The sequence below is a fragment of the Bacillus sp. OTU2372 genome, from assembly GCF_038440275.1.
GTDB classification, from domain to species: domain Bacteria; phylum Bacillota; class Bacilli; order Bacillales; family Cytobacillaceae; genus Neobacillus; species Neobacillus bataviensis_B.
In genome coordinates this window covers 1-48,265 of sequence record NZ_JASATK010000030.1, presented here as the reverse complement: position 1 = coordinate 48,265, position 48,265 = coordinate 1, and the positions used below count along the sequence as shown (strand labels likewise).

The window sequence follows — 48,265 nt, the reverse complement described above, 5'->3', positions numbered from 1 at the left end:
ATACCCAAACTACCCAAAAAAAACAAAACCCCCCCACCTCCCACACCCCCCCCCCCCCCCCCCCCCAATTCTCTATCTATTGTTTATTTAACTAATCCAAGCGTTTTCAATCCATTATATATACCAGAGTTTGAAACATCAGTTGTTTTATGCTTGGCATATTGGAAAATATCAGGATGCCCGTTTCCCATTGCAAAGCTTTCCCCAACAGCTTGGAGCATTTCTTTATCGTTCATTCCATCGCCGAAGGCAATGGCGCTTTCCTTGGGGATGTTGAGATATTTTAATAGCATTTGAATCCCATACCCTTTATTGATTTTATCTCTAATTACATCATAGGAATGCCTTAGACCTTCAACATTTACTTGGGATAAATGGATTCCGGCCTCACTTTCATAAAGAGGCACATCCTCAGGTTTTAGATTAATCAGGGTAATTCCTAAAACATCACGATTAAACTCGGGGCCATATGCTTCATTTTTATGAAAGTGAAACACCTCAATAAATTTTTGGATAACTGGGGCTTCAAGGTTTGTGAAGACATTTTCTTTATTTGTATAAAGGACGGCATCATGTTTGTGCTCCGCAGCAATCGTAAGGTAACGATTTATTAAGGATGGTTCTAACGGTTCCTGAAAGATGTCTTCACCTTTATATACAGCATTGGCTCCGTTATAGCCAATAAAAGAGCGAATGTTCAATTGAGAGGCTAATTCATCAATTTCATGGAGCGGCCTTCCGGTAGCTAGAAAAACCTCTATTCCCTTGTCCTGAACCTGGGAAACGGCTTCTTTGGTTGATTTCTCAATTCGGTTATCTGGTGTAACAAGTGTGCCATCAATATCTAGGAATAAGACTTTATACATTGTCATCATGTTGCTCCTTTTTTTAAAAGTTATGAATAGTTTACCACTTTTTGAACGGAGATATCATGTCTAAATCACCGAATGACCCATCATCCAATTGGAAAAAGTAATCTAGAATCTTCCAATCTAAATGAAGTGAGGAGTTATAGATGATAAGACTATTTATTATGTTAGTAAGTATTGCCATTATGGCTTCTCCGGTCAGAGTAACTGCTGCTCAGAAAGTACCGATCCTTATTTATCATTCCATCGCTGAATATTCGGGGACAGGATCAAAGGAGCTTTATGTCACGCCAGAAAACTTTGAAAAACAAATGATATACCTGCGGGACCATGGTTTTACGTTATTAACGTTTGAAGAATGGCACGAAGCAATGAAAGTAAAAAAGCCAATTTTTATCACCTTTGATGATGGATATAAAAATAATTTAACTGTGTTTGCTGTCTTTCAAAAGCTGCAAACAAGGAAGTTTAAGCCGAAAGGGACCATTTTTGTCATTTCTGACTTTATTGGCAGAGCTAATCGTTTATCAAGAGAGAATATAAAGCGAATTGCAGACTCAGGCTTAATTTCGATTCAGTCGCATACTGCTACCCACCCTGATTTAACGACATCAGATAATCTTACTTACGAACTCAAAGAATCACAAGAAAAAATTCAGCGGATAACTGGAAAAAAGGTAATCGCACTTGCATATCCCTACGGAAATACAAATAAACAAGTGGTGACTGAAACGAAAAAGTATTATACGTACGGATTGACCACCACCCCTGGCCCCTATTCATCGGCAGGGATAAAAAATGAACTATATTTGCTTCCTCGCACATATGTTAAATATTCTACTACCATTGATGAGTTTGCCAAAATCGTAGAAGTGGAATAAACAAAAACAGCTTCTTTTTATATAAGGAAGCTGTTTTTACGAAAAATTTTGTGGAGAATTTCTATTTTCATTAGGCACGAATATCCTCTTATAGAGGGGGGATTTGAATGTCTGGTACCATAGGCGTGTGGGAGGAGCATTTATTTTGGCTCGAAATTCTCCAGGATCATGCAATTTTCGTCCGTGATCATTTATCTGTAACTGAAAGAAATGAGATTTCTATTGCAGAAGGATTTAATCAAGCCTTCCAAGGCTTACTTGGAAATTTAAAACTATTGAATCCAGCATTAAGTCTCGCCACAAATGAAATGGTAGAGTTTTCCAAACAAGCTCATGCCACTGCTTACGATTATTTCCGGTTTGAAGGACATTTACAAAATTTAAGGATTAAAAACGAAGTAAATCTAAACTTGTCACCAACTTATTTGAATGGCACGTTAAATGAAAATCAAGAATATTTACGTCAATTATCTTTCCTCGCCAATGGTCAGCAGCCGGTTCCGCTGCGGCTGGATCAACTTTTAGATTTGTGGCTGGAAGACCAGCTAGGGCATATTATTCTATTGAGAAATATTGTCGATCCGATTGAATTGTCTGTTGATCGACAAACAGACCTATATGCGCAAAGGTTTCAAATGTTTATATTGCAAAATCATCACGTAAAAGGCTTCCTGCGCTTTACAGAACAGGGGTTTCCGCGTCAAAAAGAACTGGCTTTAGAAGTGGGGAGAACGGTGATTGAAATGAATCAGTATATTCGTTCGATTGTTGAAAAATATATGGGGAATAGAGTATTAAATAAAACAACCCTTAGATTCCTCGAACATCATTTCCCTGAGACCTGTTATTTTATTAAAAAATTGGCGGATTTTGCCCCCGAATTACATGAAGAGAGTGTTCATTGTTCATTACGTAAACCATCATTTGGATAGAAAAAACTGTGCAAGCTGCTGGGGCGCTTTGCACAATTTTTTTGTAAATTAGAGCTAAGAAAAACTGCAATGATACCACATTGTAAACTTTGGGAAACTTGGATGTAATCAAATACCGCTATAATAGGGTAAATATAGTCGAATCTATTAGGGTGGGTGTTTTTTATGGAAGAAACAATGGTGAAATCATACTTACAAAAATCACTAGACGAGTGGAAGGATGATATTTCTGTAGTCTTAGCCGAAATTGCCAAAGAATATGATGAAGTGGCACAGGAATTAAAGGTTTATTCGTATAAGTACGGTATTACGAAACAAGTCATTCAATCAACAGTGAATGAGGAGATTATTGAAAAAATCCGTGAAATGTATCATAAACCCTTTGAAGAAAGCTATAACCAACTAAAAGAATACATAAAAGATTTAGAGGAAAAACGAAGAGTTTTTCAAATGTTTATTCAAAAAATTGAAGAGGTAACCAAAAAGGAATCAGCTAAAATAACAACTTACTAAGATCAGAAGGGCAGACAGTAATAATTTGGCTGCCCTTCTTTTTTTTGGAAACTAAAATAAACGGTGTAAAAGGGCCTTGCATATATTGATTAGAAGAATATAAAGTGTGAGGTGTGGAACAAGTGATCACAGCTAACATTGGAAGTAAAATGTTTCGGATCCCGGAGACCCTTGAAGAATATTTTCAACCATTCCGCTCACATGTGATTGGGATGAACCAAGAATTTGATTCCCCCTTCGGTCAACAGAAAATCATTTATGCCGACTGGACAGCCAGCGGACGATTGTATCAACCGATTGAACAAAAAATTTCTGAGGTTTTTGGTCCGTTTATGGCCAATACCCATACCGAATCAAATATCACTAGTTTAATGATGACAGGCTTATATAAACAGTCCAAAAGAATTATTAAGGAGCATGTAAATGCAGATCAACATGATGTTGTAATCCTAGATGGTTTTGGGATGACTTCGGTCGTGAATAAACTACAGAGAATTTTAGGGCTCCGAGTTCCAGAAATTTGGAGAAACCGATTTCAACTTACTAAAAGGGAAAGACCAATCATTTTCTTGACACATATGGAACACCATTCGAATCAGACAACGTGGCTTGAAACACTTGGAGAGGTCGTAATTATTAAGCCGGATGATGATGGAAGAGTAGATCTAAATCATTTAGAACACCTCCTTACTGTTTATAAGGAGCGCCGTGTGAAAATTGGATCCTTTACAGCATGTTCCAATGTAACAGGGATTGAAACGCCATATCATCAGCTTGCGAAGCTCATGCACTTACATGGGGGACTATGTTTTGTGGATTTCGCGGCCTCTGCACCATATGTCAAGATAAATATGCATCCGGAGGATCCGCTTGAGAAGCTAGATGCGATATTTTTCTCACCGCATAAATTTTTAGGCGGCCCTGGAACAAGTGGAGTATTGGTCTTTGATTCAAGGATTTATACCAATAAGGTTCCAGACCATCCCGGCGGCGGAACGGTCTTATGGACAAATCCTTGGGGTGAACACCAGTATTTTGATGAAATAGAAATGCGAGAAGATGGAGGAACCCCCGGGATTTTGCAGTCGATCCGGACTGCTTTATGCTTGAATTTGAAAACGAAGATGGGGATCAATCAAATATTGAAAAGAGAGAAAGAGCAGCTTAGTCTGTTGTTTTCCCATTTGGAGAAGATTCCAGAGGTCAAAATATTAGCTGGGAATATCAAAGATAGAATTGGTATTGTCTCGTTTTACATTGAAAACATTCATTATAACATGATCGTTCGTCTCTTAAATGACAGGTATGGTATTCAGGTAAGAGGGGGATGTTCATGTGCCGGAACTTATGGCCATTATCTTTTAGAAATCGATAAAGTAACATCCAAGCAAATTACTGAAAAAATTAATCAAGGAGATATGTCCACAAAACCTGGGTGGGTTCGATTCTCGGTTCATCCCATCATGACAAATGAAGAAATACTTATTTTTGTTCAGGCGATCAGGGAAATAATTGAAAACATAGAAGAGTGGAAAAGGGATTATGTCTATGATGCAGCTAGCAATGATTATTTCTATATCCATCACCTGCGCGAGGATATGTCGCCATTTTTTAGATTTAGTTAATTTACTGTATTGGTCCAAATGGTTAGGCGCTTACCTTTAGGGGGAGGAGTCCTTTTACCTTCTAAAATTAAACTGTGTCGGAAATATGATTTTTTGACTTGGATAGAGGCAGGACGCTTTCTCATTTGTATCGGAGTTGTAGTAATACAGTCAACCACAAACTTGTATAGGAATATGCTATCAAAAGGAAGGTGGGATAGCATGATTCATACGGTTCAACCCGGCGAAACCCTTGGAACGATATCAGCTAACTATCGAGTGAGCCTAAGGAGGCTTTATGCCGCAAATCCTGGAATCGGACAGTTACACGTAGGACAAAAAATACAAATACCTGGCCTGCCCGAGCCAAGTTCCATACCTTACTCTATACAGGTTTCTGTTGGAAAAAGGAGACTTACATTATATAACAGAGGCAAGTTAGTAAAAATATTTCCAATCGCAGTAGGTAGGATGCTAACACAAACCCCGGTAGGAGATTTTGTCATTGTTAACCGCCAATATAATCCTGGAGGTCCATTCGGGGTTTTATGGCTATCCCTATCAAAACAAGGGTATGGGATACATGGAACTAACGATCCAACTTCGATAGGAAAAGCCGTTTCACATGGATGTGTAAGGATGTATAATCGGGATGTGCTGCAGCTTGCGGAAATGGTTCCGAATGGAACCAGGGTCAGTATTCGTCCATAAAATTCTAGTAAATTGTAATGGTTTGTAATTGTGAATTATTTTTAGCCTTTTGCTTAAATTGAAAGTTAATTTTAACTTTGTTTCTCAACCAGAACGCCGCCAGTCTCAAATTCGCATTCCAAACGAAGCCGTAGTCAGAATACTGGACGGAATTTTTTTAATTAATTTTTATTAATTATTTACTGCTTTTTTTCTAATACTATTCCAATAAGAAGTCTAAGGACGGTTGATTACATGAGGAGAAAAAATAAAAATCGAATTCCTTTTTTGATCTTGTTTATTATCCATACTTTCCTCATTGGTTTAGCCTTTTATAAAAGTAAAGCCAAGAAAAATACCTTTATTTTTCTTGGTTCAATTATGGGATTTGCTTATTTACTGGAGTTTTTTGTTTTAAACTTATTTAAAGCTTATAAATACAAGCCCAAAGTTATAAAAAATAGATCATTGGACAATATTTTTGGAGCTTTTTTATCCCAGTCCATATTTGTCCCTTTTACTGCTGTGTATCTGACTATTACTAAAGCTGGGTGGGGTACAAAGTTCTTAGGAGGTATTTATTTTACCTTAGTTGAAATATTATTTTTGCAATTAGGGGTATATAAACATAATTGGTGGAGAACAATTTATACCTCCATTTTAATTCCGGTATATTTTCTCTTAAGTGATTGGTGGTATTATGGGATTACTCAGAAGAATGTATTGGTACGTAATTTATCCTTCTTCTTGATGATCATGGTAACTGAAACAAATTTATTTTTACTATTAGCGATCCTTCGTAAAATCCGATTCGGATGGGGGAGATATCATGCTTGGACGGAGCATTTTATTATTACACCGTTATATTCTATAACCTTTTCAGTTTTCACTTATTTTACCTTAAAAAAGCAGAATGATGGGTGGGCAAAAATAAAGGTCCTGTTGTTTGATGCCAGTTTATATCAGATTTTTGTTAAAACTAAGATATTAAAAACGAAAATAAAATTAATCCATTATATTTTGATAAAAGGTGTTATGGTAATGGTCTATGGGGTATATAGAAAATGGATTTTAGGAGAGATAGGATTTAATCAATCTGATACAAATTAAAAAGCGCCGTGTGGCGTTTTTGTATGATAAATTCTTTTCTTGATTATAAAGAAGGATCGTGATAAAATGACTGTTGGTATTATATGTATGATATAATGATTTTTAAAAAATCTCTATTATAACATTAACATATAAAGAATGCATTGTCAAGAAATTGAATCTATATTTTAATGGGGAGTGGTTAGATGAGCGAAAGAGAGAGCGCCGCCTTACGTGAGGAGCAGGAGAGAGTAAGTACGGTTGTCAAGGTCATCGATCAAAAGATAAAGAACCTACAAAAGAATACAGGTACGGTGCGCTCCGATGTTATTGAGATTCGCAAGAACTTTTGGGAAGATGTTACGGTTAACATGGATGAACCAGATGATATTATTGAAACGGCAGCAAGTATAAAGCAACAGGCTGAGCTTCTCTCAGAGCGAGAACGTACTCATATTCATATGGATAAAAATCTAAAGACACTCGCCCGATTAAAATACTCACCTTATTTTGGACGGATTGATTTTCTAGAAGAAGGCGAGAAACAGATTGATCATGTCTATTTAGGCATTGCCTCATTAATGGATGAAAACGACGAGAATTTTTTAATCTATGATTGGCGGGCACCCATTTCAAGTCTTTATTATGATTACTCTCCAGGGTATGCACAATATAATATACCTGAAGGCACTATTGAAGGGGAGATGACCTTAAAAAGGCAATTCATTATCCGGGAGTCAGATATCAAGGCAATGTTTGATACAGGTGTAACCATTGGTGACGAAATGCTCCAGGAAGTGCTTGGGAATAATGCAAGCACCCAAATGAAAAGTATTGTTGCTACTATTCAACGGGAACAAAACGAAATCATCCGAAATGAGCGCAGTAAAATATTAATCGTCCAGGGAGCAGCTGGAAGTGGGAAAACTTCAGCTGCACTTCAGCGCGTTGCCTACTTACTTTATCGTTATCGCGATACCCTGAATGCCGAAAACATTATGCTTTTTTCGCCTAACCCTCTATTTAACAGCTATGTTTCGACAGTACTGCCTGAACTCGGTGAGGAAAATATGCAGCAATCCACTTTCCAAGAGTATTTAACCGAGAGATTGGGCAAAGCCTATGATGTGGAGGATCCTTTTTCGCAAATGGAATTCCTGCTTAGTGAAGAGGGTGAAGAGACATACCAGACTAGAGTGGAGGCTATTCGATTTAAAGCCAGTATTGAATTTAAAAATATTATTGACCATTACGTATCCAAGCTATCAAATCAGGGCTTAATCTTTAGGGACTTATCCTTTAGAGGTGATATTATCATTTCTAAGAAGGAAATTAGTGACTATTTTTATGGGTTGGAAAAAAGCTATTCCATTCCAAACAGAATACAGCTTGTAAAGGAATGGCTGCTAAAGGAATTAAAGCGTGCGGTGAAGCGGGAACGATCTCGAAGCTGGGTAGAGGAAGAGATTCAATTCCTTGAAAAAGAGGATTACATGGAGGCATTTAAGAAGCTCCAAGAGAAGAACCACTTTTCGGATAATACCTTTGATGACTTTGAAAGAGAACAACGGCTGCTTGCAGAAATGGTTGTGAAAGAAAGATTTAAACCATTATTTGCGAGAGTGAAAAACTTAAAGTTTATTGATCTAACACAATTATACCTGAAATTGTTTAAGGAAACTGAACAATCTGTAAACGGCCTTCCAACACATTGGCCAGAGATTAGTCAACAAACAATTGATCATATCCGGCATAGGTTTGTTCCCTATGAAGATGCTACCCCTCTTGTCTACCTGCAGGATTTACTTGAAGGCCGAAAATCAAATACAGCCATTCGCCATATTTTTATTGATGAAGCACAGGATTATACTCCCTTCCAGTTTGCCTTTATTCAACGACTATTTCCTTACAGTAAAATGACATTGCTTGGCGATTTCAACCAGGCCATTTTCTCAGGGGCAACGGGTTCTCAGACGGTTTTGACCGATTTGGATATTAGTAATGAAGAGGTTGAGACTTTTGTCTTAACCAAAACCTATCGTTCAACCACTGAAATTGTGGAGTTTTCTAGTGCTTTGATTAAGGGTGGGGGAAAAATAGAACCCTTTAACCGAAGAGGGAAGAAACCAACAGTGAGCCATGTTGATCAGACACAGTTAAATGGAGCAATTCTTGATTCCATTAAACAATATAAATCGGAAGGATATCAAACGATTGCGGTGATTTGCCGAACGGAGGAAGAAAGTAAGGCGTTGTTTGAGGAACTAAAAGAAGCTATACCGGTTCATTTAATTGAAAAAGGGACCATTTCTTATGAAAAAGGAATTAATGTAATTCCTTCTTACTTATCCAAAGGAATTGAATTTGACGCTGTCATTCTTTATGATTGTACGCGATATGAAATGGAAAGTGAGAGGAAGTTATTTTATACCGTTTGTACACGTGCAATGCATGTCCTGCATATGTTCGCTACCGGTGAATATAGCCCGCTTATGGCATGTGTACCAAAGGATTTTTACGATGTGATTTAGATAAAATGTAAAAGCGGCAGAGGGTTGTTTGATACTTCCTGCCGCTTTTCTAAGTAATTATTTTTTCCATTGCTTTTGTACTTGTTCAGTAGCAAGACGTAAAATTTCATCATCAGACATTTCACGATGGGCGATAACATTTGTTAAGTAGCTTTTTCCTTCGAAAGTTATTGTTACTTCTACTTGTACCATTTGAATCACCTTTCTTTTATGAAGTAATGTAATATTTGTGTCGAAAAATTCATTCAGGATCTTTCTATAGGATCATGATCGGATTTGGTATAATGAATTATAGAAAAATGTCTATGGGAGAGTACTGGATGTCGGTGAATTTTGAAGAAATAAACAAAGAAACATTATATATTGCACTTGAGATTATCAATTCTAATCCTCAATATAATGTGATGGAAAATAGGAGTAAAACTAGGTCACTTAAAGATATGGAAAAGGAATTTCTGAACCCAAATACAATCAGTGTATTTATTAAGCTTGATGAGACCTATATTGGGGTTATTGATTATATGCTTGAAAATCCAAAAGATTCTCTTCCATGGCTTGGATTGTTAATCATCCATAAAGATTATCAAGGTTTTGGTTTTGGAAAACAGGCCTATGAACATTACGAAAGTGAGATGCGGAATCGGGGTTTGGACAAAGTCCGAATTGGTGTCCTGCAAGAAAACACAGTAGCGCAGCACTTTTGGGAATCTTTAGGATTTGTTTATTATATAACATCTAAAGCTCAAAATGGAAGTGGCATATTATGTTATCAAAAACAAATCTAAAATCCTGCATCCGAAATTAAACCTCGACTACCATAAATTCTTCAACAAAGACTTGTACTTGTTTTTTATCTAATTTGTTTTTTCTTAGCATCGATTCTGCCATAACTAAGAGTGTATGAACAGAATGATCCCGCTTTAAATCATGTATGGACATGTCGCCATTCAATAATTGAATAGCTTTATCTCTGATGTCTTGATTCTTAGAAGAAGTGTATAGCAGATAGGCAATACAGGTAACCTTGTCCACGATCTTACCCCCAATCAAGATTTCATTTTTTTATTAATTCGACTGTAATCTAACTAATTCCTGCTAATTATTAAGGAATTCTGAAAAATAAAATAGTTTTTGCTGAGTGATAAGGGACAAAGACGATAAGGGGAGACTAACTTTCAAATTTCTACATTAATTTTCTAATATAACGAATAATTTGTTGAATATTGCTTATGTCACATGGTATTTTGTATAATATTGAAGGGATAAAAGAAATGAGGATAGTCAGAATTCTACCTTTCGTCCCCCTAGGATGAGAGGTATTTATTATTATATAGGATAAAACATCCATTCTGGCTATTAGCGAAACCTTTTACATAGGATTTAGGAGGAAGAAGAATGAAACAAGCCTTAATTAAGGATTTGTACAGAAATACCGAAAGTTATATTGAGCAAAAAGTGCAATTGTCCGGATGGATTCGGACAATCCGTGACTCCAAAACCTTTGGGTTCATTGAATTAAATGATGGCAGCTTTTTTAAGGGTGTGCAAATCGTATTCGATGAGCAATTAGAAAACTTTAAGGAGCTTACAAAGCTTCCGATCAGTTCTTCGATTAGAGTAAAGGGAGACTTTATTTATACACCTCAAGCAAAGCAGCCTTTCGAAATTAAAGCAACGGAAATTATCATTGAAGGAACATCTAATGTAGATTATCCGCTGCAGAAAAAAAGGCATTCCTTCGAATATTTAAGAACAATCGCACACTTGCGTCCAAGAACGAATACGTTTAATGCGGTTTTCCGGGTAAGATCATTAGCATCTTATGCGATCCATAAATTTTTCCAAGATAAAGGATTTGTCTATGTTCATTCGCCAATCATCACTGGTAGTGACACGGAAGGCGCTGGGGAAATGTTCCGTGTCACCACATTGGATATGGACAATCTTCCGAAGAATGAAGAAGGTAAAACAGATGTTACGCAGGACTTCTTTCATAAAGAAACAAACCTTACCGTAAGCGGTCAGCTTTCAGCTGAGGCGTTTGCATTAGCGTTTAGAAATGTATATACATTTGGACCGACTTTTAGAGCAGAAAATTCAAACACTGCTAGACATGCTGCTGAGTTTTGGATGATCGAACCTGAGCTTGCCTTTGCTGAGCTTCCAGATATCATGGATTTAGCGGAAGAAATGGTGAAGTATGTAATTGGCTATGTAATGGAACAAGCTCCTGAAGAGATGAACTTCTTTAACAGCTTTGTAGAAAAGGGATTGTTAGATCGATTGAATCTAGCTCATACAGCTGACTTTGGAAGAGTAACTTATTCCGAAGCTATTGAGTTATTGAAGAATTCTGGAGAAACATTTGCTTATCCGGTTGAATGGGGTCTTGACCTTCAAACGGAGCATGAACGCTATTTGTGCGAGAAAATCTTTAAACGCCCAGTATTTGTAACGGATTATCCAAAAGAGATCAAAGCTTTTTATATGCGTTTAAATGAAGACAACAAGACTGTAGCCGCAACAGATTTACTTGTACCAGGAATTGGTGAGTTAATTGGTGGAAGTCAGCGTGAAGAGCGAGAAGAAATCCTAGCCGAAAAAATCAAAGAATTAGGAATGAGCGAAGAAGATTATTGGTGGTACCTGGAATTAAGAAAATACGGCGGCACGAAACACTCAGGTTATGGTCTTGGGTTTGAACGTTTAATCATGTACCTTACCGGTATGGCAAATATTAGGGATGTTATTCCATTCCCAAGAACAACAGGAAATGCTGAATTTTAATCAAAAAGAAAAAGAAGATCCAGTGGGTCTTCTTTTTATGTGCTGCTTTTTATATTTTATAAATTTTGCAGTTCTTCTTCAAAATAAAATGTACTAGGACGTTCTTTAACGGTATAAGAATACCTCTTCATATTTTTCACATATTGCCATTTTAAAATGGTAACAACCTCACCTGTTTCAATTATATTTACGGTTTGGCCAGTAGTATATCGGTTATTAGAGCTTTTCATTTCTACACCCCTTTAATATTCCTTATTAAGTATAACACAAAAATGCCACTTATGTGCTGTTACTGTATAGGATATGGAAGGAACCAAAGAAAAATCAGAACTGTTCTCCTTTCCATTATAAAGTAACTATGGTATGCTTTACATAAAGCGAGGTGTCATTTTTGACAAATTATAAAGCAAAAAGAAGTAACCTCAAGGAGTTATTATCCAAAAGTGGTATGACTTTAGAAAGCCTAGAAAGGAATACAAATATTCCTAGAGGTCAACTAGACGATTTCTTGTCTAAAAAGGTAATGAATCTAAATTGTGCCATGACTATTTCAAAAGAATTAAATTGCCAGATTGAAGATCTATATGTTTGGGCATCTGACGTGAAGTAGAGTAGAGCGGAATTATTCGTAATAAGTGGTAAAAAACAGACTCAATTAAAGTCTGTTTTTTTTTATAAAAAAAACACGCGGATTCGCGTGCTTTATCTATATTCTTAAACTTCTAAATCGCACTTTTCTAAAGGGATAACTTTAGTCTTTTTCGTGAATTTGTATCCAAGCCATAAAATAAGGAATAAAGGTAATCCGATATAAGATACTAAAACACCATTCCAATCGATTTGGTCACCCATAAAGGCTGAATAATTTTGTCCAAGTACTACAAATGCACAAACTGCAAAGGCAAAAATTGGACCAAATGGGAAAAGTTTTGATTTAAAAGGTAATAAATTAAGATCTTTTCCTTGTGCTACATAAGCTCTACGGAAACGATAGTGACAGATGGCAATTCCAAGCCATGCAATAAAGCCTGACATACCAGAAGCGTTTAATAACCAAACATAGACGGTTCCATCTCCAAAGAAAGAGGCCAGAAACGCAAGTGTTCCTACCAAGGTTGTCACGATTAAAGCATTAACAGGTACGCCATTTTTATTTAGTTTACCTAAGAATTTAGGAGCTTTACCTTGTCGTGCAAGATCCCAAAGCATCCGAGTTGATGCATACATTCCAGAGTTACCCGCTGATAAAACCGCTGTTAAGATAACCGCGTTCATAACAGAAGCAGCGAATGCAATCCCCGCTTTTTGAAAAACAAGTGTGAATGGGCTGACAGATACATCGCCATTAGCCAAGTTTTCGTTTGTGTACGGAATAAGTAGACCAATCACTAAAATGGCTAATACATAAAATAAAAGAATGCGCCAAAATACAGACTTGACTGCACGAGGTATCGATTTACTTGGATCATCCGTCTCGCCGGCTGCAACACCTAATAGTTCAGTTCCTTGGAAAGAGAAACCTGCTGCCATAAAGATACCAAGCATTGCCATAAACCCGCCGTGAAAAGGAGCATCACCGACCGTGAAGTTTTTAAAGCCGATTGCATGGTCACCCATAATACCAAAAATCATTAATGTACCTGTAATAATAAAAATAATAACTGTAACTACCTTAATTAGCGAGAACCAATACTCCGCTTCCCCAAATCCTTTAACTGAAAGATAGTTTAATAGGAACATAATCACTAAGAAAATAGCGCTCCATACAAATGAAGGAGTATGTGGGAACCAAAACTTCATGATCATGGTGACAGCAGCTAATTCTGCCGCAATGGTAATCGCCCAGTTATACCAGTAGTTCCAGCCAAGGGCAAAACCAAGGGATGGATCAACAAATTTAGTTGCATACGTACTAAAGCTTCCGGCAACTGGCATGTAAGCGCCCATTTCAGCTAAGCTTTGCATTAGGAAGTAAACCATTACTCCAATCACAAGATAGGAAAGAATCGCTCCGCCTGGACCGGCCGAGTGAATTGCGCCTCCGCTTGCGAGAAATAATCCAGTTCCGATGGTTCCGCCAAGAGAAATCATTGTTAAATGACGAGATTTTAAGCTTCGTTTTAATTCATTCGAATCCTCTTTGGATGTATGTTTACCTGTATTTATATCTTCTAAAGGTCCTGCTGTTTGTCCTTGCATTAATAAAACTCCTTTTCTTTTTTATAAAATGCTGTTAACGTACGCAAGTACCTGATGGTCAGCCTGCGATTTACAGTTTCGAGAAGGAGTTTTGGAATAAAAAATGCCATCGAAGCAGACTCCGATGGCATTGTAAATACCCCGCATCATACCTTCCGAAAGATAGCTCAACACGTTTGCTTGGTTGGTTCAAACGTGACAGTTCTGTTCCTATTCGAAGACAGACCCAGCATGCTTTTATAGAGAAGAAAGCACACTTCGGCAGCTTTTCCTTTCAAACAAATTCAGCGATGTCTCTACATCTCATCCGTTTTACTGATAAAAACCGCGACCTCTACCTCATCGGTTTTGATGAGGATTTTTCTATTAAATTAATATGCTACTAAAGTATCATTGATATAATCAAATTGTCAACTTATTTAATAAAAGTCAATTAAATCTAAATAGGCAGACTATTTATGCTATTGGAAAAAAACTATTAAGTTTACTTTCATTTAGAGAATCAGTATCATTTAAAAAAAAGAAAAAATTGGGAGGCAGGAGGATTTGCCATGCAGATTATTGGAGTAATTGCCGGTTCCCTCATTGTAGTGGTGGCATTTAACCTTTTTTTAATTCCTCACGCTGTATTAAGCAGCGGATTAAGCGGAATATCAATGATATTAGGGATGGTTACCCCGCTTAATACCGGTTTGGCAAACTTCCTATTGAATTTACCACTGATCATTATTGGTTATAAGATGCTAGGAAAGAAATTCATTATGAATACTATTATTTCTGTAGTCATCATTTCAGTGGGCCTTTACATAGTGCCTGAACTTCCAATTGCGAAGGATTCAATTCTTTCATCCATCTTTGGAGGGATTTTGGCAGGTCTTGGAGTAGGGCTGGTCTTTCGTTCATCGGGTTCAACGGGCGGATTTGACATCATTGGGATGATTGTGTCGAGAAAAAAGGATTTTCCAATAGGTGTGTTACTTTCGGGTATGAACGCTGTTGTCATTGTGATTAGTGGATTTTTATTTAATTGGGATGCGGCCCTTAATACATTAGTATCTATTTATTTAACCGGGAAAGTTGTGGATACGATCTATACGGACCATGCGAAGTTAACCTTGATGATTATTACGGATAAAGGTGAAGAACTAAGGCAACATCTGCTAGCCAACCTTTATAGAGGTCTTACCGTCATGGATGGGATTGGTGCATACTCCAATGACAAGCGCAACATCATCATAACTGTCATTACTCGATATGAACTTAATGAAGTCAAAAACCTTATTGTTGAGGTGGATCCGTGTGCTTTTGTCAATATCACGGAAACGATTGAAGTAATGGGGCTGTTTCACAGAAAAAATCGGTTTTAGTACATAAAAGAGGCTTGCATGTATAATCACATGCAAGCCTCTTTTATAGTAGCCATTCTACTTATTTGAGTGATTTTTCGCCCATTTTACTAATGTATTTATCACTTCTTCAAGATCTTTTCCGGCGGTTGTAAGTTCATACTCCACTCTTTTAGGAGAGGTCGCAATCACCTTTTTGGTAATTAATCCTTCCGATTCCAAATCTCGCAGCCGCTCTGTTAACAAACGGTCGGAAATGCCGGGGATTGAGGAAATAATTTCATGATATCGCTTGGGCCCTGTCATTGAAAAAGTGTATCAAAGTGCCTATGAAGCCGGATTCATGGGAAAAGGGAGTATGGAGCAATTAATTGCTAATGCTAACAGCACCTACCCACATGCACCTGAAGAGGTTCGCAAAAATATTGCCACATTCGATGCGGGGCTAATCTCCATGCAGTTGATGCTGATTGCGAAAGAAAGAGGCTATGATACAGTGCCGATGGCTGGCTTCGATAAACAGAAATTCATCGAAAGATTTAATGTCTCCGATCGCTATTTTCCAATTTTATTACTTCAAATTGGAAAGGCTGCAGCACCAGCACACAACACCACACGATTACCACTAGAAGATGTAATAATTGATTATAAATAAAAATGAAACACCCCCAAGCTTTAATAGTCTTGGGGGTGTTTCATTTTAGTTATTGATATATTTTTCAAAAACAAATCCGAAATCCTTCACACAATATTGTTTTTTGCTATCCTCAAGCCATTGAAAGGCTGCTTGGTTAAGCATTTTGAATTGGACCACTAGATTGCTGTCGGGGCTTGTAATCCGGCCAAGAGTGGTCGAAGCAACATCAAGGCTTTGTTTAGCGAATTGCAGGCTGATTTCATTTTCATGGGAGATTTCAGAAATTTTGATTAATGCTTTATATAAGTCCTTTACTTCCTCAATATGTTTCTTGTGGACATCAATCGAGAATGGAACCGAGCCAATTTTGAATTTAATTTCAACGTCAAGATCGACAGTCCCAGCTGTTTCAAGCATGACATCTGAAATTCGGTTTGTTGCATAACTATAGCGATGCAGCATCCGTTTTTTACTAGTCGCGCTTGTACCATCAAGATGGATAAGTGCATTATTAGTAAAGCAATATTCATCAGATTTTGATTTTATTAAGAAATAAATTTTTTCATTGTCTTCATGCATGACATAATCGTCTGCATCCACTTTATCATAATTTTCTGGTCTAATAACGGAACCTACATCACTTAATCCTAAAATATCAGCAGCCACTTTTCCAAACATCGAATCATCCTCACTCTTTATTTTTTTGTCTAAGCTATGTACGAAATAGATTGACTAAAGTTTCATTTGTTTTGTATTTTTTTTACGACAAAACATTTTATTCAGGACATATAAGTATATGCCTGTATTTTCATAAGATATGTTAACATAAAATTCAGAAATCTGATATACTAATAAAAATTAACCCGATCTAATAAGAAGGGAGACTACTATTGATCCCTTGAATAGGAAAGGAAAGAGAAGAATGCGCCCCATTATGTTAGGCATATTTGCCGCTTTCTTTTTTGCGATTACCTTTATCCTCAATAGATCGATGGATCTTGCAGGAGGAAGTTGGATTTGGAGTGCATCCTTAAGATATTTCTTTATGGTTCCATTTCTAGTTCTAATTGTAATCGGGAGGAAGAACTTTAAACCATTGTTACTTGAAATGAAAAAGCAGCCTGGTATCTGGATATTATGGAGTACAATCGGTTTTGGATTCTTCTATGCACCGATCTGCTTTTCGGCGGCATATGCACCTGGCTGGTTGATTGCCTCAACTTGGCAGATTACCATTATCTCTGGTTCTATGCTAGCACCACTTTTTTACGAAACTGTCATGACGGAGAAAGGGGCTATTCAGTTAAGAGGAAGAATACCCTTTAAGGGTTTAGGGATGTCCCTGATTATTTTACTAGGAGTTATCCTTATGCAATTGGAACAAGCGAGTCACTTATCGCTGATGGCAATTGCCCTAGGGGTATTACCAATTATCCTTGCGTCCTTTGCCTATCCGCTGGGTAACCGGAAAATGATGGAGGTGTGCGGAGGCCGTCTAGATGTCTTTCAACGGGTGTTAGGAATGACACTTGCCAGTCTGCCTTTTTGGATTGTATTATCTATCTATGGTTTGCTTACGGCTGGTTCTCCAAGCCTAGGGCAAATCACTCAATCGGGGCTTGTGGCTATATCCTCAGGAGTTATTGCCACGGTTCTATTCTTTCAAGCCACTGATTTAGTTAGAGGTGACATGCAAAAGCTCGCTGCTGTCGAGGCAACCCAATCGATGGAGGTTTTATTTGCCGTAATGGGAGAATTATTGCTCTTAAACTCGGTGATGCCTTCAGCCTTATCCTGGAGCGGCATGGCATTAGTCATGATTGGCATGGTTTTGCAAAGCCATTTTTCTAACAAAATAGTAAAAAGGAAAATTCATAATGTAAGTGTTTAATAGCAAAAATCCTTATCAATACTCTGTGATAAGGATTTTTATTTTCTTTCTTTTAGTGCGAAGATGCTACCATCATTGCGAGCGAAAATTTTGAATGCCTTTTTTGACTTATTTAATTATCAGCTGCATATAGTTGTAACATTAAATCTACTTTATGGGGTGTTTGTGATTAGAAATACAGGTAAGGATGACTTTGTCCAAGGTTTTGTTCCACATCATAACCACGGTTCAAATTGACTATACAGGTGTAAGCTCAGGGCATGTGCATCAATGTTTGGACGTTACATCACCGCCGATTCCAACTCAAGATGGGGGGCATATTCATTATACGGAAGGATATGTGCTATTTGAGGATGGACATACACCATTATCGTGCATACTCCGGCCCAGCTATACCAGTAGGGAATGGGATGCATGTCCATTATTATGATTTCAATACTACTGAAGACGATGGCCATAGTTACCATGTAAAAGGTGTCGATCAACCAGCACCGGGATCTAAGTAATTAGGACAAAAAACCAATTTTTTTTAGAGATTGGTTTTTTATGTTAACATGTTAAAAAAATCTCACATCAAAGGAAATTTGAAGAGTTTGGCAAGAAAAACTATTTCTTAAATGGAAACATGTTCTAATACTAATGGATGTAATGCATTGGTGCAGTCTACGAATATAAACCCATCATACCGCTTCCCCATGTTAGAAGGAACATAATTTCCAAAATGTTCGTATTCGGGATGATACACAACACCAATAGCTCGATGGCCGACTGTTGAGGAAAATTCTTTACGGTTTTGATCGTTAAAAATAAGATACTGATTCATGGCTCCTGCCTGATGCATGAAGTATTCCCAGCTGCCGGGTTGGGCAGGCGGAACATCCATTACTTCCAAGTTCACTCCCCATTCCGTTGAGGCAATTACGGTGCCTGTATAAGTCCCGAACCCAACGATAAATACCATGTCTTCACCATTTTGTTCGCGAACGAGCTGCCCCACGTTTACCATTCCTTCGTTCTTCATGTCAGTGGCCCGTGCATCTCCAACGTGTGTATTATGTTCCCAAATGATAACCTTTGCATCTTTGCCATAAAACTTACTAATGGAATTTAAAGCATCAACCATGTGCCGATCACGAATGTTCCAAGATTCATCATCACTTTTCACCATGGTGCGGTAGTATTCCTCCGCATGTGCTGTAACAAGAGCATTTACTTCCATATTGAGACTGCTCTCTTGATCATCCTCAAACTTCCATTTATTTTTTTGTATTGTGGAAAGGAGGTGGAGTGCCTCTTTCATACAGTCCTCAGATAAATAGCCGGCAGAGACAGCATAGGATTCGTTATTTCGGTTATGGGGCTCAAAACAAGCAAACGCCTTCTTAGCAGCCTCAAGTTCTGGAGAATTAATTTTTGTTAAAAAACCAACTATCTCATCAAGACTTTCCCAAAGGCTGTATACATCCAAACCATAAAATCCAACCTTTTCTGATCGATTCGTTTTTATATTAAATTCCTTTAACCACTCAATTAAGCCGATTATTTCTTTATTGGCCCACATCCATGTAGGCCAACGGTTAAAATCTTCTAATACTTCCCGAACATCCTTATTAGATGGAGAAAATCCTTTAATATATCGATTAATTGATTGGCAGGCTGGCCAATCACCTTCCACTGCAATAAAGGAAAAGCCCTTTTCTTGAATTAGCCTCTTCGTTAATTCTGCCCGAATTGTATAAAACTCTGATGTACCATGTGAAGATTCTCCAAGCAGGACGTATTTCGCATCACCAATCGCTTCTATTAACGGATCAAGATCGTCAATAGAATGAAAGGGATTCGCATATTTCCTAAGTGATTCTATCATCTGCCCTTTCATCCTTTCTAATATTGTTCTATTTTAAATAGAGTTCCCTTTTTACTTTGATACTAATCCAGAACGAAATTTCCAAAAGTTCACATAACTGTCACAAAATTTCCGTTTATTCTAAAGATTCTGTGATACACTAAAAGTGTAAAAAGAAATATAAAAAGTTAACATCTTAGGAGGCTCAACCATACGTGTTCGTTCCGTTATGTGAACGAGTAGTTGTAAGGTTGTTTCGATTAATCAGTTGGTAGGTGGAGCGATAATAGATCTTAAAGGGATGATAAATTCAAAACAAACACCTTTCATAAAGGATATCTATGATTTAATAGAATCTCTATCAAAGGTAGATGTTAAGGGTTTATAGGTTAGTACCTAGTTAAACACAAGGTATCCATAACTGAAACCAAACCAAAAAGATGTATCGCCAAGAAGCTGAATCCGAATGAGAAAAAGAGTCTTAAACGGTGTCAAAACCGAAAATGATTTGTTTCTTTTAGGAGTTTGAATTCCATTAAACACATGCGAATTAATTCCTACAACGGGACAAACACACATCGGCTGAGTTTTCAAAGTTTCGGTTAGCTTAAAAAAACTAAACGGAAATAATCATTTGAAAATCATTAGCTGGTGTCATGGTTGGGTCTCCTAAGCTGTTAATTAAATGAAGGAGTTACTTCTTAATTGAGGTAGCTTCTTTTTATTAATTTAAATTTTGAATTAAAGGTTTAAGTATAGTTGATAAAAAATTAGGGAAAATAATCCTCGAAAAGGAGTGATGGGAATGTTTAAGAAAAAACAACCAACCGTTGCACCAGGGATGGATGACCAAGAAGAACTAAATGCGAGTGCAACTGAGAAAGAAGTGGAAGATGGGGAATACACTAGTGTGACAACCCTCTCCTACGATGAAGTTAACCCTAGTTGATTCAATTACTGCCTTAATTATGAGGCAGTTTTCTTTATGCGAAAGAAAAGTAAGCATTTCAATATAAATGGCAGCTTAAATTCATTATACTATTAGTAAGATTCTTTACTGAAAGGGGAAAGATAATGTCAGGGACACAAGAGATTAGTTTAATTGACCAGAAAGAAGCCATCATGGCTAAGATTCAACACAAAGGGTTGACGAAGAAGAAGATTTTCCAGAGGGCTCTATTAATCACGCTGGGGGCCATTCTAATGTCTATAGGGTTGGAAATATTCCTTGTCCCCAATAATGTAATAGATGGCGGTATTACCGGCATTTCCATCATGTTATCCTATATTACAGGCTGGAAACTAGGGGTGTTCCTATTTCTTTTTAATATTCCTTTTATCTTTTTAGGCTACAAACAAATTGGAAAGACCTTCGCATTATCCACTCTATATGGAATTGTCATTCTTTCGATTACAACTACACTCCTTCATCCAGTTCCAGCGTTTACACAAGATATACTACTTGCCACCGTTTTCGGGGGAATCCTGCTCGGCGTTGGAGTAGGTTTGGTTATTCGCTACGGAGGTTCTTTAGATGGAACCGAAATTTTGGCCATTCTTTTCAATAATAAACTTCCATTCTCTGTTGGAGAAATTATCATGTTTTTTAATTTGTTCATCTTAGGAAGCGCGGGATTTGTTTTTTCGTGGGATCGGGCCATGTATTCTTTAATTGCCTATTTTGTCGCATACAAAACAATTGATATCACCATTACTGGACTTGATGAATCTAAGTCTGTTTGGATTATTAGTGACAATGCCAGCCAAATTGGTGATGCTATTATGAATCGTTTAGGTCGAGGAGTCACCTACTTGAATGGGGAAGGTGCCTATTCTGGTGATGAGAAAAAGGTCATTTTTTGTGTGATAAACCGTCTTGAGGAAGCAAAATTAAAGGAAATTGTAACAGAGAATGACGGCAATGCATTTTTAGCGGTAGCGGATATTGCGGAAGTACGGGGTGGAAGATTTAAAAAAAGAGATATCCATTAGCAAGGAACCGTAGAATGTCGTCAGAATTATTGGGGATTTTTGTAACATTTATAATCATATTGTCGTTTATTTGGAAAATAAAGATAGATTTCATGCATGTTTTGTCGTACTATGCGCTTACCTAGGAAATAGTTTTAGCAAAAAATGAAATATTTTCGAAAAAGATGACAGAGTGGTCTGCCATCTTTTTTGTTTTTTAGAGCAAAAGCTCATATACCTCATTCAGTTGATAGGCTCGTTTTTCATCTTGAGCCTCTTTTGCATGGTTAATTTCTTTGGGTAATATGTTATTTAAAAAATGGATTTCCTTTTGGGTTAAATCCCTGACAAAAGGGCCTTCAGATTTGTAAGCGCCTTCAATGAGTTTCTTATATATAAATCTTCCTTCGGAGTGATCGTCCGTATAATTGGATAATATTTCTTTTAAGTACGCCAAAGTGTTATCCATGTCGTCATCCCATCCTTTCACCTTGTTAGTTATTTTTCATCGAAAGGACAATAATATACATAATCAATGGTGTGGATTATTTAATATAAAAAACCTACTTTTGTGTTAAAAAAGTAGGCGGTTTTCCTATTTTGATACAGTTAATACCCGATAGCTGAGAACATCCTGGTATTTAATAACGATATTCCCATGTTCATTCAGTACGTGAAAAAGTTCAGGTTCAAAGTCCTTTGAGAAATTGAACTCAGGTGTTTGATTCCCGTGGCTTAATGGCAAATTATATGCTTTAATTTCAATATTTTGGAACCCTGCCTCTTGTAATAGCAGCCTCCAGTCTTCCTCTAGCAATAACGAGTCAATTGAGTAGAAACTCATAATCTCAGCTGCTTCCAGCTGATTAACAGGGCGGTTAATGGTCATTTCGTTTGCAATTAAACGTCCGCCTTTTTTTAATACTCGATAAAATTCTTTAAGGGCCTTTGGTTTATTAACAAAAGCTAAAACGGATTCTGATAAAATAAAGTCAAATGTATGATCGGCAAATGGAATTTCCTCAATTGAACCCTTTATTAAAGAAATGGGGAACTGCAGCTTTTCAAAGCGGTCTTTCGCTTTTTCCACCATAATCGGATTGATCTCCAAACCAATCACGTTTGCTCTGTAGTTTTGATACAAGTAAGCTGCCGTTTGACCAGTGCCGCAGCCTGCATCTAATATAACCGATTGGTCATTTATCTTTTCCTTTGAAAGAATGTCTTGCGTAAGAAGGATACCCCCTGGATGGGCACCGCCAACACCGAATTTTGCTAAAAAATCAAAATAAGTTAAGCTTCCCATAGACACCACCAATTTTCTTTTTAGCCATTGTATGTTTAAAAATGGGAGGTGGTTCATTAAATGCTACAATAGATAATAATTTGATCATTAATTGCGTAAAAATTACAATTTACACATGTTTTGTATCACATATTTTTTTAGGGATAGCACAGATTAAGCAAATAGAGGGGAGAGGTGTTGACTTCTATACAAAGCAAAAGGGGTGCTTAATATGAAAAAATTAACAAGACAGCCGTTTTTCAAATTGTTTACTCCTAAACCAAAAAGCAGAATGCCGTTATGGGCATCACTTGTTGGACTATCCGTAAGTGCCGCTTTGTTTGGGATAACAAGAGGGAAGCGTAGGGATTTTGCACTTCCTTTTCAAAATGCAGTGAAAAACTTTTCAGAAAAGACCAAACTACCAAGCCTGAATGTAATGGACAATACAGCTCTAACTGAGTTTTCCGAAGAGCTAATGGAAAGTGCATTAAATAATAATGAACATTAAAAAGCAAAAAAGTCCGCTGTTAATTCAGCGGACTTTTTTAATATATAACGTTTGGAACTTTCTTTGGTTGGTATTCAATCAACTCTGAAGAATAGAGATTGATTACTAATAAATGACCAAGTGTTTTTGCTCTGATTAAAACTGGCTCTTTATAGGTATTTTTAAAAACAAAATCAGGGCCATACCAACTAACTGTTGCATCTCGGCCAGGCGGGATGTACGGAACCTTCCTCGTATGTGAAAATCTTTGGAGAATTTTTAATCCCGCACTATCTACAGCGTTAAATAGGGTGGAGGAGACTTGACATATGCCACCGCCAATATCCTCTGAAAATTCCCCTCTTATGATCACAGGAGCCTTTAAATAACCTTTAGATGCAGTCCTCTTTCCGACCACTTTGTTAAAAGAAAAGGTTTCTCCTGGAAAGATGACATAATTATTAATTGCCTTAGTTGCTAAATCAATATTATTGGACCTAGTTTTGTTTCCAGGATTAAAGGACGTTACATAACGGCCAATTCTCATACTGCGTATATCCGAAAGTAATTCACTATCCACTTTAGGATAAACAGATAACATTGGGATTTCTAATTTGCCTGATTGGTGTGAAAAAAAATAAGCATACAGCTGTTCTGTAAAAGCCTGGCGATGAATTTGCAAACCGATTTTTTCTGCCACAATCTCACCATTGGAATTAATAATGGCATTTTCAGGCTTAATCGAGAATTGCTTGTCCAAGTTATCTAAGAATTGATTGTACTTTTTAGAATCTATAATCGGCAAATCTGTATAGAGATAGGAGAAATCCTCCTGTTTAATAGTTGTCACATGGATCCCGTTTTTTGTTATGACTAAATGATCGGGAGAGTTAAACGGTTGTGATGTTAAGATAATGCCTAAAATACATGATAGTATCATTGAATGCACGCCTCCTCATTATAATATAAGTAGAAAATTCACTTTTCATGTAGGGATTTGGAGAGGAGAAGTTAAAAACGTAAAAATTAATATTTATTTCCAATTTTCAGCTTTACAAATTCCAAACGATACACTATTATCATTATTAATAATGGTAATAAATGAAAGGACCTATAATAATGGTAAAAGAATCAACCGTAGACATAATATTGCATCCAGTTCGGATGAGAATCATTCAGTCTTTAATAAACCAACAAATGACCGCTCAACAAATGAAAGTATTACTACCTGATATTCCACAAGCATCATTGTATCGGCACATAAAAAAACTAGTGGAGGCAGGTGTAATCCATATTATTGATGAGATTCCAAATCGAGGGACAATTGAAAAGATATACTCTCTGCAAGACCCTGCCAAGGCATCGATCCCCCCAGAGAAATTAAACAGTTTCACCAAGGATGAGCATATGGATTTATTTTTTAAATTCATGGCCAATATCATGGGTGAATATGAACGATATTTAAACCAAGAAAAAATTGATTTAGCCAGCGATGGTGTATCATTTAGGCAGACTAGTGTATTTTTAGACGACAACGAGTTTGTTCAATTTATTAAGGAAATATCCGAGGTTTATGCAAAGGTAACGCAAAATAAGCCGAAAAAGGGAAGAAGAAGGAGAACATTAGCTACGATCATTATTCCTAAACAAAAACATGAAGAACATTAGGGGAATATACGATGAGAACGGTAGGGGAAGTTGCCTATTCATCGGGAGCTTGTTGAACTGCTAAATAATTGGCTACAGGCTTACTTTATCAATACCCCGAAAGAAGAGTCCATTCTTAGTTAATCGTAAAATTGGGTCGTCAGGATGGTCCGATTTTTTATTAATGAAAAAAATCGGAATTTGTAGTATAGTAGCAAGTGATAACAAAAGAATAGATATTTGCTAGCAAAAAGATAAGCAGGAAAAACAGGAGATTCAAGCAATGAATGAGAACGCAAGAATTCAACTAAATGTCAGAATCACGAAAGAAACCTCTGCTAAACTGGATGAAATTGTTGAATATTATCAACAGGGATTAAAGCTAGGCAGAATTTACAAAGGTGACGTTTTAACAGACATCATTGAAAAATCGTATGAGGTAATGAATAAACAGAAAAGATCTTTCAAACGGTACTAATAGAAAAGGAAGGCCAAAAAACAGAAGTTTTCCAGCCCTTCTTTTTTTTTTGCTTAAAAAGCACTAAAAAATTTATTAGAATATTTAGAAAAGAAATTGAATAATTAAGTTTTAAAGGTATAATGGTATATATAACATACTAACTGGTTAGTATTGCTCGGGAAGTTGGATGATGATAGTGAAAGGGCTGGTTTAGATGAAATTAAGCGAAAAAACAGCTATTGTTACAGGCGGCGGCAGAGGGATTGGACGGGCAGCGGCCTTTCGTTTTGCAAAAGAAGGGGCGAAAGTCGTTGTGGCAGATATCGATTCAATAGACGGGGAAGAGACCGCCAACTACATACGCGAGCACGAAGGGTCATCCATTTTTGTAAAAACAGACGTGGCTGATCCGGAGCAAATCAAACGATTAATCGAAACGACCACGAGCACGTTTGGTGGACTAAACATCATGTTCAATAATGCTGGGGTCGGAAACTTAGAAGTCAGAAGTGTAGATTTGTCAGTGGAGGAATGGGACCGGGTTGTTGATATTAACCTAAAAGGAGTGTTTCTTGGCATTAAATATGCCGTTCCCGCATTAATCAAGTCAGGCGGGGGTTCCATCATTAACACCTCTAGTCTGCTCGGTTTAAAAGGGCAAAAATTTGTTTCCGCTTACAATGCCTCCAAGGCCGGTGTAGTGGTATTGACGCAAAACGCCGCACTTGAATATGGAAAATACAATATCCGTGTCAATGCCATTGCACCTGGTGTGATTGATACCAAGATTATTGATAATTGGAAACAAAATGAACGGAAATGGCCGATTATTTCACGGGCAAATGCCCTGGGGAGAATCGGAACACCGGAAGAAGTAGCCAACGCAGTGTTATTTTTAGCATCAGATGAGGCATCCTTTATTACTGGCGCGACGCTTTCAGTCGATGGAGGCGGTTTGACGTTTTAAGTTTGAACTAATAAACAAGAATGTGGAGGGGACTTATGAGTCAAAAAAAAGCCTGGTTGGAGCACTATCCGGAGAGTATAGGAAAAACAATTACAATCCCTGATATACCAATGGGTAAAATTCTACAGGAGACAGCCGCAAAATTCCCTGCCAATAACGCCCTTTCTTTTTACGGAAGAAAGATCACCTACGAGCAGCTTAACCAAATGGCGCAGAGCTTTACGTCCGCCCTGCAAAAAAATCAAGTACAAAAAGGCGACAGAGTGGCAATCATGCTCCCCAACTGCCCGCAATATGTGATTTCCTATTATGGAATCCTAAACGCCGGTGCGATTGTTACTCAAGTAAATCCAATGTCCGTAGAGCGGGAATTGGAATATATTTTGAAGGATTCCGACGCAGAGACGATCATCGTCCTCGATGCCTTATATCCAAGAGTTAAAAGTGTTCAGCCGCAAACAAACTTGAAAAATGTCATTGTGGTAAGTATACAGCCATACAGCCATGACTTTTCTCCTGATCGAAGTATCGAAAGCTTCCTAGGTGAGGGCGATGGAAATATTACTCCAATTTCTTTTGAGCCTGAACATGATGTGGCGGTTCTCCAGTATACAGGCGGAACAACTGGACGGTCAAAAGGTGCAATGCTGACGCACTGCAACATTTTGGCCAATGTCCTACAAAGCTATGAGTTTTTTAAGCATGAAATAGAAATGGGCAAGGAAAGGTGTTTAACAGTCATTCCTCTTTTCCATGTATTTGGGATGAGTTCTTGTATGAATCTCTCCATTTATACGGCTGCGGAATCAATCATGCTGCCACGGTTTGAATTAGAGGAGGTCCTAAATACCATTAAAAATGAACAGCCAACCATGTTCCCCGGTGTTCCCACCATGTATGTGGCGATCACAAGTCACCCTCGGGCAGAGGAATATAACATTAATAGCATTAGAACCTGTAATAGCGGCAGTGCACCAATGCCCGTTGAATTGCTGCGTCATTTTGAAAGAAAGACTGGCTCAAAAATTCTCGAGGGCTATGGTCTTTCTGAAGCCTCTCCTACGACGCACTGTAACCCGCCATTTGCTGATAGAAAACCAGGAAGTGTGGGGATTGGCATGCCTTCAACAGAATACAAGATTGTCGATTTAGCAACAGGTACAGAAGAAGTTCCGGTGGGTGAGCTAGGGGAAGTGATAATTAAAGGACCGCAAATTATGAAGGGTTACTGGAACCTGCCGGAAGAAACGGCCCATACACTCCGTGAAGGCTGGCTCTATACCGGTGATATTGCTAAAGTGGATGAAGACGGCTATTTATATATTATTGATAGAAAGAAAGATTTAATTATCGCGAGTGGCTATAATATCTATCCCCGCGATATAGAAGAAGTATTATATGAACATCCAGCCGTACAGGAAGCCGTTTGTATAGGAGTGCCAGACCCATACAGGGGCGAAGATGTGAAGGCAGTAGTAGTCTTGAAGGATGGAAGTACGGCAACAGAGCAGGAAATCATTCAATATTGTAGGCAAAACATGGCTGCCTATAAAATACCTCGACTTGTTGAATTCCGTGATCTGCTTCCTAAAACAGGTGTAGGGAAAATCCTTCGCCGAGCTTTACGGGAAGAGGCCATGAAAAAGTAGATGTGTGAATCCTTTAAGAACACAGAATGCTGTAAAGGAGAGAACAGTCTTATGGTATAATTTGAATAACATTTAACAGATTGTGAGGACATAAAGGTGAAGGAAAGAATAACGGAACAAAGCATCCGCTTATTTGAAAAGAAAGGATTCAGTGAAACATCCATTCAGGATATTGTGGATTCCCTAGGGGTAACAAAGGGAACATTTTATTATTACTTTTCAAGTAAAGAAGAATTATTAATGGATATTCATCGTGGCTATATCGATGAATTACTGGTCCAATTAGAGCGGATTTTTAACGATCCAGATAAGAACTATAAAGAAAAACTTTTTGACGTTGTATTTTTGCTCCTTTCGGATATTAAATCACGGGGTTCTGCAGCGAAAATCTTTTACAGGGAATTATCCAATTTAAATGAAGAACATTCGGCCTTAATTATTTCAAAGCGTGATCAATTCCGTTTAAATACTGAGGCACTGATAAAAGCAGGGATTGAGAACGGGGAATTTCGTCCGGAAATCAATGCTTCTATTATTACATTTGGAATCCTTGGGATAACAAATTGGAGTTATCAGTGGTTTAATCCAAACGGCAGCTGCTCGGATCGGGAGGTTGCTGAAATTTTTGTCGAAATGATTTTAAAGGGTATTCAAGTGAATGGATAAAATAAAAAGGGGAGGGTTAATTTTTAAACGTCTCCCCTCTTTTTTTGAAACTATATACTAACCGGTTAGTATGAGAATTATTTGTATGGTGAATTTAATCCATGTTCAAATAATTTGTGTCTGGAAGAGTCGGATTTTCTATTATGACAGGAGGAATTTTATGCCACGTCAAATGAATAAGGATACGATTCCAGTTCGACAAGGTGAAGAATTGGATTTGTCCGTTTTAGAGAAGTTTTTGCGAGAAAATATTGATTTATTACCAGGAGGGCAGCTGGAAATTTTGCAGTTCTTTGCGGGCCATTCTAATTTGACTTATCAGATTAAGATGGGGGATTGGGAGGCGGTGCTTAGACGTCCTCCACTTGGGCCAGTGGCACCCAGAGCCCATGATATGGGGAGAGAATACAAAATCCTCTCTTCGCTAAACCCGATTTTTTCCGTTGCTCCAAGGCCGCTTCTTTATTCGGATGATCCAACTATTGTTGGTAGTCCATTTTTTATCATGGAGAGAAAAAATGGCTTGGTTATTGATACTTCTTTTCCGAATGGGGTTGAAGTGACAAGGGATCTCTGCCGGCGTCTTTCTGTGATCATGGTCGAAAAATTGGTCGAATTACATGAAATCGACTACAAAGAAACAGGACTTGCCGAAATAAGTAAACCAGAGGGCTTTATGGAAAGGCAGGTCCATGGCTGGATAGGCAGATATGATCGGGCGAAAACCGATGAAATCCCAGTGGTAGATTCTCTAAAAAAATGGCTCGTGAATCATATTCCTAAACAGTCAGAAGCGGCGATTATCCATTACGATTATAAATTTAATAATGCCATGTTTAATGAGGATTTAACAGAAATGGTCGGACTGTTTGACTGGGAAATGACAACTGTCGGCGACCCGTTGGCTGATCTTGGTGTGGCAATGGGTTATTGGAATCAGGGAGACGATTCCGCACTATTGATTAATGGGTTAGGGAATGCGCCTGTTACTGCTGTCCATAGCGGCTTTTTGACGAGGAAGGAATTTATTGAAATCTACGCCCAAAAAAGCGGCAGGGATATTACCAATTTCAATTTTTATTTAACCTTTGCCTACTTTAAGCTTGCCGTCATAGGCCAGCAAATCTATTATCGTTACAAAAAAGGGCAAACCAGTGACACTCGTTTTGCGAATTTTAACCACTTTGTAAAAAATTTAATCTTGCATGCTGCACTTGTCTCGGAAGAAAAGCTTTAATGGGGGAGCCGAATAGGAATGACAAAAATTCACCTTCTGATGAAAAAAGAAGACATTAAAGAAGAAAAAATAACAGTTGGAAATAAGATAGCAGTCGTCTTAGATGTGCTTCTGGCGACCACAACGATTGTTTCGGCATTAAAGGATGGTGCAAAGGAAGTCATTCCGGTTTTGCATAGCTGTGAAGCAATGGGAGTTGCAAATGAGTTTTCACAGGGGGATTATATTCTGGCAGGTGAGCTGGATGCAAGACCAATAGATGGTTTTGTTTATCCCAGTCCTACATTAATCAGGGAGAACATTAATGGGAAGACATTAATTTTGTCCACTACTAATGGAACCGTCGCTTTAAGGAAATCGGCACCGGCAAATAGGGTCTATATTGGTTCGCTGCTAAACAATCCCGCAGTAGCCAAATCACTGCAGGGCTGTACGGATGATTCGACCATCCTAATTATTTGTTCAGGTAATTCCGGTGAAACGAGTTTAGAAGATTTCTATGGCGCCGGGCATTTAATTGATTGTCTGCTAAACCAGGGTGAATACGAATTAACCGATGCAGCAAAAACAGCCCTATATTTTTACCGAGGACAGGATGATTCCTACGAAGTATTGCTAGATTCATATGTCGGCAGGCTTTTAGACAAACATAACCAGCATCCTGACTTGAAGCTTGCTGCATCTAAAGGGATTACTACAATTGTCCCGATCTTAAGAGAAGGGAAGGTAACGGTCGAACCAACGTTGTCCCGCTAAACAGGTAATACCAAAGCAAGTTGCATCCCAGTTTATTTTAATAATTTTTTAAACAATCCATTTTGGGAGGAAGATGTAAAATGACGCAAGAACATTTATTAGTTGAAAAACTTGGTCCAGTCTTATCCTTAACCTTAAATCGTCCAGAAAGCCTAAATGCCTTCAGTCCGGAGATGATCTTGGGATTAAAAGAAGCTCTCCAGCAAGCTCAAAATAACGAGGATATCCAAGTTATTGTCTTGTCTGGAGCGGGTCGTGCGTTTAGTGCGGGCGGAGACGTCAAAACGATGGGGCAGGCAAAAGGGGTTCAAGTATATGAGCATATTGGCAAGCTCAATGAACTGATTTTATTAATGAAAGAGACCGAAAAGCCGATTATTGCTGCTGTTCATGGCTTTGCTGCTGGTGCAGGAGTAAATTTAGCCTTAGCTTGCGATCTCATAATAGCTGCAGAAGGAAGTAAGTTTGCGCTTAGTTTCTCTCAAGTGGGTCTTATTTCCGATGGTGGCGGGTCCTATTTACTTCCAAGGCTAATTGGCCCTCACTTAGCGAAACAATTCTTATTTACAGCCGAGCCAATCCCTGCCGAACGCTTATATCAGTTAGGGGCAATCAACTTTTTAGTTCCATTGGAAAAACTGCAAGAAGAAGCAACCAAATTTGCGTTAAAATTAGCCCACGGACCTGGAAAAGCCTATGGAAAACAGAAGAAATTAATTGATCAAGCATTTACCTCCACATTGGAGGAAATCCTGGAGCAGGAACGTCTCATTCAGACATTAATGGTCCAAACCGAGGATCACCAGGAAGGTATCACCGCGTTCAAGGAAAAAAGAAAACCAGCCTTTAAAGGAAAGTAGGAGTGGGATTTATGAGAGCCATACAGTTAAAAGAATATGGGGGACCAGAAGTTTTAAACCTCGTTGATATTGAAAAACCAGTTCCTCTTGGGTCTGAAGTATTAATTGAAATCAAAGCAATCGGTGTTAATTATGCCGATACAGCACGCCGGGAAGGACAGTATGTCGTAAAAACACCGCTGCCATTTATTCCTGGGGCAGAAATTGCCGGAGTCATAACAGAAGTTGGCGATCAAGTCACAAAAATAAGGCCTGGTACAAGAATCGTGACATTAATTGAATCTGGGGGCTATGCGGATTTTGCCCTAGCTGATGAACGGTCCGTCATTCCAATTCCTGAGCAATTAGATTTCCAGACCGCTGCAGCACTGCCACTTCAAGGTCTAAGCGCCTATCATATTTTAAAAACTATGGGCCGCTTAGAAAAAGGGGAGATTGTCCTTGTTCATGCGGCAGCAGGCGGTGTCGGGACAATTGCGGTGCAGCTGGCCAAATTGTTTGGAGCAGGAAAAGTCATCGCCACTGCAAGCTCAGAAGAAAAACTAGCCCTGGCCCGTGAAATGGGAGCAGACGTACTCATTAACTATACAGAACCAGATTGGGATAAGCAGGTCCTTGAGGAGACTGGCGGCAGAGGCGTAAATATTGCCCTCGAAATGGTCGGAGGAGAGGTTTTTAATAAAACCGTTAAATGTCTCTCCACATTTGGCCGCCTCGTTATATTTGGTGCAGCAAGCGGCGAACAAAGCCGTTTTTACCCATCATCACTCATGGCGAGGAACCAATCAGTCATCGGATTTTTCCTGCCGCAAATCATGAGAAAACCAGAGTTGCTTCAGCCAAGTTTAGTAGAATTATTTACATATCTTGGCCAGGGGAAATTAAAGCTGACGATTGGCGGTGTGTTTCCTTTAGAAGAGGCGGCCAAGGTCCATACCTTATTACAATCTCGAAAAACAAAAGGCAAATTGATTTTAGAACCTTAAAGGAATGCATCTAGTGTAACTTGTTGAAGGCGCGGAGAAAATGTGGTTTCGCTTTTTGCTGGTTCTGCAGTAAAAGTATAATAAAAGAACAAAGGAGGCTTGAATATTTCAGGTCTCTTTTTCATGGAAAAAGTTTAAATATTAATAAACTATGAACAAACTCTTAATTAAAATGTAATTATGTTGCAGAGGGTTTGATATGCAAAAAATTTCGTATAAACTAAGAAGAAAGAGTTTTTTTGCTAGGGGATGAGTGATTGTGAAAATATTAGTGATTGAAGATAATAAAAGTGTCTGCTCGATGATTGAAATGTTTTTTGCAAAGGAAGGCATTGAAGGAGAATTTGTAAACGACGGGTTAGAGGGGTACATTCGCTTTAAAAATGGAACTTGGGATGCCCTTATTATTGACTGGATGCTTCCAGGCATGGATGGTGTAACGATTTGCCGGAAAATCCGTGATGAGAAGTTTACTGTTCCAATTATTATGTTAACTGCGAAGGATAGTGAATCAGACCAGGTACTCGGTCTAGAGATGGGGGCTGATGATTATGTAACGAAGCCATTTAGTCCGCTAACCTTGATGGCTAGAATTAAAGCCGTAACACGCAGAGTACAGAACCAAGAGCATAAAGACCAAGACACAGTAATAAAAACGGACCGTTTTAAGGTTAATAAAATAACGAGAGAAGTATTTGTAGATGAAACACAGGTGACAAACTTAACACCGAAAGAGTTTGACTTACTTTCTTATATGGTGGAACATCCTCGTCAGGTATTCTCTCGTGAACAATTACTAGAGCGTGTATGGGGATATCAGTTTTACGGTGACGAGCGGACGGTTGATGTTCACATCAAACGTCTGAGGAAAAAGGTGGAAACAACGTCACAGCCCTTCTTCCATACCGTTTGGGGAGTAGGATATAAATTCGATGATGCAGTTAAAACAGATGAAGTTTAAGTACTTTTATCAGCAGTTTTTTAGTCATATTAGTATTATCATTGTTGCGTTTTTATTGTTAAGTATACTATTTGCTCATTATGTCGAAAACCTAATCTATGAAAATAAATCAGATGAACTCATTTCTTATGGAAAAGCAATTTTATCCGATTTAAAGGAGGCATCACCTCTAGACTCAGACGATGTGCTAAATCAATACAGCAATGTATTGGCAGCGAGAAAAATGAGTTTTAGTATGTTCGACCAGCATGGTCAACTCTATTTAGTTAATAAACATGGTCCTGCCATTAAAAATTTAAGTGAGAAGGAATGGGATAAAGTAACGAAGGGGAAGACATTAATTGTTCAAAGCGATTTTAAACGATTTGGGCAAGAGGGGGTCACCTTTGTTGTATTACCATATACAGAAAACGGTAGATTTTTTGGCGGTGTACTATTAACCTCGCCCATTAGCGGTTCAAGTAAGATGATTCAGCAGCTGAATAAATATTTACTGTATACGATTTTAATCGCCTTTGCTGTCTCCTTTTTACAAAGCTGGTTTTTATCAAGGATCCATGTTCACCGGATCAAGCGGCTCCGTGAAGCAACATCACAAGTTTCAGTGGGAAATTATAATGTAAAAGTGAATTCTTCTAATTTTGATGAAATTGGTGAGTTGGCTAATGATTTTAATCATATGGTAAATAAGATAAATCAATCGATGTTAGAAATTGAAAGCCTTGAAAACAGAAGGCGTCAGTTCATGGCAGATGTTTCTCATGAAATGCGTACACCGTTAACGACGATAAGCGGAGTAATTGAAGGCCTGAAAAATGATATGATTCCTGAAGGAGATAAGGAACGCGGGATTAATTTAGTTAGTCAAGAGGCAAAAAGACTGATTCGTCTTGTCAATGAAAACCTAGATTTTGAAAAAATACGCTCTAATCAAATTACATTATTTAAAGAAGAGATACAATTATTAGAAGTGCTTGAAATTATCCAAGATCAGTTGAGTATGCTGGCGGAGGAGAAAAACAACCAAATTATTGTTGAGGCTGAACCGGAGATTATGGTACTGGCTGATTATGACCGGCTTATTCAGATTTTAATCAATATCACGAAGAATAGTATTCAGTTCACCTCCGACGGGACTATATGGCTGCGCGGCAGAAAAGAAGATGATTCCACGATTATTGAAGTGGAAGATACGGGAATTGGGATTGATTCCAATGAAATTGAAAACATCTGGCGTCGTTTTTATAAAGCAGATATCTCTAGAACGAGCACCCCGTATGGTGAATTTGGATTAGGTCTTTCGATTGTGAAACAATTAGTTCTGCTTCATAACGGTGAAATTGACGTTACAAGTGAAGAAGGAAAAGGAACAAAATTTACGATTCGGTTGAAAAACGAATAAAGATTAGAAAAAGCTGCGGGCTAATCTGCAGCTTTTTCATTTTTTCTACATTTATTCTTAAACTCGTTAAAGTTTGTTAATAATTTGTTAAGATTTGTGAGTTAAAGTATAGACAAGATAAGAAATAGATTAAAGGAGATCGATTAAGATGGACTTCAAAAATGAAAATGAATTCGGCGAAAACTATCAACCAAACTCATCTGAGATGAAGAATAATACAAATTCAGAAGAAATTTCTCTTGAAAAAATGAAGGACGAAAGCCATTCAAAAAATAGTGTGAATGCTGTAGATGCGACTTTCTCAGTAGAATCACACAATGTCGGAGAATTTGAGGACTTCAAGGAGACAAAGATTCCTGAAGAAATGGCTGGTCCTCCTATGGGTGAACAATCACGTTCCAATAATCAGCCGGGAACGAAAAAGCGTAAGGCAACGGGATTTGCATCAACCATTGCAGCAGGTGTAATTGGATCCGTCTTAACCTTAGCTGTCTTGCCTCATACCGATTATATGAACAACTTTAATCAAAATAGCCAAAATCAAGAGGTAAGCAGTCCTATTAGTAGTAATGCTGTTAAAACAGTAACCGCGCAGCCAACGGCCGTTTCTACGAATTCCGTTGCCGACACGGTTGAAAAGCTATCCAAAGCGATTGTTGGGATTGTCAATTATCAGCAACAGCAGCAGCAAACGACGGATTTATGGGGCAATTCTAATTCTTTTTCTGATTCTAATTCTGACTCTGACTCTTCACAAAGTGTGGAAAGCGGCTCCGGCTCTGGTGTTATTTTTCAAAAAAATAAAACAATAGCCTATATTGTTACTAATAATCATGTGGTTGAAGGTGCCTCTAAGTTAGAAATTTCTTTATATAATGGTCAAAAGACAACGGCAGAAGTGGTTGGAACAGATGCTTTAACAGATTTAGCCGTTTTAAAAATTGATGCAAAGTATGTTACCACAACAGCTAATTTCGGAGACTCATCAACATTGAGACCTGGCGACCAAGTTTATGCGATTGGAAATCCGCTCGGGGTTGATTTATCTAGAACGGTAACACAAGGAATTGTTAGTGCCACTAACCGAACCATTTCCGTATCCACATCTGCAGGAAATTGGGATACAAATGTTATTCAAACAGATGCAGCGATTAATCCTGGTAACAGCGGTGGCGCCTTAATTAATACACAAGGTCAAGTAATTGGTATTAACAGTTTGAAAATATCTGAAACCGGGGTAGAGGGGTTAGGTTTCGCGATCCCTAGTAATGATTTTATCCCTATTGTGAACCAATTAATTAAAAATGGGAAAATTGACCGTCCATACCTAGGTGTCGGCCTAGCTGACTTAGACCAAGTACCACAGATGTACTATCAAAACCTTCCTCAGAATGTGACTAAAGGTGTTTTAGTGATGAATATTGATTCCAATTCTGCAGCTGGAAAGGCAGGCTTCGAGCCAAAGGATATCATTGTTTCTATGAATGGTACTCAAATTGCTAATTCATCAGAACTAAGAAAATATCTATACTCAAAAGTACAAATCGGTGACACCATCAAATTTGGGGTGTACCGTGATGGAAAACTGATTACATTAAATGCAAAAATTACAGCAAACTCGGAAGGATAAAGGTAAAGTAATGGCTTGGATAAAAAAAAATAAACCATTGAGCGCTTTATTACTTGTGTTCATAATCGCAGCAGGAGTGTTTCTAACTTTTACCTTAAACCAGGATGATGCTGTGGCAACCATTAATGGTGAAAAAATTACCAAGGATGAATTGTACACAAAATTGGTCAAACAGTATGGTTCGGACACGGTTGACCAAATGATCAATGATAAAATTGTAGAGACAGAGGCAGAAAAGAAAAAGATTACGGTTTCTAATAGTACAATTAATAGTGAAATTGACAAATTAAAAGAGCAGTACGGTGGAGAGAATGCCTTTAATCAGGCACTTGTCAATAATAATACCACTCTTTCAGCACTTAAAAATGATGTAAAGAATTACCTGTTAATTAAGAAACTACTTGAACCTGAAATCAAAATCACTGAAGACGAAATGAAAACTTACTTTGAGGAAAACAAAGATTCTTATGCTACCGCAGAGCAAGTAAAAGCCAGTCACATACTTGTCGCAGATGAGAAAACGGCAAAGGAAATCAAACAAAAACTCGATAATGGTGAAGATTTCGCGATACTCGCCAAAAAATATTCAACCGATGAAAGCACAAAAGACAAGGGCGGGGAGCTTGGCTATTTTGCGAAAGGAACAATGGTCACAGAATTTGATAACGTTGCTTTCACCTTACCAGTAAACAAAATTAGTGATCCGGTTAAAACAGAATATGGGTACCACATCATTAAAGTGGAGGATAAAAAAGCAGCACAAGCAGCAAACTATGAAGCAAGCAAGGCTGAAATAAAGGAAACTCTATTCGACCAAAAAGTTGATTCTGAATATCAGACTTGGATAGACAGTAAGAAAAAGAATTATGACATCGAAAATACTTTGAGTAGTGACGCATAACCCAACAATCAAGAGGTGAACAAAATGAATCGGGTCGGGAAACATGCAGCCAGTAGTCCAGGAGATGACCTGGATCTTATGAATATGGTGTTTGAGCTGCCGGAGAAAGATAAAATGATCATGTGGTCTGAAGGCTATCTTGATCTGGTTATCGACAAATTACCGGAGTATGCCCGTGATATTTTGGAGAATCGCAAAGAAAAGTGGGAAGATACAAAAGCTTATTATGAGAAGTTGTTAAAGGAAATAGTGAACCAGGACGATTTTAAAATAAAAGTAAAGGGCGAACGGAAGGAGTTCGCCCTTTTCGTCATGGATCATTTTCCGGAGTTACAATCATTATTGTTCTTAATATATGATGATAATTTAAAGGAGGATGATTTACGGAAGTATGTATATCGTAGAAGGTTTAGCTCAAGAAAAAGGTACCTTCAATGACTTAAGTGCGGCTCTCCTTTTTTTGGATAGACTTTTCGAAGTGCGAAATTTTCCCTATAATGAGTAGTGTTCTTATTTCTAAAGGGTGGGTTTTCTATGACGGTAAAGTTTTCTTTTACACAGGTTCTGTTTCTTCTGCTTATCACTATAATCGGGGTTATCTTGTCAGTCGTCTATCACCAGCCACTGGTAATAGGTTTTCTTCCCGGATATCTTGTTTTATTTTTACTCTCATTAAAAAGCACTTTCTCTATTAGAGAATCAATAAAAATTAGTTTCATAGGTGTCCATAAAACAAGAATTGTCATCATCATTTTATTTTTAGTCAGTTTCTTGCTGCCTTCCTGGTACTTATCAGGAACGATTGAGCAAATGGTCAAGATTGCATTGGATCTTATTCATCCACACCATTTTTTTATTCTATCCTTCTTTATTTGCATGATTTTCTCCATGCTGCTTGGTACGACAATCGGGACACTAAGTGCAATTGGGGTTCCGCTATTAGGGACAGCCGCGGTCCTTCAGCTCCCTCTTCCCATCGTAGCGGGAGCATTAGTTTCAGGGGCTTTTGTCGGAGACAGAACATCACCTTTCTCTAGCGCACATCAATTACTGGCCCACACGATCGAAGTACCAGTAAAAAGGCAAGGGAAAGCAATGTTTATGACAACCATTACGGCCATTCTTTTTTGTCTATGTTTTTATGGCGTAGTGGACGTACACTTTGCCAGCAAGGCGTCTATAACAAGCGATCATTTGATCTGGAGTGAGCTCTCACCGGCGAGGTTTATTCCACCAATCACCCTAATCGTGTTTGTGCTTTTTAGAATGAGTATCATATATGCCTTCTTATCTAGTATTCTATCAGCAGTTGTCATCTCGTTCGTCAATGGGACTTCATGGACAACTCTTGCAGCAGCTTTTTGGCATGGCATTGATGGCCTGGGCGGCGGTTTCATTCATATGTACCAATTGCTGTTGTTTTTAGCCCTAGCAGGGGCATATAATGGCCTTTTGGAAAAATTAAATGTTATTCAGCCTTATTTGGATAAATGGCTGGAGTCATCGCACAGTTTGCTTGTAGATACCTTGAAAACACTCATGGCAACCCTAATCATTACGTTAATTGCTGCCAATCAGACCCTTCCGATTATTTTAACGGGGAGATCGTTTCTGCCACATTGGTCCCATTATTATGGAAAAGAAGAGTTAGCTAGAGTGATGGGCGATTCGACTATGCTATTTCCTGGGGTTGTCCCATGGAGCGTGCTTGCGATTATGTGCAGTACAATTGTAGACATTCCGATGTTCGAGTATTTGCCATATGCATTATTTTTATGGGTATTACCGATTATTACGATATTGGTTTCGCTCGGCAAGGGAATGCGTAATTCAAAAAACCACCCTACGGAAACCGCTTAAAAACGGGGTCTATCATGGCTCTGTTTTTTTTCATTCGAATCCCGGAATTTCTAGTTGAATGAAGTCCATTTTTTTATCATATAAGTGGTAATAAATTAATTGGACAAGGAATGATGAGATGCTGAAAAAATTAGCGGTTATCGGATTCGGAAGCACGATGATTAGCGTGGGAATTAATATGTTTATTCTGCCGTTTCATTTAATAAATGGGGGAATATTTGGCATCAGCTTATTATTAAATTACGTATGGGGATTGAAAGTAGGTCTTATGTTTATCCTGCTGAATATTCCTATTTATCTATTTGCTCTCAAAAAGGACCCAATTTATTTCTACAATGGAATACTCGGTGCGGTTTTTTCTGGCTGCCTGATTGAGTTATTACTCCCATTAAACGGATTAATGAACTTACCAATTATCAGTAGTGTGATTATCGGAGCGATGATTATTGGAGTGGGTGTAGGGGTGATGCTGCGTAATCATATCAGTCCAGGCGGAATGGACTTACTTGCCCTTTTAATCGCAAAATGGACAAAAGTGAATGTTGGAGTCATTATGGTTACTCTTGATGCAGTGATTATCTTAACAGGCCTTTTTCTCTTACAGGATGCCAGACTTTTATATTCATTGTTAATCATCTCCATTATTGGTATGCTGGCAACAATTATTACATCGTTTCGTCGGGTTAGCATGTAAACAGAAAACAAATTGAAAATGGGTAAAATAAAATAAAAAGGAAAGAGGAGGAGAAAGGTGAATCCGGTTGAAGATCATTTAGCAGAGAATTTAAAGATTTTATTTGTCGGTTTTAATCCAAGTATTCGCTCTAGTGAACTTGGACACCATTACGCCAACCCTAACAATCGATTTTGGAAGATTTTATATGAAGCTGGACTAACAGACCTTAAATATAATGCAGCAGAAGATGCCCAGTTATTAGAGTTTGGATATGGATTTACCAATATAGTCGAGAGACCAACGAAAGCAGCAGATGAAATTACAAAGGAAGAGTACAGAGAGGGAAGAGTGATACTGAAACGAAAAATTGAGCGGTATCGGCCCAAGGTGGTTTGTTTTGTTGGCAAAGGCGTTTATCAAGAATACAGCGGTCGAAAGTCGGCTCCCTGGGGAAAACAAATAGAGTCGGTTGTCCAGGGGGTGATTGATTTTGTCGCACCTTCGTCCAGCGGTTTGGTTAGAATGAAGTTGAACGAGATTGTGGATATCTACCGTCAGCTCCTAGAGATAGAATAAAATCGACGGGGAAGATTCTCCGTCGATGAAGTATTTCATTCGAATTTTTTATGATAATGCGCTAACGCCATGAGCGGAAAGATATATCGGTAGCTGTGATAATGAATATAAAACGCACCTGCCATACCTTGCCCTTTAGGATAGTCTGTCGTCCAATCAATTTTCTCTAGATTATCAAGTAAATAAGTTATTCCTTTTTTAATAGCAGTTGTCGGTTTATCTGACACGGAAATCAAAGCATCAAGAGCCCAAGCCGTATGCGTTAACGTGCTTGCAGGTAACGGGACATAAGATTTATTACTATCACTATGACAGGACTCTCCCCAGCCCCCATCTTTGTTTTGTTTATCGAGAATCCATTGAACCGCTTTTTCTATCGAGGAGTGCTCCTTTGAGAAGCTAACTGCCATAAGCCCTGTAATTGCGGCCCAAGTACCATAAAGATAGCAAATCCCCCACCTTCCATACCAGGAGCCATCCCTCTCCTGATTCCTCAATAGCCAATGGATCCCTTGTTTAATGGCCGTATGATCTCGGGATAAATTTGTGTACTGACCAAAAAACTCGAGTGTCCTCCCGGTTAAGTCGGCACATGACGGGTCTGCGATGATAAATTCTCCTTTTTCGATAGGCAAAAATTGCAGCAGTTTTGAGTTCGTGTTTTTTTCAAATGCAGGCCAGCCTCCGTCTTCATTTTGCATTGACAAAACCCATGTAACAGCGCGGTCCCATACTTGAGTTTCAGGCTGCGTCATAAGAGAAATTGAGCGTAGCGTGGAGGTAGTGTCATCTATATCCGGCAAAATGGTATTGATATCGGAAAATCCCCAGCCTCCTGGCATTGTTTTCGGATTATGAATCACCCAATCGCCAAATTTCCGATGCTGCTTTTCCAACAAATATTGATTGGCCTGCTTTACCATTGGATCGTCGGGTGAAACACCTGCAGCTTGTAAACAAAAGCCAATTAATGAGGTATTCCAAACATTGGCCGTCGTATATTGCATATGAGGGAACCCATCAATTTCACACTTCATCGATTTAATTCCATCCACTGCCCTTGTAATGACCGAGTCTGTTTTTTTATAGCCAAGTGATAAAAGTGCAAAAATCATTAAAAAGGTAGAGCTATAGTAGCTGTAAAAAGTACCATCCGGCTCAAGATGGTCAAGCATATACTTTTTTGCCCGCTCAATCGCTAGCTGATGAAGCTGTTTTGGTAACCCTAGTAAGCTCTCAACTCCGTCCTTAATAAAAGAAAATAAGGAACGATAGTTATCTGAGCGGTCCCAATGACTTTCTGCCTCTCGGTTTAGATGTAAATCAGAAAGGTCAGGGCTCTTGTCTATTTTGATTGTGAATTGTTTATCGGCCAAAATCATGATGGGGGTTAAATTAGCCCTGCCAAAAACGGAAAACGAATAAAAGTTAACCGGGAAATGTAGTGGCAGGAGGATGAGTTCAATTGGAAGCGGAGAATAGGAAGGCCAGGTGTACTGTCCGGTTATGGCAAGCATGACTTTTGTAAACATGCTTACTTGTTCGATACCACCGTTAGCAAGTATGAATCGTTTGGCTGCGAGTATGCGTTTATCATTTTTAGAGTAGTTTCCCGAATACAACAAAGCATAGTAGGCTTCTACTGTTGCCGTCAGATTACCGTCTCCCTCATCATAAAAAAGCTTCCATGCCCCATTTTTCTCCTGTTTGCTGAGAATTCTCTTTGAGAGCCCCTGAATTAATTCTTCATCATGTAATTCCAATGACCGTAATAAAATGATCATATAAGCGTCTGTGGATATACCTGTTTCAAATGGATAGTCCCAAGAGCCGTTGGGAGATTGGTCTTTGCGAAGCATCTCAATAATCCAATCCATGCCTTTTTTTGTATTAGTCATCGTACCTTCACATTCCTCTCCCAAAATCTCATCTATCTATACATATTCTCATCCATACTGGAGAATTCGTAAGGGAGGTAAAGTGCCATTTTTTTTATCAGAAATCGTGAGAGACCTCCGCTTGAAATCATATCAGAAGAATTAAAGAAAAAGAGTAAATCGTCGTTGTCTCTGCCTCCGATTACCAAGAGTGAGGAGATTCTTCTAGATAAAATAAAGCTGAAAACCAGGGAATATAATTTAAATAATGTCACAAGAACGAGAGCCTATCTAGATTTTTATCTTCGTTATCCGGATATTCACTGGGCTTTTCTCGGCCATATGGTTTCCCGGAATGGCGGCTGGAACATGACCGATTTAAAAGGGGAATTCCTGACCCGATTGATGACGAGAAAGGATCGTCAGTTATTCTTTCAATTTTTAGAGCGGGGCAACTGGCTGATTTTTCATGACGTTTATCCTCAGTTTTTACTTTATGAAGAAAGCCTACGGTTAAGTAAGCCCTTGTTTCATTTATTTGCTTATTTAAATATCTCCACTTTTATGGAAACGATTTGGAATCAGTTTTGGAGAACCAATGACACGTATATTCTAACGATGGCCTTGGTTATTAATGAACAAAGCTACCTAGAAAAAAGAGTGGTTCAAAATCCGCAGTATCAAAAAGATGTATTAAACAAATTTGAATTTTTACTTCAAGATTGGCTTTCATTTAATCATATTCTTTTTCCGTACGGAAACAAGAACTTGGCCGGACAAATACTTCATCAGTTTGAATCATTAAATGAACGGATTTTACTTGGTAAGAGATTGTATAAGATTCTTTTTAAAAATAAAGAGATTCACCAAAAGGCAGTTGAATGGGCGAAAAGCTATCAACATACAGGTTCAAGGAAGGATTATTGGCCGCATATTTTTAATAGCGTGAACGAAGGGACACCTGGCTTTCCTTACCAGCTTCACTTGAAATCCTGTCAGTTGAGGCCAGGTGCAAAAAGGATTTTTAGCCCGATGTTAGAGATGGCTTGGAAAAATGTAAGTCATAATGAAGCAGAAAAAGGGGATTGGTTTAAAGATTGGCATGTGGTGGACTATTTAGTAGACGATGAAGAAATGATTGATGGGGTGATAAAAGATGAATATTGCAAAACACTCGAACGACTCGAACTTGCAGCACTTGCCAAAAAGGCGATTACCTTTTAAATATGAACTTGGCAGTATGGTGCTCGCATCATTGCTAGGGACTTATTCAGATTTATATCTTGTCGGAAAGGATTTTTATCATTTTCCTCTAAGGCCGTTCCAGAAGATTTTTACGATTAATCTTGCGTATACGTTAGTAGTGCTTCCGTTAATGACACTACTAATATTAAGGTGTATTTCGCAGCTGACTAATTGGGGGAAAGCAGGGGTTATCCTTTTGGTGAGCTTACTTATGCCTGTGTTTGAAAGGTTTGCGGAATTATTTGGCTTGTTTACTCATTCTGATGACTGGAACCATCTTTACACATTTTTTGGTTATGGCATTTTTTTATCTATTGTTGTGTTATTTCATGAGTGGATGGGAAACAGAATTCGTGAATAACAAAAAGCCGAGACCGCAGTCTCGGCTTTCGTGATGCCGTCAATGCGGCACCAACCCCCTCCGTCCGTACAGTGGTTAAGTGTCCCGCAACAAGCGAATGTTCGGAGGGGGTACTTATATAATACCACAACTGCAGTGAAAATATTAGTGGCTAAACTTTCCTTTTCCGATAGAAAAGTGTATGATAATAATGATTTTTACATAAAGGAGTGTTTTTTATGGCTAAAAAAGGATACATATTGATGGAAAATGGCGACAAAATTGAGTTTGATCTATTCCCAAACGAAGCACCTGGAACAGTTGAAAACTTTGAAAAGTTAGCAAACGAAGGCTTTTATAATGGTGTTATTTTTCACCGTGTAATCCCAGGTTTTGTATCACAAGGTGGCGACCCGACGGGAACAGGGATGGGTGGTCCTGGCTACACGATCAACTGTGAAACAGAAGGAAATCCACATAAACATATCCCTGGTTCATTATCAATGGCACATGCGGGCAGAAACACTGGCGGAAGCCAATTCTTTATCGTTCATGAATCACAGCCGCATTTAAATGGTGTTCATACTGTATTTGGACAGGTTACTTCTGACTTGGCAGCGGTTAGAAACATGAAAAATGGCGATAAAATGGTTGAAGTAAAGGTTTATGATGAAGAGTAGGTAAGACAAAGGGAGCGGATTCGCTCTCTTTTTTTTATGCAACAGAAAACGACATTATAAAGTAGTAAAGGGAAAAACAAACGGGCACATTAACTTTGAAGCAATCAATTGGAGGGGCTATATGAAAAAGTTAGTGCTCGTGCTTATACCATTCTTGTTATTCCCTATTCATACAAATGCCGCAGAAAATAAAAAGGAAGCAAAAGAACTTAAGGCAGCCATTATCATTGACGATTTTGGCGGGGGGACCGGTGGTGTCCGTGACTTTTTAGAAGGAGATATTCCAATTACAGCAGCTGTTATGCCATTTACGGAAAATTCTAAGGCCCATGCGGAATGGGCACATAAAAACGGTTTTGAGGTTATGGTTCATTTACCAATGGAACCAAAGAGAGGAAAAAGATCATGGTTAGGTCCTAAACCAATTACAGTGGATCTTTCGAAAGAAGAAGTTAGGAAACGTGTAGAGGAAGCCATAAAAAGTGTCCCATATGCGGTAGGTCTTAATAATCATATGGGTTCGCGCGCGGTTGAAAACGAAGAAATCGTTCGGATTATTGTGGAAGTTGCTAAGGAAAAGAACTTATTTATTATCGACAGCGGGACAAGTCCGGGAACAAAATTTCCGGAGATTGCAAAGGAACTGGGGGTTCCACTTTTAAAACGAGACGTATTTCTTGATGATATCTCCTCATCTTCCTATGTTCGAAAACAAATGGTCAAACTGGCAAAGGTAACAGAAATAAAGGGTAATGGAATTGCCATTGGACATGTTGGTGTAACAGGGAAGGTTTGTTCAATTGGTGTATTTCAAGCAATTGATGAATTTAAAAAGCGAAATATAAAAATAGTACCCGTATCGGAACTATTTGCAGGTGAACTGACAAAAAAACACTTTGTACCATGAAAAAGGCAGCGACAGGCTGTCTTTTTTGATAGCTGGAAAACAATGGTCGTTCGGATTTCTTTTCCTATGCGTGCTAAACTGGTAAAATGGCACCTGACTTATTAAATACACATTTCATTTGTTTATATATAGAAATTAATTAGGGAGAGGGAATGGACTATATGAAGTTAGTATCTTGGAATGTAAATGGCCTAAGGGCGTGCGTAAAAAAAGGGTTCATAGATTATTTTCAGGAAGTAAATGCGGATATATTCTGCGTTCAGGAAACGAAACTACAAGAAGGACAAATTAGTCTTGACTTAGATGGATATCACCAATATTGGAATTACGCTGAAAAGAAAGGTTATTCAGGTACTGCCGTTTTTACAAAGCAAGAACCACTGTCTGTTAGATATGGAGTCGGAGAAGACGATGGAGAAGATGAGGGAAGAATTCTGACTCTAGAATTTGCCGACTTTTTCTTGGTCAATGTCTATACGCCAAATTCACAGAGAGACCTAGCGAGAATTGGTTATCGCTTGGAATGGGAAGACCGTATTCTTCAGCACTTGATGGATTTAGATAAAAGGAAACCAGTCATTTTCTGTGGAGATTTAAATGTGGCCCATCACGAGATCGATCTTCGCAATCCTAAATCAAATATTGGAAACTCGGGATTTACGGATGAAGAACGAGGAAAAATGAAATCCCTGCTCGACGCTGGGTTCATAGACAGCTTCCGTCATTTTTACCCACAACAGGAAGGCGCCTATACATGGTGGTCGTACATGAACAAGGTACGGGAACGAAATATTGGCTGGCGAATTGACTATTTTATCGTTTCAGAATCATTGAAGGACAGGCTTAAAGAAGCTGAAATCCATTGCGATGTAATGGGCAGTGACCATTGCCCGGTCGTCCTTGAACTTAATTAAATCCCTGTTCGATAAGAATTTCTTATTACAGTATATTGAAAAACTGTAATTTTCTTCGTTGAGATACTGCCTTATAGTTAGTATAAATAAGGAATTTCTCGGAGGGATAACGATGGATCTCAAAAAGGATGTACAGCAGCAATTTGGAAAAAGTGCTGATTTTTATGTGAGCAGTCCAATTCATAAAGATGGAAAGGACTTGCAGAAATTAATAGAAATAGCCGAAGTAACAGGGAAAGAGGAGCTTCTTGATGTTGCCACGGGTGGAGGCCATACGGCTAACGCGTTTGCTTCGCTAGTAAAGAGGGTAATCGCGGTTGATTTAACTCAGGAGATGTTAACCGCTGCTGAAAAATTTGTAATAGGAAATGGGAATCAAAATGTGGAGTTCATAAAAGGGGATGCTGAAAGCTTACCTTTTTCGAACGATTCTTTTGATGTTGTTACGTGCAGGATTGCCCCGCACCACTTTCCTAATATTAATGAATTTATTAAAGAAGTTTTTCGTGTCCTAAAACAAGGCGGACAATTTTTGTTAGACGATAATGTCGTTCCAGAAGACGATCAATATGATCAATTTTATAATAAAGTAGAAAAATGGCGGGATTACAGTCATTTTAGGGCATGGAAGAAGAGTGAGTGGATTCGTATGCTTGAGTTTGCTGGTTTCGAAATTGATGATTGGCATCGTTTTGAAAAAACCTTTTATTTTGATTCCTGGTGTAATCGAATGAACTTACCTATGGAAGAAAAGAAAAAATTGACCCAGTATTTCATAAGTGCTTCCGAAAGAATCAAGGATAAATTTAGAATTACGATCAAAGAGAGTCAAGTAGTATCTTTTCAGGGAGAGGCTATCGTTCTAAAGGCAATTAAAAAATAAGAAAAGACCCCTTTGCAAAAAGAGATATTCTCTTGGTGCGAAGGGTTTTTTTAGATAAATCATATACCGTTTAGGGCTGTTCCTATTTCGTCAAATTCTGGTACCCTTTCCTCCAGGTTTAAATCTTCTATTTGTTCTTGTTCAATGGGTTGATTGTCTTCATCTTTTTTATAGAAATTAATATTCACTAATACAACATCTCCTTTTTAAATATTTACTACCATATTTTAACCAATGATGGGTTATTTAAAACTAATTCATTACCTAGGTAGTATTATTCTAGTTTTGAATTAGATAAGGAGTTTTATTTTTTAAAAAAAATATCTAAAAAGGTAGTTGACTATCTTGAATGAAGATAGTATTATTATCAATGTCGCTTCGACGAAATGATTTGAGAGTTAAGTAATTAACAACATCGCATTAGAGGTTGACAAGTTTTAAACTTTATTTTAAAATAGTAAATGTCGCTAATTGATAGATTAGTAGATAATGATTGTTCTTTGAAAACTAAACAAACAAAAACGTCAACAAACAAAAATATTAGTTTCTACTATAGAAACTAAGCCAACGTAACTTTTATGAGCTAAATCAACTTTCATGGAGAGTTTGATCCTGGCTCAGGAC

52 protein-coding genes, 1 pseudogene and 1 riboswitch are annotated in these 48,265 nt (G+C 38.2%); of the genes and pseudogenes, 40 read left to right on the top strand and 13 right to left on the bottom strand.

What is annotated here, in order from left to right:
• Nucleotides 1-83 precede the first annotated feature (83 nt).
• Nucleotides 84-866, bottom strand: a complete 783-nt coding sequence (locus AAHB15_RS26655) for an HAD family hydrolase (RefSeq protein WP_342043664.1) — start codon at nucleotides 864-866, stop codon at nucleotides 84-86.
• A gap of 149 nt (nucleotides 867-1,015) precedes the next feature.
• On the opposite strand from AAHB15_RS26655, the gene AAHB15_RS26650 reads away from it, so the two are divergent.
• The 7 genes from AAHB15_RS26650 (at nucleotide 1,016) to helD (ending at nucleotide 9,109) form a co-directional block, all read left to right on the top strand.
• Complete coding sequence (locus AAHB15_RS26650) at nucleotides 1,016-1,750, top strand: polysaccharide deacetylase family protein (RefSeq protein WP_342043663.1); 735 nt, start codon at nucleotides 1,016-1,018, stop codon at nucleotides 1,748-1,750.
• A 107-nt stretch (nucleotides 1,751-1,857) separates the two neighbouring features.
• Complete coding sequence (locus tag AAHB15_RS26645) at nucleotides 1,858-2,682, top strand: DUF2935 domain-containing protein (RefSeq protein ID WP_335573162.1); 825 nt, start codon at nucleotides 1,858-1,860, stop codon at nucleotides 2,680-2,682.
• 165 nt (nucleotides 2,683-2,847) lie between these two features.
• Nucleotides 2,848-3,195 carry a hypothetical protein gene (locus AAHB15_RS26640; RefSeq protein ID WP_335573161.1) on the top strand — a complete coding sequence of 116 codons (348 nt, stop codon included), beginning with the start codon at nucleotides 2,848-2,850 and terminating at the stop codon, nucleotides 3,193-3,195.
• 149 nt (nucleotides 3,196-3,344) lie between these two features.
• Entirely contained in the window at nucleotides 3,345-4,820 is a 1,476-nt protein-coding gene (locus AAHB15_RS26635) for an aminotransferase class V-fold PLP-dependent enzyme (protein ID WP_335573166.1), read from the top strand.
• A gap of 201 nt (nucleotides 4,821-5,021) precedes the next feature.
• Entirely contained in the window at nucleotides 5,022-5,510 is a 489-nt protein-coding gene (locus tag AAHB15_RS26630; protein ID WP_335573160.1) for a L,D-transpeptidase family protein, read from the top strand.
• Nucleotides 5,511-5,777: 267 nt separating this feature from the next.
• Complete coding sequence (locus AAHB15_RS26625; RefSeq protein ID WP_342043662.1) at nucleotides 5,778-6,599, top strand: hypothetical protein; 822 nt, start codon at nucleotides 5,778-5,780, stop codon at nucleotides 6,597-6,599.
• 185 nt (nucleotides 6,600-6,784) lie between these two features.
• Nucleotides 6,785-9,109: an RNA polymerase recycling motor HelD gene (gene helD / locus AAHB15_RS26620; protein WP_342043661.1), complete on the top strand. Its 2,325-nt coding sequence runs from the start codon at nucleotides 6,785-6,787 to the stop codon at nucleotides 9,107-9,109.
• A gap of 57 nt (nucleotides 9,110-9,166) precedes the next feature.
• Here helD and AAHB15_RS26615 read toward each other — a convergent pair whose 3' ends face one another.
• Nucleotides 9,167-9,301: a BA3454 family stress response protein gene (locus tag AAHB15_RS26615; protein WP_098529215.1), complete on the bottom strand. Its 135-nt coding sequence runs from the start codon at nucleotides 9,299-9,301 to the stop codon at nucleotides 9,167-9,169.
• Between the two features lie 128 nt (nucleotides 9,302-9,429).
• Between AAHB15_RS26615 and AAHB15_RS26610 the strand changes: the two genes are divergently transcribed.
• Entirely contained in the window at nucleotides 9,430-9,894 is a 465-nt protein-coding gene (locus AAHB15_RS26610; RefSeq protein ID WP_335573157.1) for a GNAT family N-acetyltransferase, read from the top strand.
• 16 nt (nucleotides 9,895-9,910) lie between these two features.
• On the opposite strand, the gene AAHB15_RS26605 is transcribed toward AAHB15_RS26610, so the two are convergent.
• Nucleotides 9,911-10,141 carry a hypothetical protein gene (locus AAHB15_RS26605; RefSeq protein WP_098529211.1) on the bottom strand — a complete coding sequence of 77 codons (231 nt, stop codon included), beginning with the start codon at nucleotides 10,139-10,141 and terminating at the stop codon, nucleotides 9,911-9,913.
• Between the two features lie 363 nt (nucleotides 10,142-10,504).
• Between AAHB15_RS26605 and asnS the strand changes: the two genes are divergently transcribed.
• Complete coding sequence (asnS, locus tag AAHB15_RS26600; RefSeq protein WP_342043660.1) at nucleotides 10,505-11,896, top strand: asparagine--tRNA ligase; 1,392 nt, start codon at nucleotides 10,505-10,507, stop codon at nucleotides 11,894-11,896.
• Nucleotides 11,897-11,952: 56 nt separating this feature from the next.
• Here the strand turns inward: asnS and AAHB15_RS26595 are convergent, their stop codons facing one another.
• Nucleotides 11,953-12,126 carry a hypothetical protein gene (locus AAHB15_RS26595; RefSeq protein WP_335573155.1) on the bottom strand — a complete coding sequence of 58 codons (174 nt, stop codon included), beginning with the start codon at nucleotides 12,124-12,126 and terminating at the stop codon, nucleotides 11,953-11,955.
• Between the two features lie 152 nt (nucleotides 12,127-12,278).
• Here AAHB15_RS26595 and AAHB15_RS30335 point away from each other — a divergent pair, with 152 nt between their 5' ends.
• Nucleotides 12,279-12,506, top strand: coding sequence for a helix-turn-helix domain-containing protein (locus tag AAHB15_RS30335; RefSeq protein WP_396897385.1), 228 nt, complete (start codon nucleotides 12,279-12,281; stop codon nucleotides 12,504-12,506).
• Nucleotides 12,507-12,610: 104 nt separating this feature from the next.
• On the opposite strand, the gene AAHB15_RS26590 is transcribed toward AAHB15_RS30335, so the two are convergent.
• Entirely contained in the window at nucleotides 12,611-14,095 is a 1,485-nt protein-coding gene (locus AAHB15_RS26590) for an amino acid permease (RefSeq protein WP_335573154.1), read from the bottom strand.
• Nucleotides 14,096-14,250: 155 nt separating this feature from the next.
• Nucleotides 14,251-14,440: riboswitch (Lysine riboswitch) on the bottom strand.
• Nucleotides 14,441-14,646: 206 nt separating this feature from the next.
• Between AAHB15_RS26590 and AAHB15_RS26585 the strand changes: the two genes are divergently transcribed.
• Complete coding sequence (locus AAHB15_RS26585; RefSeq protein ID WP_098529205.1) at nucleotides 14,647-15,462, top strand: YitT family protein; 816 nt, start codon at nucleotides 14,647-14,649, stop codon at nucleotides 15,460-15,462.
• 57 nt (nucleotides 15,463-15,519) lie between these two features.
• On the opposite strand, the gene AAHB15_RS26580 is transcribed toward AAHB15_RS26585, so the two are convergent.
• Entirely contained in the window at nucleotides 15,520-15,747 is a 228-nt protein-coding gene (locus AAHB15_RS26580; RefSeq protein ID WP_335573153.1) for a winged helix-turn-helix transcriptional regulator, read from the bottom strand.
• A gap of 37 nt (nucleotides 15,748-15,784) precedes the next feature.
• Here AAHB15_RS26580 and AAHB15_RS26575 point away from each other — a divergent pair, with 37 nt between their 5' ends.
• On the top strand, nucleotides 15,785-16,096 hold the full coding sequence (locus AAHB15_RS26575) for a nitroreductase family protein (RefSeq protein WP_342043659.1): 312 nt from the start codon (nucleotides 15,785-15,787) through the stop codon (nucleotides 16,094-16,096).
• A gap of 45 nt (nucleotides 16,097-16,141) precedes the next feature.
• Here the strand turns inward: AAHB15_RS26575 and AAHB15_RS26570 are convergent, their stop codons facing one another.
• On the bottom strand, nucleotides 16,142-16,756 hold the full coding sequence (locus AAHB15_RS26570; protein ID WP_098529199.1) for a PH domain-containing protein: 615 nt from the start codon (nucleotides 16,754-16,756) through the stop codon (nucleotides 16,142-16,144).
• Nucleotides 16,757-17,000: 244 nt separating this feature from the next.
• Here AAHB15_RS26570 and AAHB15_RS26565 point away from each other — a divergent pair, with 244 nt between their 5' ends.
• A complete protein-coding gene (locus AAHB15_RS26565; RefSeq protein ID WP_335573151.1) occupies nucleotides 17,001-17,969 on the top strand; it encodes a DMT family transporter in 969 nt (322 codons plus the stop codon).
• Nucleotides 17,970-18,137: 168 nt separating this feature from the next.
• Nucleotides 18,138-18,475: pseudogene (locus tag AAHB15_RS26560) on the top strand (YmaF family protein).
• A 107-nt stretch (nucleotides 18,476-18,582) separates the two neighbouring features.
• Here AAHB15_RS26560 and AAHB15_RS26555 read toward each other — a convergent pair.
• Nucleotides 18,583-19,836 carry an erythromycin esterase family protein gene (locus AAHB15_RS26555; RefSeq protein ID WP_335573150.1) on the bottom strand — a complete coding sequence of 418 codons (1,254 nt, stop codon included), beginning with the start codon at nucleotides 19,834-19,836 and terminating at the stop codon, nucleotides 18,583-18,585.
• A gap of 784 nt (nucleotides 19,837-20,620) precedes the next feature.
• Between AAHB15_RS26555 and AAHB15_RS26550 the strand changes: the two genes are divergently transcribed.
• Entirely contained in the window at nucleotides 20,621-20,764 is a 144-nt protein-coding gene (locus AAHB15_RS26550) for a hypothetical protein (RefSeq protein ID WP_335573149.1), read from the top strand.
• Nucleotides 20,765-20,937: 173 nt separating this feature from the next.
• Complete coding sequence (locus AAHB15_RS26545) at nucleotides 20,938-21,807, top strand: YitT family protein (protein ID WP_420491167.1); 870 nt, start codon at nucleotides 20,938-20,940, stop codon at nucleotides 21,805-21,807.
• A gap of 196 nt (nucleotides 21,808-22,003) precedes the next feature.
• Here the strand turns inward: AAHB15_RS26545 and AAHB15_RS26540 are convergent, their stop codons facing one another.
• Nucleotides 22,004-22,255 carry a sigma-G-dependent sporulation-specific acid-soluble spore protein CsgA gene (locus AAHB15_RS26540; protein WP_251561492.1) on the bottom strand — a complete coding sequence of 84 codons (252 nt, stop codon included), beginning with the start codon at nucleotides 22,253-22,255 and terminating at the stop codon, nucleotides 22,004-22,006.
• 126 nt (nucleotides 22,256-22,381) lie between these two features.
• A complete protein-coding gene (locus tag AAHB15_RS26535; protein ID WP_335573146.1) occupies nucleotides 22,382-23,092 on the bottom strand; it encodes a class I SAM-dependent methyltransferase in 711 nt (236 codons plus the stop codon).
• Nucleotides 23,093-23,303: 211 nt separating this feature from the next.
• Between AAHB15_RS26535 and AAHB15_RS26530 the strand changes: the two genes are divergently transcribed.
• Nucleotides 23,304-23,582: a hypothetical protein gene (locus tag AAHB15_RS26530; RefSeq protein ID WP_144567948.1), complete on the top strand. Its 279-nt coding sequence runs from the start codon at nucleotides 23,304-23,306 to the stop codon at nucleotides 23,580-23,582.
• 37 nt (nucleotides 23,583-23,619) lie between these two features.
• Here the strand turns inward: AAHB15_RS26530 and AAHB15_RS26525 are convergent, their stop codons facing one another.
• On the bottom strand, nucleotides 23,620-24,501 hold the full coding sequence (locus tag AAHB15_RS26525) for a VanW family protein (protein WP_342043658.1): 882 nt from the start codon (nucleotides 24,499-24,501) through the stop codon (nucleotides 23,620-23,622).
• A 179-nt stretch (nucleotides 24,502-24,680) separates the two neighbouring features.
• On the opposite strand from AAHB15_RS26525, the gene AAHB15_RS26520 reads away from it, so the two are divergent.
• From AAHB15_RS26520 to mug, 17 genes are all read left to right on the top strand, one after another.
• Nucleotides 24,681-25,229 carry a helix-turn-helix domain-containing protein gene (locus AAHB15_RS26520; protein ID WP_342043657.1) on the top strand — a complete coding sequence of 183 codons (549 nt, stop codon included), beginning with the start codon at nucleotides 24,681-24,683 and terminating at the stop codon, nucleotides 25,227-25,229.
• A 262-nt stretch (nucleotides 25,230-25,491) separates the two neighbouring features.
• A complete protein-coding gene (locus tag AAHB15_RS26515) occupies nucleotides 25,492-25,686 on the top strand; it encodes a hypothetical protein (RefSeq protein ID WP_335573143.1) in 195 nt (64 codons plus the stop codon).
• Between the two features lie 196 nt (nucleotides 25,687-25,882).
• Nucleotides 25,883-26,635, top strand: a complete 753-nt coding sequence (locus AAHB15_RS26510) for an SDR family NAD(P)-dependent oxidoreductase (protein WP_342043656.1) — start codon at nucleotides 25,883-25,885, stop codon at nucleotides 26,633-26,635.
• Nucleotides 26,636-26,670: 35 nt separating this feature from the next.
• A complete protein-coding gene (locus AAHB15_RS26505) occupies nucleotides 26,671-28,284 on the top strand; it encodes a long-chain-fatty-acid--CoA ligase (RefSeq protein ID WP_335573141.1) in 1,614 nt (537 codons plus the stop codon).
• Between the two features lie 96 nt (nucleotides 28,285-28,380).
• Nucleotides 28,381-28,950, top strand: coding sequence for a TetR/AcrR family transcriptional regulator (locus tag AAHB15_RS26500; RefSeq protein WP_144567957.1), 570 nt, complete (start codon nucleotides 28,381-28,383; stop codon nucleotides 28,948-28,950).
• A gap of 160 nt (nucleotides 28,951-29,110) precedes the next feature.
• Nucleotides 29,111-30,187, top strand: a complete 1,077-nt coding sequence (locus AAHB15_RS26495; RefSeq protein WP_342043655.1) for a phosphotransferase family protein — start codon at nucleotides 29,111-29,113, stop codon at nucleotides 30,185-30,187.
• A gap of 18 nt (nucleotides 30,188-30,205) precedes the next feature.
• The gene (locus AAHB15_RS26490; protein ID WP_335573139.1) at nucleotides 30,206-30,943 is read left to right on the top strand and encodes a 2-phosphosulfolactate phosphatase; all 738 of its coding nucleotides are present in this window, start codon (nucleotides 30,206-30,208) and stop codon (nucleotides 30,941-30,943) included.
• A gap of 80 nt (nucleotides 30,944-31,023) precedes the next feature.
• Nucleotides 31,024-31,803: an enoyl-CoA hydratase/isomerase family protein gene (locus tag AAHB15_RS26485; protein WP_144567963.1), complete on the top strand. Its 780-nt coding sequence runs from the start codon at nucleotides 31,024-31,026 to the stop codon at nucleotides 31,801-31,803.
• Nucleotides 31,804-31,814: 11 nt separating this feature from the next.
• On the top strand, nucleotides 31,815-32,789 hold the full coding sequence (locus AAHB15_RS26480) for a quinone oxidoreductase family protein (RefSeq protein WP_335573138.1): 975 nt from the start codon (nucleotides 31,815-31,817) through the stop codon (nucleotides 32,787-32,789).
• 259 nt (nucleotides 32,790-33,048) lie between these two features.
• On the top strand, nucleotides 33,049-33,750 hold the full coding sequence (locus AAHB15_RS26475; protein WP_335573137.1) for a response regulator transcription factor: 702 nt from the start codon (nucleotides 33,049-33,051) through the stop codon (nucleotides 33,748-33,750).
• Nucleotides 33,722-35,152: a HAMP domain-containing sensor histidine kinase gene (locus AAHB15_RS26470; RefSeq protein ID WP_342043654.1), complete on the top strand. Its 1,431-nt coding sequence runs from the start codon at nucleotides 33,722-33,724 to the stop codon at nucleotides 35,150-35,152. The genes AAHB15_RS26475 and AAHB15_RS26470 overlap by 29 nt, the downstream gene beginning before the upstream one ends.
• Nucleotides 35,153-35,300: 148 nt before the next feature.
• On the top strand, nucleotides 35,301-36,782 hold the full coding sequence (locus AAHB15_RS26465) for a S1C family serine protease (protein ID WP_335573135.1): 1,482 nt from the start codon (nucleotides 35,301-35,303) through the stop codon (nucleotides 36,780-36,782).
• Nucleotides 36,783-36,792: 10 nt separating this feature from the next.
• Nucleotides 36,793-37,683, top strand: a complete 891-nt coding sequence (locus AAHB15_RS26460; RefSeq protein ID WP_342043653.1) for a peptidylprolyl isomerase — start codon at nucleotides 36,793-36,795, stop codon at nucleotides 37,681-37,683.
• A 24-nt stretch (nucleotides 37,684-37,707) separates the two neighbouring features.
• The gene (locus AAHB15_RS26455) at nucleotides 37,708-38,121 is read left to right on the top strand and encodes a hypothetical protein (RefSeq protein WP_342043652.1); all 414 of its coding nucleotides are present in this window, start codon (nucleotides 37,708-37,710) and stop codon (nucleotides 38,119-38,121) included.
• A 96-nt stretch (nucleotides 38,122-38,217) separates the two neighbouring features.
• Nucleotides 38,218-39,543, top strand: coding sequence for a Na+/H+ antiporter NhaC family protein (locus AAHB15_RS26450; RefSeq protein WP_342043651.1), 1,326 nt, complete (start codon nucleotides 38,218-38,220; stop codon nucleotides 39,541-39,543).
• A gap of 118 nt (nucleotides 39,544-39,661) precedes the next feature.
• Nucleotides 39,662-40,237 (top strand): YitT family protein, encoded by a 576-nt coding sequence (locus tag AAHB15_RS26445; RefSeq protein ID WP_342043650.1) that lies wholly within the window; start codon nucleotides 39,662-39,664, stop codon nucleotides 40,235-40,237.
• 57 nt (nucleotides 40,238-40,294) lie between these two features.
• Nucleotides 40,295-40,795 (top strand): G/U mismatch-specific DNA glycosylase, encoded by a 501-nt coding sequence (gene mug / locus AAHB15_RS26440; protein ID WP_342043649.1) that lies wholly within the window; start codon nucleotides 40,295-40,297, stop codon nucleotides 40,793-40,795.
• 35 nt (nucleotides 40,796-40,830) lie between these two features.
• On the opposite strand, the gene shc is transcribed toward mug, so the two are convergent.
• Nucleotides 40,831-42,693 carry a squalene--hopene cyclase gene (gene shc / locus AAHB15_RS26435; RefSeq protein WP_342043648.1) on the bottom strand — a complete coding sequence of 621 codons (1,863 nt, stop codon included), beginning with the start codon at nucleotides 42,691-42,693 and terminating at the stop codon, nucleotides 40,831-40,833.
• Nucleotides 42,694-42,789: 96 nt separating this feature from the next.
• Here shc and AAHB15_RS26430 point away from each other — a divergent pair, with 96 nt between their 5' ends.
• From AAHB15_RS26430 to AAHB15_RS26405, 6 genes are all read left to right on the top strand, one after another.
• On the top strand, nucleotides 42,790-43,896 hold the full coding sequence (locus AAHB15_RS26430; RefSeq protein WP_446715899.1) for a DUF2515 domain-containing protein: 1,107 nt from the start codon (nucleotides 42,790-42,792) through the stop codon (nucleotides 43,894-43,896).
• Nucleotides 43,829-44,278 carry a CBO0543 family protein gene (locus AAHB15_RS26425; protein WP_342043646.1) on the top strand — a complete coding sequence of 150 codons (450 nt, stop codon included), beginning with the start codon at nucleotides 43,829-43,831 and terminating at the stop codon, nucleotides 44,276-44,278. The genes AAHB15_RS26430 and AAHB15_RS26425 overlap by 68 nt, the downstream gene beginning before the upstream one ends.
• Nucleotides 44,279-44,496: 218 nt before the next feature.
• Entirely contained in the window at nucleotides 44,497-44,937 is a 441-nt protein-coding gene (locus AAHB15_RS26420) for a peptidylprolyl isomerase (RefSeq protein ID WP_098529145.1), read from the top strand.
• A 121-nt stretch (nucleotides 44,938-45,058) separates the two neighbouring features.
• Nucleotides 45,059-45,844 carry a divergent polysaccharide deacetylase family protein gene (locus tag AAHB15_RS26415; RefSeq protein WP_335573126.1) on the top strand — a complete coding sequence of 262 codons (786 nt, stop codon included), beginning with the start codon at nucleotides 45,059-45,061 and terminating at the stop codon, nucleotides 45,842-45,844.
• A gap of 161 nt (nucleotides 45,845-46,005) precedes the next feature.
• Entirely contained in the window at nucleotides 46,006-46,758 is a 753-nt protein-coding gene (locus AAHB15_RS26410) for an exodeoxyribonuclease III (protein WP_342043665.1), read from the top strand.
• Between the two features lie 112 nt (nucleotides 46,759-46,870).
• Nucleotides 46,871-47,641, top strand: coding sequence for a class I SAM-dependent methyltransferase (locus AAHB15_RS26405; protein WP_342043645.1), 771 nt, complete (start codon nucleotides 46,871-46,873; stop codon nucleotides 47,639-47,641).
• Nucleotides 47,642-47,700: 59 nt separating this feature from the next.
• Here AAHB15_RS26405 and AAHB15_RS26400 read toward each other — a convergent pair whose 3' ends face one another.
• Nucleotides 47,701-47,829: a hypothetical protein gene (locus AAHB15_RS26400; RefSeq protein ID WP_285857667.1), complete on the bottom strand. Its 129-nt coding sequence runs from the start codon at nucleotides 47,827-47,829 to the stop codon at nucleotides 47,701-47,703.
• Nucleotides 47,830-48,265: the final 436 nt, after the last annotated feature.

Bases quoted from the DNA above. Each gene is read 5' to 3' on its own strand.
- AAHB15_RS26655 (WP_342043664.1), bottom strand. From the start codon at position 866: ATGTATAAAGTCTTATTCCTAGATATTGATGGCACACTTGTTACACCA.
- AAHB15_RS26650 (WP_342043663.1), top strand. From the start codon at position 1,016: ATGATAAGACTATTTATTATGTTAGTAAGTATTGCCATTATGGCTTCT.
- AAHB15_RS26645 (WP_335573162.1), top strand. From the start codon at position 1,858: ATGTCTGGTACCATAGGCGTGTGGGAGGAGCATTTATTTTGGCTCGAA.
- AAHB15_RS26640 (WP_335573161.1), top strand. From the start codon at position 2,848: ATGGAAGAAACAATGGTGAAATCATACTTACAAAAATCACTAGACGAG.
- AAHB15_RS26635 (WP_335573166.1), top strand. From the start codon at position 3,345: ATGTTTCGGATCCCGGAGACCCTTGAAGAATATTTTCAACCATTCCGC.
- AAHB15_RS26630 (WP_335573160.1), top strand. From the start codon at position 5,022: ATGATTCATACGGTTCAACCCGGCGAAACCCTTGGAACGATATCAGCT.
- helD (WP_342043661.1), top strand. From the start codon at position 6,785: ATGAGCGAAAGAGAGAGCGCCGCCTTACGTGAGGAGCAGGAGAGAGTA.
- AAHB15_RS26615 (WP_098529215.1), bottom strand. From the start codon at position 9,301: ATGGTACAAGTAGAAGTAACAATAACTTTCGAAGGAAAAAGCTACTTA.
- AAHB15_RS26610 (WP_335573157.1), top strand. From the start codon at position 9,430: ATGTCGGTGAATTTTGAAGAAATAAACAAAGAAACATTATATATTGCA.
- asnS (WP_342043660.1), top strand. From the start codon at position 10,505: ATGAAACAAGCCTTAATTAAGGATTTGTACAGAAATACCGAAAGTTAT.
- AAHB15_RS26595 (WP_335573155.1), bottom strand. From the start codon at position 12,126: ATGAAAAGCTCTAATAACCGATATACTACTGGCCAAACCGTAAATATA.
- AAHB15_RS26590 (WP_335573154.1), bottom strand. From the start codon at position 14,095: ATGCAAGGACAAACAGCAGGACCTTTAGAAGATATAAATACAGGTAAA.
- AAHB15_RS26585 (WP_098529205.1), top strand. From the start codon at position 14,647: ATGCAGATTATTGGAGTAATTGCCGGTTCCCTCATTGTAGTGGTGGCA.
- AAHB15_RS26580 (WP_335573153.1), bottom strand. From the start codon at position 15,747: ATGACAGGGCCCAAGCGATATCATGAAATTATTTCCTCAATCCCCGGC.
- AAHB15_RS26575 (WP_342043659.1), top strand. From the start codon at position 15,785: ATGGGAAAAGGGAGTATGGAGCAATTAATTGCTAATGCTAACAGCACC.
- AAHB15_RS26570 (WP_098529199.1), bottom strand. From the start codon at position 16,756: ATGTTTGGAAAAGTGGCTGCTGATATTTTAGGATTAAGTGATGTAGGT.
- AAHB15_RS26565 (WP_335573151.1), top strand. From the start codon at position 17,001: ATGCGCCCCATTATGTTAGGCATATTTGCCGCTTTCTTTTTTGCGATT.
- AAHB15_RS26555 (WP_335573150.1), bottom strand. From the start codon at position 19,836: ATGATAGAATCACTTAGGAAATATGCGAATCCCTTTCATTCTATTGAC.
- AAHB15_RS26550 (WP_335573149.1), top strand. From the start codon at position 20,621: ATGTTTAAGAAAAAACAACCAACCGTTGCACCAGGGATGGATGACCAA.
- AAHB15_RS26545 (WP_420491167.1), top strand. From the start codon at position 20,938: ATGGCTAAGATTCAACACAAAGGGTTGACGAAGAAGAAGATTTTCCAG.
- AAHB15_RS26540 (WP_251561492.1), bottom strand. From the start codon at position 22,255: ATGGATAACACTTTGGCGTACTTAAAAGAAATATTATCCAATTATACG.
- AAHB15_RS26535 (WP_335573146.1), bottom strand. From the start codon at position 23,092: ATGGGAAGCTTAACTTATTTTGATTTTTTAGCAAAATTCGGTGTTGGC.
- AAHB15_RS26530 (WP_144567948.1), top strand. From the start codon at position 23,304: ATGAAAAAATTAACAAGACAGCCGTTTTTCAAATTGTTTACTCCTAAA.
- AAHB15_RS26525 (WP_342043658.1), bottom strand. From the start codon at position 24,501: ATGATACTATCATGTATTTTAGGCATTATCTTAACATCACAACCGTTT.
- AAHB15_RS26520 (WP_342043657.1), top strand. From the start codon at position 24,681: ATGGTAAAAGAATCAACCGTAGACATAATATTGCATCCAGTTCGGATG.
- AAHB15_RS26515 (WP_335573143.1), top strand. From the start codon at position 25,492: ATGAATGAGAACGCAAGAATTCAACTAAATGTCAGAATCACGAAAGAA.
- AAHB15_RS26510 (WP_342043656.1), top strand. From the start codon at position 25,883: ATGAAATTAAGCGAAAAAACAGCTATTGTTACAGGCGGCGGCAGAGGG.
- AAHB15_RS26505 (WP_335573141.1), top strand. From the start codon at position 26,671: ATGAGTCAAAAAAAAGCCTGGTTGGAGCACTATCCGGAGAGTATAGGA.
- AAHB15_RS26495 (WP_342043655.1), top strand. From the start codon at position 29,111: ATGCCACGTCAAATGAATAAGGATACGATTCCAGTTCGACAAGGTGAA.
- AAHB15_RS26490 (WP_335573139.1), top strand. From the start codon at position 30,206: ATGACAAAAATTCACCTTCTGATGAAAAAAGAAGACATTAAAGAAGAA.
- AAHB15_RS26485 (WP_144567963.1), top strand. From the start codon at position 31,024: ATGACGCAAGAACATTTATTAGTTGAAAAACTTGGTCCAGTCTTATCC.
- AAHB15_RS26480 (WP_335573138.1), top strand. From the start codon at position 31,815: ATGAGAGCCATACAGTTAAAAGAATATGGGGGACCAGAAGTTTTAAAC.
- AAHB15_RS26470 (WP_342043654.1), top strand. From the start codon at position 33,722: ATGATGCAGTTAAAACAGATGAAGTTTAAGTACTTTTATCAGCAGTTT.
- AAHB15_RS26465 (WP_335573135.1), top strand. From the start codon at position 35,301: ATGGACTTCAAAAATGAAAATGAATTCGGCGAAAACTATCAACCAAAC.
- AAHB15_RS26460 (WP_342043653.1), top strand. From the start codon at position 36,793: ATGGCTTGGATAAAAAAAAATAAACCATTGAGCGCTTTATTACTTGTG.
- AAHB15_RS26455 (WP_342043652.1), top strand. From the start codon at position 37,708: ATGAATCGGGTCGGGAAACATGCAGCCAGTAGTCCAGGAGATGACCTG.
- AAHB15_RS26450 (WP_342043651.1), top strand. From the start codon at position 38,218: ATGACGGTAAAGTTTTCTTTTACACAGGTTCTGTTTCTTCTGCTTATC.
- AAHB15_RS26445 (WP_342043650.1), top strand. From the start codon at position 39,662: ATGCTGAAAAAATTAGCGGTTATCGGATTCGGAAGCACGATGATTAGC.
- shc (WP_342043648.1), bottom strand. From the start codon at position 42,693: ATGACTAATACAAAAAAAGGCATGGATTGGATTATTGAGATGCTTCGC.
- AAHB15_RS26425 (WP_342043646.1), top strand. From the start codon at position 43,829: ATGAATATTGCAAAACACTCGAACGACTCGAACTTGCAGCACTTGCCA.
- AAHB15_RS26420 (WP_098529145.1), top strand. From the start codon at position 44,497: ATGGCTAAAAAAGGATACATATTGATGGAAAATGGCGACAAAATTGAG.
- AAHB15_RS26415 (WP_335573126.1), top strand. From the start codon at position 45,059: ATGAAAAAGTTAGTGCTCGTGCTTATACCATTCTTGTTATTCCCTATT.
- AAHB15_RS26410 (WP_342043665.1), top strand. From the start codon at position 46,006: ATGAAGTTAGTATCTTGGAATGTAAATGGCCTAAGGGCGTGCGTAAAA.
- AAHB15_RS26405 (WP_342043645.1), top strand. From the start codon at position 46,871: ATGGATCTCAAAAAGGATGTACAGCAGCAATTTGGAAAAAGTGCTGAT.